This is a genomic window from Achromobacter pulmonis, assembly GCF_902859765.1.
GTDB classification, from domain to species: Bacteria; Pseudomonadota; Gammaproteobacteria; order Burkholderiales; family Burkholderiaceae_B; genus Achromobacter; species Achromobacter pulmonis.
Genome location: NZ_CADIJV010000029.1, coordinates 1 through 57,671, shown reverse-complemented (window position 1 = coordinate 57,671; position 57,671 = coordinate 1). Strand labels below are relative to the sequence as shown.

The window sequence follows — 57,671 nt, the reverse complement described above, 5'->3', positions numbered from 1 at the left end:
CAAGTCGCTCAAGATCGCCAAGCTGCACGGCCTGGAATCGGGCGTGAAGGTCGAATACCGCAAGGTGCCGGTGGAACAGCTGGCGGCCGAGCAACCCGGCCAGTACGACGTGGTCACCTGCATGGAAATGCTGGAGCACGTGCCGGACCCGGGGTCCATCGTGCGCGCCTGCGCGGCGCTGACCAAGCCGGGCGGCTGGGTGTTCTTCTCGACCCTGAACCGCAACCCCAAGTCGTTCCTGTTTGCCATCATCGGGGCCGAATACCTGCTGCGCCTGCTGCCACGCGGCACCCACACCTATGACATGTTCATCAAGCCCAGCGAACTGGCCGCGGCCGCCCGCGGGGCCGGCCTGGAGCCGGTCGGCATGCGCGGCATGGAATACAACCCGATCACCCAGATCTATTCGCTGACTTCCGACACCTCGGTCAACTACCTGATGGCTACCCGCAAATGAGCGCCCTGATCCTGTTTGATTTCGACGGCACCCTGGCCGATACCGCCCCCGACCTGGCCGCCGCCGCCAACCAGCAGCGCACCCGCCGTGGGCTGGATCCCCTGCCCTACGAAACGCTGCGCCCGGTAGCCTCGCAGGGCGCGCGCGGCCTGCTGCGCGTGGCGCTCGGCCTGAAGCCGGGCGACGACGAATACGAACCGACCCGCCTGCAGTTCCTGGAAGACTACGCCGCCAGCTCCACCGTCCACAGCAAGCTGTTCCCCGGCATCGAGGCGCTGCTGGCCGACATCCGCCGGCGCGGCCTGTCATGGGGCATCGTGACCAACAAGGTCACCTACCTGACGCTGCCGATCGTCGAGCACCTGAACCTGACCCGCGACAGCGCCGTGCTGGTGTGCGGCGACACCACCGCCCACGCCAAGCCGCATCCGTTGCCGCTGCAGCATGCCGCGCGCGAAGCCGGCTTCGCCACCGATCGCTGCGTGTATGTCGGCGACGACCTGCGCGACATCCAAGCCGCGCATGCGGCCGGCATGCCCGCCGTTGCCGCCGCCTACGGCTATGTCGGCGAGGACGATGACATCATCCACTGGGAAGCGGAGACCTGCGCCAACACCCCCGCCGAACTCTGGCCGGCAATCCAGCCCCTGCTACCTGCCGACCTGCGCTGATCCCCCCGGCGGCCTGCCGCCCATGACAACGGCCTGGTTCGATTAGTGGACCAGGCCGAACTATTTATCCGGCGCGCGGGACTTTATCCGGCACGCCACGTGAATTAAAGTATGTTCATGCAGGGCAATACGGGTGCTTCCCGATTGCCTTTCCCGGCAAAATGCCGGCGCTGCGCGGCACCGCCTGCGCAGCGATCCCGCGCCACGCATTGGCGGCCCGCGCCGCCCATGCGCCCACGCGCCGAAGCCTGTCCGGCGCGCAACCCAGACTTTTTCAGACTCATTCATCCCGCATCGCGCGTCGCCCCAGGGCTGCGCGCGCACCTGGAATTGCCCATGCTTTTGCCCATCCTGTTACTTTCAGCCGCCGGCTTCACCATCCTGACCACCGAATTCCTGATCGTCGGCCTGCTGCCCAGTCTGGCCCGTGACCTGAATGTCACGGTGTCCCAGGCCGGGCTGCTGGTGTCGCTGTTCGCGTTCACCGTGGCGGCCACCGGACCGCTGCTGACCGCGTTGATGGCCAATATCGAGCGCAAGCGCCTGTTCATCAGCGTGCTGGTGCTGTTCGGCCTGTCCAACGCGCTGGCGGCGGCGGCCCCGAACATCTGGGTCATGGCGCTGGCCCGCTTCGTGCCCGCGCTGGCGCTGCCGGTATTCTGGTCGCTGGCCAGCGCCACGGCAGTGGAGCTGGTGGGCCCCGCCCGGGCCGGGCGCGCCATCTCGATGGTGGCGTTCGGCATCGTCGCGGCGACGGTGTTCGGCATTCCCATCGGCGTGCTGATCTCCGACGCCTTCGGCTGGCGAGCGGCCTTCGCCGTGCTATCGGCAGTGGCGTTCGCCAAAGCGCTGTTGCTGCTGCTGGCCTTTCCCAGCACCCGTATCCGCGCCGATAGCGTCAAGCTGGTGACGCAATTGCGTATCCTGCGCAATCCGCTGGTGGTCGGCCACGTACTGCTATCGGTACTGGTGTTTACAGGCATGTTCACGGCCTATACCTATCTGGCGGACATGCTCGAGCGGCTGGCCGGCTTCAATGGCCAGATCGTCGGCTGGACCATGATGGCATTCGGCGCGGTGGGCCTGATCGGCAACACGCTCGGCGGCCGCCTGGTCGACCGCAACCCGCTGGGCGCGACCGCGCTGTTCTCGGCGCTGATGGCCGCCGGCCTGGTGTTCGTGGCCTCGGTGATGCAGTCACATGGTTTGCTGGCGGTCGTGCTGACGGCCTGGGGCGTTGCGCAGGCGGCGCTGTTCATCGTCTGCCATGTGCGCCTCATGAAATCCGCGCCCGAGGCGCCGGCTTTTGCCGCCTCGCTCAATATTTCGGGCGCCAATATCGGCATCGGGCTGGGCGCGGTGGTCGGCGGCCACGTGATCGACCACTATGGCCTGGCCGCGCTGGGCTGGGCGGCGGCGGCCATCGTGGCACTGTCGGTCGGCCTGGCGCTCGCGCTGATGGCGGCATCGCGCCTCCCGCGCCGGGTAGGCAAGACCGCCTGCGCCAACATCACATGACGATGCTTGACGGCGCGCGGAAACACAGCGGACTATCGCATTTCCCAGTACAATAGAACTTCTTGGGGCCGATCCGGATTCGACGTGGGTCGCGAAACAACTCAGGGCATGCCGAGCACCAGTACGCTCGTTAAACCACTGGAACACTACAAACGCCAACGACGAGCGTTTCGCTCTCGCCGCTTAAGCGGTGAGCCGCTGCACTGATCTGTCCTTGGGTCAGGCGGAGGAAGGCAACTTCCTAGGGGGGCAACCCTCGAACCGCAGCAGCGACATTCACAAGGAATCGGTTCGCGCTGGGGTCACACGGCTCGGATTTAAATTACGTGAATCGCTCTGGTCCGGCCTGTCGGTTGGCTAAGTCCAGGGTTAAAACCAAATAGATCGACTACGCATGTAGAACTGGTTGCGGAGGGCTTGCGGACGGGGGTTCAATTCCCCCCGGCTCCACCAAATTTCCGCCATAGCGCCAAATGGCCGACCTTTACGGGTCGGCCATTTTTTTGTCCTCGGCACCCCTCACATATGGCCCGCACCCAGCGGCGTTTTCACGCCTATCCACGGCTGCGGCGCGCCCGCAAACGCGGGTAGCCGGCGCGATGCCTGCGGCATGCGAAAAAAATGAAGTGACTACGGGGCCAACCCCGCCCCCCGCCGGGAACCGTTAAAAATTGCAAATCGCTTATAAATTCGACACGATAAGCTCGAGTCGCCGCTAATATTTCGTATTGCATCGAGACCCATTTTTGCCCCATACGTAACAAAAAAAGACAAATCTAGACATTATTTGACACAGAATTGACAGCAAAACGAAATGTGCGGCTTCCCTGCTTTATTTCTGCCTGGCATCGATTGCAGCCAAGTTAATTCAACGACTTACTGCCAACTATCGACCAAAACGAAATAATCCGTCACATATTACCAATGCTATCAAGACATAATAAGCGCAAGAAAATGCCACCGGCTCAGGCCGCTCGACTGCGATGAAGATACTTTCCATATTCGGAACGCGTCCAGAAGCGATCAAGATGGCTCCCCTGGTCGCTGCCTTGCAGGATGAGTCGCAGTTGGACAGCGTGGTATGCGTGACCGGCCAGCACCGCCAGATGCTGGATCAGGTGCTGGCATTGTTCGATCTGCGCGCGCAGCACGATCTGGACGTCATGGTGTCCAACCAGACCCTGAACGGCCTGTACGCGCGCCTGATCAGCCGGGTGGACGAGGTACTGGCGACGGAACAGCCGGATTACGTGCTGGTGCATGGCGATACCAGCACCGCCTCGGCCTGTGCGCTGGCCGCCTTCCATCGACGCGTCCGCATCGGCCATGTCGAAGCGGGCTTGCGCACCGGCAATCTGGCCATGCCCTTTCCCGAAGAGATGAACCGCCGCGTGGTCGACGCAATCGGCGACTGGCTGTTTGCGCCGACCGCCGAATCGCGCGGCAACCTGCTGCGCGAGAACCTTGCCGGCCGCATCACCGTGACCGGCAATACCGTCATAGACGCGCTGGCCATGACCTGCGCCAAGCTGTCCCCCGATGGGCCACTGGCGCGCGGGCTAGCCACGCGCTACGACTGGCTCGACCCGCAACGCCGACTGATGCTGGTGACCGGCCACCGGCGCGAGAGCTTCGGCGGCGGCTTCAAGAACATCTGTGCCGCGCTGGCCGAGCTGGCCCGCCGCGAAGACCTGCAGATCGTCTATCCGGTGCACCTGAACCCGCAGGTGCGCAATGTCGTGATGGCCGATCTGGCGGGGCTGGAGCGGGTCCACCTGATCGATCCGCTGGATTATCTCGATTTTGTCTGGTTCATGCAGCGCGCCCATCTCATCCTGACCGACTCCGGCGGCGTACAGGAAGAGGCGCCGTATCTGGGCAAGCCCGTGCTGGTGATGCGCGACGTGACCGAGCGCCCGGAAGCGGTGCGGGCCGGCACGGTAGCGCTGGTGGGCACAGACAGGCAGCGCATCGTCACTGAGGTCAACCGACTGCTCGACGATCCCACGCTGCATGCCGCGTTTTCGCGGCGTATCAACCCGTACGGAGACGGCAAGGCCAGCGCGCGTATTGTCGATGCGCTCTGCGGCCGCGCCGTCTCGGAATTCGATCCCTACGGCGCGGCCACCGGCACGCCGGCCTGATGCCTCCCGACCTGAGTGTTCCGCCAGGAGTTCCCATGCCCAAACCCACTTCCCTTCCCGCCGCCCTGGCGCTCTGTCGCACGCTCATGGCTGCGGGCCTGCTGGTGCCGTTGGGCGCGATGGCCAGCCCGGCCGGCGACGCGCTGCGGCAATTGCAGGGCGATGATTGGGTCACGCGCAACACCACGCTGGCCGATCTCGGGATCACTGAGCCGGTCGTCCTGAGTAACAGCGATGCGCGCCAGGAGTTCTACCTGCCGGTGCCGCGCGGCGTGCCGATAGCCGACGCCACCTTGAACTTCGACGCCAAGTACACCAAGGGCGAACCGGGTCGCACCAGTCTGGTGCTGTGGGCCGACGGTGTACCGCTGAATGCGCAGCGCATCGCCGACGGCGATGGCCGCATCGCACACGGCTACACGGTCGACCCGCGTGGCCGCGAGACCGGCTTCCTGCGGGTGGGCGTGGACTGGCAATCGGAAATCGCGCTGCGCCATTGCGAGAGCAATCGCGCCACCGCGAATGCGCTGACCATCTCGCCGCAAACACGCCTGACTTATCGTTACGACGCCTCGGCCATCGGCAATCTGGATGACGCCTGGGGCACGCTGCCGGGCAAGCCGACCCTGATCGTCGGCGGCGCCAAGCTCGACCAACAGGCCTTCGACAGCGCCTGGCGCGTCGGGGTGGCGCTGGAACGGGCCGGCAAGCGCGTGGCGGTCCGCGCTTTCCCGTCGGTGGGCGACGAGATCGACACGCGCGGCTTGCAGGCTCCCACCGGATTGGCGCAGATCCCCGCGTTCGTGTCGCTGGCCGACAACGGCACGCACAAGATCGCCAACGCCGCCGAGATCGGCGCGCTGCTGGTGATGGGCGCGCCCGCCGTCGCCGGTGACGTGGTGATCGCCGACGCCGCGCTGCGCGCCAAGTTGAACGAGGCGCTGGACGCGCTGCAGGCGCAACTGGCCAGCGACGCCGACGCCGCGGCGGCCTTCCGGTCCTGGCGCGAGCGGCGCGTGCCGCTGGCCGGCGCCGACCTGCGGTCGAAGGAAATCCGCCTGGCCGCGATGGGCCGGCAGGCCGTGATCGCATTGGCCGCCGATGCCGGCGCGCAGGGCGCGGGCGCCTTCGACAGCGCCTGGCGCCGTATCCTGGTGACGCGCCAGGTACAGGTCAAGGCCGCGATGCCGCCGCAGACCTTCCAGGATGGCGGCCTGCGCCTGACGGCGCTGGGCGGTTCGCCCAACAGCTTCAACGTCGTCGCCAGCGGCGATTGGACCACCACGTTCCCGCTGGCCGCGGTCTCGGCCGATGGGCGCATGCCCGGCGAACTGGTCATGGACGTGTCGGCCGCGCCCGGCGCATCGTCGACACGGCCGGTGGCGTCGGTCTTCTGGAACGGCATCCTGCTGGCCGCCAAGCAGTTGGACGCCGACGGCCGCCCCGAGCGCCTGACCGCGCGCGTCCCCGGCTATGCGCTTGGCGTCACCAACGCGGTGCGCGTCACGTTCCAGCGCCAGCCGGTTTCGGTCGACTGCAATGAGATTCCCCAGGGCTATCCGGTAAACGTACTGCCGACCAGCTACGTGAAGCCGGAAAAGGCCGAGCCGGATGGCACTTTCGTCGGCCTGCTGCCCCTGCTGGCGGGCTCGCCGCAGGTGATCGTGCCCGACAGCTACCTGGCGGACGCGCCCGCCAACCTCAAGCGCCTGATCGGTATCGCCTCGGCCAGCGGCATTTCGACCGCCCGCGCCGAACTGTCGGTGGCGCCCGCCGGCCAGGCGGTCAAGCCAACCCGCCCGTTCCTGGCCATGGAGGTGCCGGTGGAAGGCGCCAAGCCAATGGTGACCGTCACCGACCGCAAGCAGTTGCGCATCGACGGCAGGAACACGACGTGGCTGGACATCTCCGGGCTGGAGCACCTGAGTTCCGCCGAGGTGATCAGCGCCAGCGGCCAGGACGGCGTGCTATGGCACACCCTGGGCCAGCAGGCCGGCATGCCGGACGCGCCGTTCGTGCTGAATCGCGGCAACGTCGCGCTGATCGGCGCCACCGGCCCGGTGGCCTGGATCGACAGCGCCAACCCCGACGCCAGTCATCCGCCCGGCGCCGGCGAGAGCGCATTCTTCGAATGGCGCCGCTATATCTCGTGGGGCGTGCCCGCGATCAGCGTGGCGCTGCTGGCGCTGATCCTGATCCTGATCCTGGCCACGCGCGCCAGCCGCAGGAAGAAACAGGACCGCCCGTAAACCAGGCCGCGCCCGCTCATGTCCTCGCTTTATTGGCCCTATCTCATCGCCGACTATTACCGCGGCCTTGAGATCGTGACCGCCGTCGTCGGCGTGATCATCCTGCTGTCGAGCCTGGATGACCTGTTCATCGATGCCTGGTACTGGGTGCGCGAATTGCGGCGTTCGCTGACGATCAAGCGCCGCTATACGCCGCTGACGGCGTCGCAACTGCGCACCAAGCAAGAGCAGCCACTGGCGATCATGGTGCCCGCCTGGCTCGAGTACGACGTCATCGCCTCGATGCTCGAGACGATGGTGTCGACGCTCGAGTACAAGAACTACATGATCTTCGCCGGCACCTACCGGAACGATGCGCGCACCATCAAGGAAGTCGAGCGCATGCGGCGGCGTTACCGCCAGTTGATACGGGTGGAAGTGCCGCACGATGGCCCGACCTGCAAGGCCGACTGCCTGAACTGGATCGTGCAGGCCATCTTCGCCCAGGACGCGAGGCAGCCGGTGCCGTTCGCCGGCGTCATCCTGCACGACAGCGAAGACGTGCTGCACCCGCTGGAACTGAAGTACTACAACTATCTCCTGCCGCGCATCGACTTCATCCAGTTGCCGGTGACATCGCTGGAACGCCACTGGTACGAATTGGTGGCCGGCACCTACATGGACGAATTCGCCGAATGGCACACCAAGGACCTGGTCGTGCGCGAGAGCATGTCGAAGATGGTGCCGTCGGCCGGGGTCGGCACCTGCTTTTCGCGCCGCGCATTGGTCGAGCTGGCCGCCGAGACCAACAACCAGCCCTTCAATACCGACACGCTGACCGAGGACTATGACATCGGCGCGCGCCTGGCGCAGCGCGGCATGCGGCAGATCTTCGGCAAGTTCGGCGTCGAGTACGTGACCCGGCGCCGCGCCTGGTTCGGGCTGGGCAAGGAGAAGGTCTCCGCCATCCACATGCCGCTGGGCGTGCGGGAGTACTTTCCCAACACCTTCCGCACGGCTTATCGGCAGAAGGCGCGCTGGACGCTGGGCATCGGGCTGCAGGGCTGGCAACAGGTCGGCTGGACCGGTTCGCTGGCCACCAAGTACCTGCTGTTCCGCGACCGCAAGGGCCTGGTGACGTCGTTCATCGCGATCCTGGCATACCTGCTGCTGGCCAATTTCTTCCTGTTCTACCTGGCCGACCTGTTCGGCTGGTGGACCGTCTACTACCCGTCGTACTTCCGTCCCGGCGGCTGGCTGGTGACGCTGATGTGGATCAACGCGGTGGCCCTGCTGCTGCGGGTGATACAGCGCGGCTACTTCGTCGGCCGCATGTACGGCTGGGAACACGCGCTGCTGTCGATCCCGCGCATGATCGTCGGCAACTTCATCAATGCCATGGCCGCGGCGCGCGCCTGGAAGCTGTTCATCGGCCACCTGATCACCGGCAAGCGGCTGGCCTGGGACAAGACCATGCACGACTTCCCCTCGACTGACCAACTGGCGCAACAACGCCAGCGCCTGGGGGAATTGCTCCTGTCCTGGCAGGCGATCGATGAAGACAAACTATCGCGCGCGCTGGAAATCCAGTCACGCGACAAGCGGCCGCTGGGCGAGATCCTGATGGAACAGGGCTGGCTAGATGAAGGCACGCTGAAAGAGGCCATCCATTTCCAGCAAGGAGGCCAGGCGGCCGACAACGCGCCAGCGCGCTCCGACGACAAACCCACGCCCCCATGAAGCCACTGACCCGTTCGTTCCTGCTGTCCGCCGCGCTGGCCTGCGCCGGCCACGCCGGGCCCGCCGCCGCCCAGTCGGCGCCGCGCGCCGCCGAGGCGCCGCTGGAAGGCGCCGCCTACCAGTTCGCCGACGAAGGCTACAAAAGCTACGATGCGGGCAATTACGTTCAGGCGCAGCATCAAGCCGAGTCCGCCATCGCCTTGCGTCCGGACGTCGAGCGCCTGCGCCTGCTGCTGATCTACGCGCTGCAGAAGCAGGGCAAGCTGCGCGAAGCCGACCAGGCCGCGGCCGACGCCATCAAGAGCGGCCTCGACACGCCGGCGCTGCGCCAGGCGCGCGCCAATCTGCGGCCGCGCGGTGCGCAGCCGGCCACGGGCGCCACGCCCGCCACCACCTCGGCCTACCGCCGCGGCTTTCCGATCGCCACGCGCGCCTACGCCGACTACAACCGCGCCGATTATCCGGCCGCGCAGCGCGGCGCCGAACAAGCCTTCCGCATCGATCCCAAGCAAGGCGCCTGGGCCATGCTGTGGCTCGATGCGCTGGAAGCCCAGGGCAAATATGCCGAGGCCGAGGCTGCCGCCGACAAGGCCATCGCGCTGGGCGCCCCCAACAAGAACGACCTGACGGCGCGCCGCACCACCATGAAGCGCCGCCTGGCGATCAAACCGGCCGAACAGGGCTATCAGGCGCTCATCGCCAATCGCCCCGGCGATGCCGTGCCTTTGGCGCGCCAGGCCGTGGCGCTGGCCCCCGACACCGCCAGCCACCGCCTGCTGCTGATGACCGCGTTGATGCTGGACAACCAGCTGGCCGCGGCCGAGGATGCCGCCACCGACGCGCTCAAGCAGGACGATGAAAACACCGTCGCGCTGGTGATGCGTGCCTACCTGCGTCAGCGCCAGGGCAAGACGGCGCAGGCCAATGCCGACTTCGACGCCGCGCTCAAGCAGGACTGGCTGGACGACGACCAGCGCCGCAACGTGCGCCTGATCGCCGCCGACGCCGCACTTGCCGGCGGCGAAACCCAGCGCGCGCTGGCCCTGCTGGCGCCGCTCGGCAACAACGACGAAGCCGCCACGGCCCGCCGCAAGCGGGCCCGCTCGGCCCCCGCCGTGCCGGCCACGCTGACACTGGCCAATTACCCCGCGCCCTTGCAGGACTGCCGCGATACCCCTTACGGCACGTCATGCGAATTGCTGCCCTCGGATGCCGCCGGCAGCGGCGGTCCGGCCGCCCAGGCTTATGCCGCCTATGCGCGCGAGGACTACCAGGAAGCGATTGCCCTGGCGCGCAAGGCGGCCGAACAGGACCCTGCCAACAAGGAGTTCCAGCGCCTGCTGACCACCGCGCTGGCCGCCGGCAATGCGGCGCAGTTGGCGGAAGCCGAACGGCGCATGGGCGCAGCGTTGGCGGCACAGCCCGACGACCCCGCCCTGCTGATGCAGCGCGGCTACCTGCACCAGCGCATGGGCCAGCCCGGGCTGGCGCTGCAGGACTTCCAGGCCGCGCGCGCCACCGGCAAGGCACCGCCGACCGTGATACTGGACGAAGGCTATGCGCTGTCCGGCGTCGGCGATAAGCGCGGCGCGGTGGAAAAACTGAAGCAGGCCATCGACGAAGCCGATGCCGGCAAGCTGCCGTTGACACCGCAGCAGCGTTTCGACACCCGCAGCGGCGTTGCCGGGCTGTCGCGCGAATGGGGCGGCTACGTCTCGGCCGGCTACCGGGGGGCCCGGCCGGCATCCTCCGGACTGGGCGGCGCGGCCATCACCGTGCCGGGCGACGCCGTGTTCAGCACGGCCGAGATTTTCTGGCGGCCAGCCGACTTCCTGAACTCCTCGACCCGCACGTTCGAGCTGTATGGGCGCCTGTCCAACACGCTTTACAACAAAGGCGGCAGGACCACCAGCCAGACCGTGTCGGACCCCTGCGGTGGCACCATCAATGTGGCCGAGACCTCGAACCAGGGTATTTCCGGCATCCCCACCACCGTGGGTTCGCTGGGCATGCGCTTCACGCCGTCCACCGAGGTCGGCCTGACTTTCGGCCTGGAGCGCCAATTCAACCTGGGAACCGCCACGCGCAAGGGCACGTTCAGCCCGGCGCCGGCGGACCTGCGCTGCGGCCTGAACCGCAGCAACCAGACTGCCTACTACAAGACCGACGCCGGCAGCGGCGGCTGGCTTGCCTATGTCACGTATGGACTGTACGAAGGCACCACGCTGCGCATCGACCGTCCCGACTGGTTCACCATGGAAGGCTACGTGCAGGCGGGCTATTCCTGGCAGGACATGTCGGCGCGCCTTTGGAAGCGCAACAACGCCACCGGCGCCGACACCGACCAGACCTCGGGCAAGATCAAGCGCGATCAGGCCTTCGGCGCCGGCGAATTGCGCGTGGGCCGCAGTTACCGGATGGACGCGATCAGCGACCGCCTGGTGTTCTTCCCCTACGCGGTGGTGGGCGTCGACTGGCTCTGGAACAAGAACCGCATGGTCGGCCTGGACATCAATGGCTCGGATTCGTATGGCCAGCTGGGCGACGGCTCCTCGTGGTCGATGGGCGCCGGCCCCGGCTTCAATCTGCGTTACTGGTTCCGCGAAGACCACTACAACGCGCCGCGTTCGTACCTGGACCTGACCACCCAATACCGCTTCAACATCGGCGGCGGCCAGGCCGACCGGGCCAAGGGGTTGTTCATCAACCTGACCCTGTCGTATTGAACCGCGCCCGCACATACCCATGAAGGAGTCCGCAAGCATGACCCCCCTCACCTTCCGCCCGCCGCGCCGCGTGCGCCTCGCTTCGACGCTGTGTGGCGCGCTGCTGGCGCTGGCCGCTGGCGTCTCGCAGGCGCAGCAGGCCTCATCCATCGTCATCCAGGGCAAGGACAACTGGTTGTTCCCCGGCTGGGGCAGCCTGACCCAGGTAGACATGCGTGGCATCGACGCCTCCACCCGGCTGGTGCGCGAAGCCCGCGATGCGCTGGCCGCCAAAGGCATCCAACTGGAAGTGCTGGTGCTGCCCGACAAGACCCTGTTCTACCAGGACAAGCTGCCCGATGGCACCACACTGAGCGCCGACGTCAAGAAGCGCTACCAGACCATCCTGGACAAGCTCAAGGCCGCCGGCATCGCCACCATCGATGACGAAGCCGTGCTGCGCCGTCTGAAGGACAGCGGCCAGAACGTCTTCTATCGTACCGACCAGCACTGGACCCAGGCCGCCGCCGATGCCACCGCCGAGGCCCTGGCGCAGCGCATCAAGCAGGACGTGAAAACGCTGGCCGGCAAGCCCGGCACCGGCATGGCGCTGGGCAGTGTGGTCAATGAACGCCGCTATGGCGACCTGGCCGAACTGTTCCTGACGCCCGACCAGCGCAAGCAGGCCGGCCGCGAAACCTTCACCGTGCGCCGCCAGGCCGACAATCAGAGCCTGATCGACGACGCGCCGGCGCCGGTACACGTGACCGGCCACAGCATGGTGCAGCCGTATTTCGGCTTTCCCCAGAAGCTGTCCAATGCGCTGGACCGTCCGGTTTCGGTGAACTGGAAGCCCGGCAACGTCGGCCAATGGATCATGCTGCTGGAATACCTGGAGTCGCCCGCCTTCAAGCAGAACAAACCGCAAGTGCTGGTGTGGCAGATGTTCGAGCCTACCTACGCGCAGGGCCCGGATGCCAAGGGTCTGTGGGACAACGCGTCCATCATGACCGTCGACGCCTGGCGTAGCCGCATGCAGGCGGCGGTGGGAAAGTAACGCCGTGGCCCAACCGGACAAGGCGGTCGCGGTGGCGACGCAGCCCGGCCATCGGCGCAACGCGATCGTGATCGGCGTGCTGCTGGCGCTCGGCCTGGGCTGGGGCGCCTGGTGCCTGGCGCAGGCCAAGCTGCGCGCCGCGGACATCGCGCCCGCGGCGTGGATGAACGGCTCTGCCGGCGCCCGGCTGAACCAGTCGCTGCGCCTGCCGGCGCAGGGCGCGGTGAATACCTGGAACGCCGCGATCCGCTATCGCGTGTTCGGCGACCTGGGCGATCAGGTCGCCATGGGCTGCCCGCAATGGCTGTTCTATCGCGACGGACTGCGACCGCAGCCCGGCGTCCATGTCTTCGATGAACGCCTGCGCCTGATGCGCCACTGGGTCGACCAATTGCGCCAGCGCCAGGTACAGGTCCTGGTGGTGGCCGTGCCCGACAAATCCCGCATCGAGGCCGACCACCTGTGCGGCCAGACGGTGTCGCTGCCTATGCGGCAGACGCTGGATGCCTGGCAACAGGCGCTGAGCGCGCAGGGCGTGCCCTTCGTTGACCTGCGCGAGGCGCTGGCGCAAGCCGCGGCGCCGCGCTTCTTCCGCACCGATGTACACATGAATGCCAGCGGCGCCCAGGCCGCCGCCGCCCAAGTGGCGCAGGCCGCCTTGCCGCTGCTGGGCGGCCGCGGCAGCCAGATCTTCAAGGAAACGCCGACGGGCACGCCGCAACCGCGCATGGGCGACCTGATCGTGCTGGCCGGGCTGGAACAGGCGCGCCCGGGTTGGCGGCCCGAACTGGACCTGGCCGCGCCGCAGAAGATCGAGCCGGTGCGCGGTGGCGGGCTGCTCGACGATACGCCACCGGTGGAAGTGCTGTTGGCGGGCAGTTCCAACGGCCGCCGCAGCAATTTCGCCGAACGGCTGGGCAGGGACCTGGGCCGCGAGGTCTGGAACCTGAGCCTGGATGGCGGCCAGTTTTCCGGGGCCTTGCTGGTGGCGCTCAAGCAACGCGAACATTGGCCCAGCAGCCTGAAGCTGGTGATCTGGGAGTTTTCCGAAATGGCGCTGTCGCTGCCGCTGACCGAAGACGAGAAATCCGTGCTGGCCCGACTGCCCTGAACCCAGATGCTATTCAACTCCTACCTGTTCCTGCTGATCTTCCTGCCCGTCACGCTGGCCGTGTACTACGGCGCCGGACGCCTGAACCTGCGTCTGGCGGCGCTGTGGCTGTGCCTGACCTCGCTGGTGTTCTATGGCTGGTGGAATCCGCAGTTCGTGGTGCTGCTGGCGGGTTCGATCGCCTTCAACTTCCTGGTCAGCCTGCTGATCCTGCGCACCGCCGCGCGGCCAAAGCTGCAAGGCCTGATCGTGGGCCTGGGCGTGGGCGCCGACCTGGCGCTGCTGTTCCACTACAAGTACTTCGCCACGCTGCTCAACTTCCTGGCCGACCTGGGCATGACCAACTCGACCATGGACGCGATCATCCTGCCGCTGGGCATTTCGTTCTTCACCTTCACCCAGATCGGCTACCTGCTGGATTGCCGCGCCGGCGTGGTCAAGGAACGCAGCCTGCTCAGCTACGTGCTGTTCGTGACGTTCTTCCCGCACCTGATCGCCGGCCCGATCCTGCATCACAAGGAGATGATGCCGCAGTTCGCGCAGCCCGAGAACTACCGCTTCAAGGCCGAGAACCTGTCGGTGGGCGGCATGCTGTTCGTGATCGGACTGGCCAAGAAAGTGCTGTTGGCCGACGGCATCGCGCCCTACGCCGACGCCGGCTTCGCCGCGCCGGGCGAGTTGCTGTTCTGGGGCTCGTGGGGCGCCAGCCTGTGCTACGCCTTGCAGCTGTATTTCGACTTCTCCGGCTATTCGGACATGGCGCTGGGCCTGGCCAAGATGTTCGGCATCCGCTTCCCGCTGAATTTCAATTCGCCCTACAAGGCCGGCAGCATCATTGAATTCTGGGCGCGCTGGCACATGACGCTGACGCGTTACCTGACCGCCTACCTGTACTACCCGGTGGCCATGGCCATCTCGAAGTGGCGCACCGACCGCAATCTGCCGGTCGGCGCCCAGGGCGTGGCCACGGCGGGCGGCTTTCTGGCCAGCATCGTCACGCCGACGCTGTTCACCATGGCGCTGGCGGGGGTCTGGCACGGCGCCGGTTTCCAGTTCCTGGTGTTCGGCCTGCTGCACGCCATGTACCTGTCGGTGAACCACGCCTGGCGCATCTTCGTGGTCGGCCGCAAGCCGGCGGCCGCCCGCAACCTGGGCGTGGCCCAGCGGGCCGCCTGCGTGCTGCTGACTTTCGTGGCGGTGCTGGTGGCGCAGGCCTTCTTCCGCGCCCACGGTGTCGGCGACGCCATGCTGCTGATGCAAGGCATGATCGGCCTGCGCGGCATGGAAACGATGGACCTGGCCACCCACGTCGGCGGCCTGGCCTGGGGCGATGCCTGGCGGGTGCTGGTCGGCCATCACCTGCAGCTGATCTATGCTGTGGTGCTGCTCGGCATCGCCTGGTTCGCGCCGAATGCGCACCAGATCCTGGGCCGCTACTCGCCGGCGCTGTTCAAACCCCAGGAGGCGCCCACGCCATGGATGCGCTGGCGCCCCAATCTGGCCTGGCTGGCCGTGATGCTGGCCCTGCTGTTTTTCTGCCTGGTGAACCTGCACAAGGAAACCCGGTTCCTCTATTTCCAATTCTGACCGCGGCGCGGTCGCGGAGCACGCTATGGACATCAATGACATCGAAGCCAAGGTGGCCGAACTCATCGAAGGCATCATCCTCACCAAGGTCGATCCCGATACCCTGCTGATCGAATCCGGGCTGGTGGACTCGCTGGCCGCGGTCGACGTGGCGCTGGCGGTGGAGCGCCAGTTCGGCTGCAAGATCCCGCCGACCGAGATCGACGTGCATCTGGAGTCCGTGCATACCCTGGCGGCATTCATCGCGGAGCACGCGCGCGCCTGACATTTTCCCTTGGGGGCTGCAACATGCGTTTTGATTTCAAGGCCTACGATTTCGCCGACACCGACGCTGGCGCCGACGCCATCGCGGTGGTCGACGCGCAGGGCCCACTCACCTGGGGCGCGTTGCTGACGGCCACCCAAGCGTGGGAACAGGAAGCGCTGCGGGCGGGCGTCACCGCCGGCGTGCCGCTGGTTCTCTCGGGCCACAAGGAGGCCACCTTTCTGGTGGCGATCCTGGGCTGCCTGCGGCTGCGCGTGCCGTTCGTGCCGGTCGACGTCATCAACCCGCCCGAGCGCATCGCCCGCATCGGCGAACTGGTGCGCGCCGGCCTGCGCTATGACGCACAGGCCGGCGTCTTCGCTCCCGCCTGCGCCAGCCCCGCGCCGCTGGCCGAACACGGCCTAGCCTACATCATGTTCACTTCCGGCAGCACCGGCGACCCCAAGGGGGTGCAGATTGGCCGTGAAAGCGTGACCCTGTTCGCCGGCTGGATTCGCGACTGCCTGAACCTGGGCCCGGCGCCGGCGTTCATGGACCAGATGCTGTTCAGCTTCGACTTCTCGCTGTTCAACTGGGTTGGCGCGCTGGAACTGGGCGGCACCTGCGTGCTGTGCCCGCGCGAAACCATCGCGCAGCGCGATACCTTCGTGCAGTACCTGGCGGACACCGGCATCAACGTCTGGGCGTCCACGCCTTCGTTCGTGCGCCAGCAGCTGTTCAACCCGGACTTCGAGCAGGCCCGCCTGCCGCGGCTGCGGGTGTTCATGTTCGGCGCGGAGTCGCTCACCCCCACGCTGGCCGAAGCGCTGTGGCGGCGTTTTCCCACGGCGCGCATCATCAACTCGTACGGCCCCACCGAGGCGACCTGCTCCACCACCTGGGTCGAGATCGATTCCGGCCTGCGTGCCGAGGCGCCCAATCCGTTCCCCATCGGCCGCGCCAAGCCCTATGCCGAGGTCTTCATCGAGAACGGCGAGATCAGCATCGTCGGCGACCACGTCATGCGCGGCTATCTCAACCGCCCGGACCTGAACGCCTCGCGCATGTTCACGCGCAATGGCAAGCGCGGCTACCGCAGCGGCGACCTGGGCGAGATCGACGCGCGCGGCCTGGTGACGTTCCGCGGCCGGGTCGACGACCAGATCAAGCTGCACGGCTACCGCATTGAACTGGCCGAGATCGATGCCGCCATCGCCGCCCTGCCCGGCGCACGCGCTGGCGCCACCGTGGCGCTGCGCCGGCCCGATGGCGCTATCATCCGACTGATCGGCTTCGTCGAGCCCGCGGCGGCCGGCCCCGCAGGCCTGCAACCGCTGCCGGCGGCACTCGATGACTGGAAAGCCGTGCTGGGCCGCACGCTGCCCCCTTACATGATCCCGTCCGAGCTGGTCGCCTGCCATCGCTTCCCGACAACCAGCACCGACAAGGCGGACCGCAAGCAACTCGAGCGCATGTATCTCGATGCCCGCCTCAGCAAGAAACCGGAGCCGCAAGCATGATCCGTCGCATTCATTTTTCCACCCTGGCATTGGCGCTGGCGTTGGCCTTGCCGGGCGCCGCCGCGCAGGCCGAGGGCGTGTTCGCCCAGCTCTATGCCGCGCGCCCGCCCGCGGGCTCGTCGTTTGTGCGCGTCGTCAATCCCGAGGCCAGCCCCGTGCGCGTGCAGATTGCCAATGGCCCGTCGCAGGAGATCAGCCCGACCCAGCCCGCCAGCACCTATGCCATCGTCAAGGGCAATCAGCCGTTCAACCTGCTGATCGACGGTAAACCGGCGGCCAGCCTGCAGGTCAAGCCCGACACCTTCACCACGCTGGTGGTGCGCCGCGACGGAGCCAACGCCACCTACGCCGCCATCGATGACAGCAATGGCGCGCAGGACGCGCTCAAGGCCGAACTGCGTTTCTACAATCTGGCGGCCGATTGCCCTGCCGCCAGGCTCGAAGTCAGCCCCACCGGTCCCACGCTGTTCCAGGACGTCAAGCCCGGCGCCTCGGCGGCGCGCGCCATCAATCCGGTCAGCGCCACGCTGGCCGCCGGCTGCGGCACGGTGCGCTCGCCCTCGTTGGTGCTGCCAGCCTTGCAGCCTGGCGACCATTACAGCCTGTTCCTCACCGGCAGCGCCACCGCGCCCACCCTGCACGGCCAGGCCAGCGCCACCGACCCCTACGGCAGCAAGTAAGGAGGGCCCCATGCGCCGCGTTTTCCGGGACGACCACGAGCTCTTTCGCGATCAGGCGCGGCGCTTCGTCGCCCAAGAGATCGCGCCGCATTATGCCGAATGGGAAAAGGCCGGCATCGTACCGCGCACGCTCTGGCGCCGCGCCGGCCAGGAGGGTCTGCTCAACTGCGCCCTGCCCGAGCCCTACGGACTGGGCGGCGATTTCGGCCACGCCGCGGTGGTGATCGAGGAGCTGGCGCGCGCCAACTTCCTTGGTATCGGATTCTCGATCCACTCCGACATGGTGTCACCCTATCTGAACGCCTTCGGCACCTCCGAGCAGAAGACGCGCTGGCTGCCCGCGATGACGCGCGGCGAAATCATCGGCGCCATCGCCCTGACCGAACCGGGCGCGGGCAGCGATCTGAAAGCGGTGCGCACGCGTGCGCATCGCGACGGCGAAGCCTATGTGCTGAACGGCCAGAAGACCTTCATCACCAATGGCGTCAACGCCGGCCTGGCGATCGTGCTGGCCAGCACCGCCCCCGATCTGGGCGCGCGCGGCCTGTCGCTGTTCTGTGTCGAGGAAAACCTGCCCGGCTACACCAAGGGCCCCGCACTGAACAAGATCGGCCAGCATTGCCAGGACACTTGCGAACTGTATTTCGACGACGTGCGCCTGCCAGCCGACTGCCTGCTGGGCCAGGAGAACCATGCCTTCGAATATCTGACGCAGGAACTCGCGCGTGAACGCCTGGCGATCGCGCTGCGCGCCGGCGCCTCGCTCGAAGGCATGCTGGACGACGCCGTCGAATACACCCGCAACCGCAAGGTATTCGGCCGCCGGGTGTTCGACTACCAGAACACGCGCTTCAAGCTGGCCAGCGCGCGCGCCCAGAGCGCCATGCTGCGGGTGTTCCTGGACGATTGCCTGGCGCGCCACATGGCCGGCGAACTGGACGCCACCAGCGCCGCCATCGCCAAGCTCAACGCCACCGAAATGCAGGGCGCGGTGCTGGATGACCTGCTGCAACTCTACGGCGGCTATGGCTACATGGCCGAGTACGGCATCGGCCGCGCCTGGGTCGACGCGCGCGCGCTGCGCCTGTTCGGGGGCACCAGCGAGATCATGCGGGAAATCATCGGGCGGGGCTTTCTCTGAGCGTCCGCGGATTCAGGCCCGCGCCGCCATCCAGGCATCGCGCAGCGCGCGGGCCTCAGGCGTGTCGCCAATCACCCAGGGATCGATCGTGAACGCCACGATGCGCTTGGCGCCGTAGCCACGGGCCACGTCCCATTGCTGCTTGACCCGGCCGAAATCGGCCGAACGCGCCTTGAACGTGGTGCCATCCGTGCTGCCCGAAGGCAGTTCCTCGAACAGTTCCATGATCAGATCGAATGACGCCCCCCGCCGCAGCAGCATGTCGTGCAGCGGTTCCAGCGCCCGGTAGTTGGCCAGGCCCGCCACGCCCACGCCATCTTGAATCATGGGATGGATGCGCACCTGGTCGAGGATCAGCGCCCACAGCTTCATCAGCGAGCCACCGCCCGGGAGCCGGCTGTGATAAGTGGATATCGACGGGAGTCGACCGCAACTGGCCAGCGAGGCGCTGGCGAAGGCGTCCAGCCACGGCAGCAGCAGCGCCTGGCGCGCAGGCCGCGCCCAGTTGTATTGCTCCAGCTCGTAGGGCACGTACCAGCCGCGGAAATTCTTCCGCTCGGGCCATGCGGCGTTGCGCATATAGGCCACGCCACGGTCGCGGGTGCGGTTCAGGTAGGCGGCCAGCGCCGCCTTGTCCGGCGAGGCCAGCATGTTCCACCAGCGCTGGTCGTAAGGCAGGCCGACATGCACGCCCAGGCCATGGCGCTGCGCCTGATCGAAGATCGCATCCAGCAGCGGCCGCGGCGCCATCCAGTCGTCGGGCCGGCCGCCCTCCAGGCCGACCCATTGCAAGAAGATCTCGCGGCAGCCCAGTTGGCGATAGGCGGCAAAGCGGCGGTCCCATTCCTCGCGCGTCAGGTCGAGATGGCTGCGCCACAATTGCAGGAAGGTCGCGCCCAGTGAAATCGGCGGCGCACAGGCCGCCAGCGGCGCGAGCGCCGCCAGCGCAGCCGCCTGCAGCAGGCGACGGCGCGTCAGCGAGGAATGCCGCACTCGCGCCAGAGGACAGTCCCTGCCGGGTTCAGCCGCGATTGCCGAACAGGCCCGGCAGCGCCGCCAGCAAGTCGGCCGGGTTGAATCCCTGGCCCGGCTGGACCGCGCCTTCAGGCGTGGCCTTGTCGATCAATTGCGGCAGCAGCGCGGACAACGAACCCAGCACCGAGCCGGTATCCTGGCCGGTCTTGCTGGCCAGTTCGTTGACCACGCCCGGATCCAGCACGCGGCCAAGCTGGTCGGCGCTGACCGGCAGGTTCTGGCCCTGGCCGATCCACGAGGCGATGATTTCCCCCAAACCGCCCTGCTGGAAGCTGGCGATCAGGCCGGACAGCCCCCCCGGGTACTTGTTCAGTTGTTCAATCAGGGCCGGCAGCAGCGAGGCCGAGCCCCCTTGCTGGCCGCCGCTGGCCATCGAGGTCAAAGTATCCAATAGGCTCATCGCCATGCTCCAGGAAAGTCGGAAATCCAGTATAGGCCCAGGAGGCCAGGGCATCCGTCATTCGGCGCGCACGGGAGCCGATCTTTGCAAAACTTGTCCTTTGGCCCGGCCCTGGCCGGCGTCGCGCAGCGCCTGCAGGGCCTTCTGGCCGGCGCGGCCATCGGCGGTCAGGCCCAGGGCACGCTGTGCCGCCCGCAAGGCCGCGCGAGTGCGTTCGCCGATCATGCCATCGGGTTCACCCGGTTCATAGCCCAGCGCGATCAGCAGTTTTTGCAGTTCGCGCCGCTCGGCCCGCGACAGGCCGGGATCGTCCGTCGGCCAGGGCTGCGCCAGCGGCCCGCCACCACGCAGGCGTTCGGACAGGTGCGCAATCGCCAGCGCGTAACTCTCCGCAGCGTTATACGAATACAGCGCATCGAAGTTGCGTGTCACCAGGAAGGCTGGCCCCTGCGGACCGGCCGGCAGCAGCAGGCCCGCAGGCGTGGCGCCGGGCGGCAATGGCGTGCCATCGGCGCGCGTCAGGCCCTGCCCGCGCCAGAACGACAGCGGGCGCTTGTGTTTACGCCCGCTGCCAGCCGTACTCAAACCCGCCGGCAGCTTGACCTCGTAGCCCCAGTCCAGGTCGCGGTTCCATCCCGCGCGCTTGAGAAAGTGCGCGGTGGATGCCAACGCATCCGGCACGCTGTCGATCAGGTCGCGGCGGCCGTCGCCGTCGAAATCCACCGCCAGCCGCAGATAGGTCGAGGGCATGAACTGGGTCTGGCCAAAGGCGCCGGCCCATGAACCCTTGAGCTTGTCCGGATCGATATGCTCGTCCTGGATGATCTTGAGCGTGGCGTAGAACTCGCCGCGGAAATACGCCTGCCGGCGGCCGAAGCAGGATAACGTCGACAGCGAGGTCAGCAGCGGCCGCCCGCCCAGGGTGCGGCCATAATTGCTCTCGACGCCCCACACCGCCGCGATGGTGGCGGCATCCACGCCATAACGCGCGGCGGCGCGGTCGAGCTCGGTGCGCCAGCGCGCGATGCCCTCCCGACCATCGGCGACGCGCTCGGTGTCGACCAACGCCGCCATGTAATCCCAGATCGGCGTCTTGAATTCAGGCTGCGCATCCAGCAGGCCGATCACGGCCATGTCGGGAGACAACCTGGCGGTGTGCGCATCGTAGGTGGCGCCGGACACGCCAGCCTTGATGGCCGGCGCGCGCAGGCCGGCCAGGCAGGCCGCGAAGGCATCGGCCGCCCGCGCGGCCGGCGGACACAGCGCCAGCGCCAGCGTAAGCGCAGCCAGGACAGCGGCGTGACGGGGGGTCATGTCGAGGGGGGCCCCGTGCGGGGGCCGGCCGCGTCGCCCTGCAAGCGCGGCTGCCAATCTTCGATCTGGCCCAGGCGCGCGCGCTTCTCGAACAGCGCGCGCCAGTTGGGCGAAAGCGTCGGCAGCGCGGCCAGTTCGCTCAACGTGGGCACATCCAGCACCCGGCGATTGAGAATGTCCTGGACCCGGGCCAGCGTCCATTGCGGATGGGGCCGCTCGCGCAGCGACAGCACGTCGCCCGGCGCCAGCCAGCCTGCGCGCAACACGCGGTAGTACCAGCCAGTCTTGCCGCTGGCCTGCACCCGCGCCGCCATGCCGGCATGGTCGAAACGATGATTCAGCTTCCAGCACGGCTGGCGCGCCTGCGACACCTGGATCAACGCCTCGCCCACGGCATAGATGTCGCCCACGCAGACATCGTGCTCGGTCATGCCTGTCGTGGAGAGGTTCTCGCCGAACGCGCCCGGCGCGTCCAGCACGGCGCGCGCGCCCAATTCACGCAACCAATCCGGATAGTGATCACGCGCGTAATGGTGCAGCGCCTTTTCCGGCCCGCCATGGAAACGGCGGTCGGCCTGCGCGTCGCCACGCAGCCCCTGCGCGCCCAGCCACAGCGGTATGGCGACCGGGTGCTTGTCGATGCCGCTGTCGCGGCCGGAATCGCCCAGCGGGCGCACATCGCCCGTCAGCAGCGCGTCGATGACAATATCCATGCGCCGCTATCCCCGGTCCGCCTGCAACGCCGCCAGCTCGGCGTCGTCGAAGCCGGCGGCGCGGCGCGCCTGCAGGTTGAAGGGCCCGCGCAGGCGCGGCGCCCGGTAGCGCGCGGCCAGCTCGGCGTAGCAGGCGACCGGTTCCCTGCCCTGTTCGGCGCACAGCCGCTTGAACCAATGGTTGCCGATCGCCACATGGCCGATCTCGTCGCGCAGGATGATGTCGACGATGGCCGCGCTCTGCGCATCGCCCGCGCCCGCCAGCTTGTTGCGGATCAGCGGCGAGGCGTCCAGCCCGCGCGCCTCCAGCGTGCGCGGCACCAGCGCCAGCCGCGCCAGCAGATCGTCGCGGGTGCGTTCGGCCATTTCCCACAGGCCATTGTGGCCGGGAAAATCACCGTAGGCGTGGCCCAGGTCGGCAAGGCGCTGGTTGAGCAGTTCGAAGTGGCTGGCCTCTTCGCGCGCCACCCGCAACCAGTCGCGATAGAACGCCTCGGGCATGCCGGCAAAGCGCCAGAGGATGTCCAGCGCCAGGTTCACCGCGTTGAATTCGATATGCGCCAGGGCGTGCAACAGCGCGGCGCGGCCCTCCTGCGTGGCCATGGAACGCTGCGGCACCTCGTTCGGCGCGACCAGCGCCGGTGCGGCTGGCCGGCCCGGCAGCCCGGCCAGCGCGGCGTAGGGGCGCGCGCGGTCCAGTGGCGCATCGTCGTCAATGGCGCGCACGCGCGCCAGCTTGTCGGCCCAGCCGCAGGCGGCCAGCGCCTGCAGCGCCTGGGCCCGCAGGCAGGCCGTGTCGCGAGGGGGCGGCCGATTGCCGTCGGGGGGGAGGATCGAATTGCTATCCATCAGGATTTCCGCTGTGCGGCGGCCGCGAGCCGCCCGCTGGACAAAGACCAAAGCAAACACAATAACCCTGCGCACTCATCAGGCGCGGTGCGCCGCGCGCCAGCGGAGACTTTATCATTCGTCCATGGATTCGCCGCTCCGCCTGACCATCGAAACCGACCTGTCCCGCGTTGCCGCCCCCCAGTGGGACGCGCTGGCCGGCGACCAGCCGTTCCTGCGGCATGCCTTCCTGCATGCCCTGCACGACAGCGGCTGCGCGGCGCCACGCACCGGCTGGTCGCCTCACTACCTGATGCTGTGGCGTGGCGACACGCTGGCCGGCGCCGTGCCGCTATACCTGAAATCGCATTCCCGCGGCGAGTACGTATTCGACTACGCCTGGGCCGACGCCTTCGAACGCCATGGCCTGCGCTACTACCCCAAACTGCTGGCGGCGGTGCCGTTCACCCCCGTTTCGGGTCCGCGCCTGTTGGCCGCCCGCGACGAAGACCGCGACACGCTGGTGCGCGGGCTGGTGGCCTTCGCCGAAGAGATCCAGGTTTCGTCGCTGCACCTGTTGTTTCCCGCCGCGGCCGACCTGCGCGCGCTGCGCCAGGCCGGATTCATGATCCGCGAAAGCGTGCAGTTCCACTGGACCAATCCTGGCTACGCCGACTTCGACGCCTTCCTGGCCACCATGAGCCATGACAAGCGCAAGAAGATCCGCCAGGACCGCAAGAAGGTGGCGCAGGCCGGGCTGGCGTTCCGCTGGCTGCGCGGCGCGCAGATCGACGCGGCCGCCCTGGACTTCTTCTACCAGTGCTATTGCCACACCTATTTCAACCACGGCAATCCGCCCTACCTGAGCCGCGAATTCTTCCTGCGTGCCTACCACGACCAGCCCGACGCTTTCGTGCTGATCCTGGCCGAGCGCGACGGCCAGCCGGTAGCGGCGGCCCTGAACCTGGCGGGCGGCGACGCGCTCTACGGAAGGTATTGGGGCGCGACGGAATACGTGCCGGGACTGCATTTCGAGACCTGCTACCTGCAGGCCATCGCCTTTTGCATCGCCCACGGCCTGGCGCGCTTTGAAGGTGGCGCACAAGGCGAACACAAGATGGCGCGCGGGCTGCTGCCCACGCCTACCTGGTCGGCCCATTGGGTCGCCGACCCGCGCTTCGCGGCCGCGATCCAGCATTTTCTCGACGAGGAAACCGCCGCGGTGGACGACTACCTGGGCGAACTCGAGGCCCACACGCCGTTCAAGCGCGCGGCGCCGGACTGAGGCTTACAGGAAACGGTCCAGCAGTTTGCGGCTGTGCTTGTCGAGCGACAGAATGTCGCGCACCAGGTAGAAGATGCCGTGGCTGTCGGCGATCAGCAAAGTCTGCGGCCCCAGGCGGCGGATGTCTTCCTCGCCGCGCAGCGTGAACCGGGTCGGTCCCCTGTCGGTTTCCACGCTCCAGACACTGGGCGTGGCGAAGGTGGACACACTGGACAGCTTGCGAATCTCGGGCATGAACTCGCGGCCGGCCAGTTCTTCTTCGATCAGCGCACGCTGGGCGGCGGGCACCTCGGCCAGCCGTTCGACCCACAGCAATTCGCGGCCTTCGCTGGTCACCAGCGACAAACCGCGGTCGGCCTCACTGATGGGAAAGGCGCGTACCGGGATCACGCCTTCGTGCGCAACGCCATCGGCGCCCTGGAACACCAGGCGCCCGAAGGCATTGCGTCGCAACTGGAAAACGGGAAGCGTCATGACGGTTATCTCGGTTCCGTGTCAGGCCACGGCGGCCATGTCGTCGCTGCCCGGGGACGACTGCGCGTCGGCCTCGGCCTGGCGCGCCTGCGCCTGGTACAGGCGATAGTATGCGCCCTCGCGCGCCATCAGCGCCTCGTGGGGCCCCTGCTCCACGATCTGGCCACGATCCAGCACCACCAGCCGGTCGGCCTTGCGCAAGGTGCTCAGGCGATGGGCGATGGCGATGGTGGTGCGGCCGCGCACCAGGTTGTCCAGCGCCTTCTGGATCTCCTTCTCGGTGGTGGTGTCCACCGACGAGGTCGCCTCGTCCAGGATCAGGATGCGCGGGTCGATCAGCAGCGCGCGTGCGATCGAGATGCGCTGGCGTTCGCCGCCGGACAACGCCTGGCCGCGCTCGCCGACCAGCGAGTCGTAACCATGCGGCAGCCGCAGAATGAACTCATGGGCATGGGCGGCGCGGGCCGCGGCGACGATCTCGTCACGCGTGGCATCCGGTTTGCCGTAGGCAATGTTCTCGGCGATGGTGCCGAAGAACAGGAACGGCTCCTGCAGCACCAGGCCGATGTTGCGGCGGTAGTCGGCCACCCGCAACGAGCGGATGTCGGCGCCGTCCACCAGGATCGCGCCTTCCGACACGTCATAGAAGCGACAGATCAGGTTGATCAGCGTGCTCTTGCCCGAACCGCTGTGGCCCACCAGGCCGATCATTTCGCCGGGCGCGATACTCAGGTCCAGCCCGCGGATGACCTGGCGATTGCCGTAGCGGAAACCAACATCGCGCAACTCGATGCGGCCATTGATCTGCGGCAGCCTGGCCGGGTTCTGCGGTTCCGGCACGCTCGACACATGATCCAGGATATCGAAGATGCGCTTGGCGCCAGCGGCCGCCTTCTGCGTCACCGACACGATGCGGCTCATCGAATCCAGGCGCGTGTAGAAGCGCCCGATATACGCCAGGAACGCCGCCAGCACGCCCACCGTGATCTGCTTCTGCGACACCTGCCAAATGCCGAAGATCCACACCACCAGCAGGCCCACCTCGGTCAGCAGCGTGACGGTGGGCGAGAACAGCGACCAGGTGGTGTTGACGCGGTCGTTCACTTCCAGATTGCGGTTGTTGGCCTCGCGAAAACGCGCCACTTCGCGCTTTTCCTGGGCGAAGGCCTTGACCACGCGGATGCCGGGAATGGTGTCGGCGAGCACGTTGGTGATCTCCGACCAGATGCGATCGACCTTCTCGAAGCCATGGCGCAGGCGATCGCGCACCGCGTGGATCATCCAGATGATGAACGGCAGCGGCACCAGCGTGACCAGCGCCAGCCAGGGATTGATCGACACCAGGATCACCGCGGTCATGGCGATCATCAGGATGTCGTTGGCGAAGTCCAGCAGGTGCAGCGACAGGAACACGCAGATACGGTCGGTCTCGCTGCCGATGCGGGAGATCAGGTCGCCCGTCCGCTTGCCGCCGAAATACTCCAGCGACAGCTGTTGCAGGTGTTCATAGGTCGTGGTGCGCAGGTCCGCGCCGATGCGTTCGCTGACCCAGGCCAGGATATAGGTGCGGGCCCAGCCCAACCCCCATGCCAGGAACGCCGAGGCGAGCAGCCCGCCCAGGTACAGCCGGACCTTGTCGTAATCGATGGGAGCGCCGTTCTGGAACGGGATCAGCACATCGTCCATCAGCGGCATGGTCAGGTAAGGCGGCACCAGGGTCGCCGCGGTGCCCAGCAGGGTCAGCAGGAAGCCGGCCAACAGCGGGCCGCGATACGGCCGCGCAAAGCGCCACAGGCGCAGCAGCGCCCAGGTTGAAGACGGCGCCGCCTGCTCCTGATTGCAAGTCGGACACTCCTCCTGCCCGGCCGGGATGGTGTTGTTGCAGATGGCGCATGGGCGCTCGCCCGGGACCGCGGCCGGCCGGCCCGACAGGCGGATGGCCTGCTGCGCCTCGAACTGCCCCAGCAGCCGCAGCGCGGCCGGGTTGCAAGCCAGGGTGAATCGCCAGATGCCCAGGCGGGCGGCGTCATCGTGCAATTCCAGCACGGCGGCGCCGGCATGGTCGGATAGATTAAGGGACAGTTGGGGACCGTAGCACCAGCTTTCCCAAGCGGTATCGGCCGGATTGCGCGCGATCAGGCGGCGGTCCGTCACGGCGACCAGGCCCGGGCGGAACTTCAGGCGCTGATCCAGGTCTATTTCGAGCCAGGCGAGCAGGGTTTCACCCTGCGCCAGTTCCGCGCGGAATTCATCCCGCCAACGGGCAGGAAAGGCTTCGGCCAGGCCGGAAAGCAGGTGTGGTTTTTTCATTGGAACGCATACCGGGCCAGGACTCTGCCCTACAAGGCGGCGACGGCTTTCCGGCACCAGGCTGGAAACGTGTCCCTTCCTTACAACACAACGAGTTCACGCCTTTGAAGGCGTCGTATAGTATCAGCCGATTTTTCTAATTAGGAATATCTGGGATCCCCCACTCGTTGGCATTATTCTTAAGGCGCAACCCCAATAAATCCGCGGTCTTGCACAGGGGCGTCCGCGCGTGCCAACCTGCTTCTCAAGTAAATTAAAACATGAAAAAGAAAGACATTGAATTTCTCGATGTCGTGGCTTTGCGCGGCCCGAACATTTGGACGTACCGTCCGGTACTTGAGGCATGGGTGGACATCGGCGAACTGGAGGACTCCCCCTCCAACACGATTCCCGGCTTCTACGAGCGCCTGACTGCCTGGCTGCCGACCTTGATCGAGCACCGCTGCAGCCCGGGCGTGCGGGGCGGCTTCCTGGCCCGCGTCAAAGAAGGCACCTGGCCCGGCCACATTCTCGAGCATGTCACCCTTGAGTTGCAGAATCTGGCCGGCCTGCGTGGCGGCTTCGGCAAGGCCCGCGAAACCTCCACCCGCGGCGTCTACAAGGTCGTGGTGCGCGCCTGGCAGGAACAAGTCACGCGCGCGGCGCTGAACGAAGGCCGCGATCTGGTCATGGCCGCCATCGAAGACCGCCCGTTCGACGTCGAGGCCACGGTGGCGCGCCTGCGCCGGCTGGTCGACCAGCACTGCCTGGGGCCCAGCACCGCGTGCATCGTCGATGCCGCCGATGACCGCGACATTCCCTACATCCGCCTGTTCGAAGGCAACCTGGTGCAGTTCGGCTACGGCGCGCGCCAGCGCCGCATCTGGACGGCCGAGACGGACCGCACCAGCGCCATCGCCGAAGGCATTTCGCGCGACAAGGACCTGACCAAGGAACTGCTCTCGACCTGTGGCGTGCCGGTGCCGGAAGGCCGCCTGGTCGACAGCGAGGACGACGCCTGGTCGGCCGCCGAGGACATCGGCCTGCCAGTGGTGGTCAAGCCGTACGACGGCAACCACGGCCGCGGCGTGTTCACCAACCTGACCACCCGCGACGAAGTGATCTCCGCCTACCGCGTCGCCGTGGACGAAGGCAGCGGCGTCATCGTCGAACGCTTCGTGCTGGGCAACGAACACCGCCTGCTGGTGGTCGGCAACCGCATGGTGGCCGCCGCCGCCGGCGAGCCGGCCTGGGTCACGGGTGACGGCAAATCCACCATCACCGAGCTGATCGACAACCAGCTCAACACCGACCCGCGCCGCGGCCGCACCGAAAACCATCCGCTCAACCCGGTGCGGCTGGACTCGGCCGCGCGCCTCGAAATCGCCCGGCAGGGCCTGTCCGAAGACAGCGTGCCGGCCGATGGCCAGCGCGTGCTGGTGCAGCGCAGCGGCAACGTCGCCTTCGACGTCACCGACCGCGTGCATCCCAGCGTCGCCGCCACCGTGACCCTGGCCGCCCGCGTGGTCGGCCTGGACATCGCCGGCGTGGATCTGGTGGCCGAGGACATTTCGCGCCCGCTGGACGAACAGCGCGGCGCCATTGTCGAAGTCAACGCCGGTCCTGGCCTGCTGATGCACCTGAAGCCGGCCGACGGCACGCCGCGCCCGGTCGGCCGCGCCATCGTCGACCATCTATTTCCCGAAGGCGATGCCGGCCGCATCCCCATCGTCGGCGTCACCGGCACCAACGGCAAAACCGTGGTGGCGCGCCTGGTCGCGCGCCTGCTGCACTTGTCGGGCAAGCGCACCGGCCTGGCCTGCAGCGAAGGCCTGTACCTCGACCGCCGCCTGGTGCAGAAAGGCGACCACGCCGACTTCGCCTCGGGCACGCGCGTGCTGATGAACCGCAACGTTGACGCCGCCGTCATCGAGAACGACAGCGGCGTAATCCTGGGCCAGGGCCTGGCCTATGATCGCTGCCAGGTGGGCGTGGTCACCAACATCGACGATGCCGATCACCTCGGCGATTTCGACATCAACGAAACGGAACGCATGTTCAATGTGTTCCGCACCCAGGTCGACGTGGTGCTGCCCACCGGCGCCGCCGTGCTCAACGCGCGCGACCCGCGCGTGGTGGAGATGGCCGAGCTGTGCGACGGCGCCGTGATCTTCTTCGGCATCGACCCGGCCCTGCCCGCCATCGCCGCCCACTTGCAACAGGACGGCCGCGCCGTGTTCGTGCGCGACGGCGCCATCGTGCTGGCGCAAGGCGCGCACGAGGAGCGCCTGGCCGACGTCGCCGCCATTCCGCTCACGCATGGCGGCCGCGTCGCCTTCCAGGTCGAGAACGTGCTGGCCGCCGTCGGCGCCGCCTGGGCGCTCGGCATTCCGGTCGAACTGATCCGCGCCGGCATCGAGACCTTCGACATCGACCAGGCCGACGCGCCCTGGCAGTTCACGCTGTTCGAGCGCAACGGCAGCACCGTGGTGGTGGACGACGTCCACAACGCCTCCGCGCTGCGCCCGCTCATCACCGCCATCGACCAATTCCCCGCGACCACCCGCGCCGCCGTGTACTCGGCCGGCGCCGACCGCCGCGACGTGGACCTGATCGAACAGGGCAAACTGCTGGGCGATGCCTTTGACCGCGTGGTGCTGTACGACGACAGCACCGTCACCAGCAAGCGCCCGGCCGGGCAGGCGCGCGCGCTGCTGCGCCAGGGCCTTGAACAAGGCAGCCGCGTCAAGCAGATCCTGGACGAGCCGGATCACGGCAAGGCCATCGAAAGCCAGCTTTCCGGCATCGCCGCCGGCGACTTCGTGCTGCTGCAATCCGACGAAGCCTTCTCTGGCCCGACCATCGATCTCGTCCGCCGCTGGATCCAGCAACACTGACATCATTGCGCGCGCCGCGTTCCTTGTCGCGGCGCGCCTAAGCTAGACAGGAATACCTGCCATGGAAGTTTCCCGTATCCGAGCGCTGCGCGGCCCCAATCTGTGGAGCAAGAACACGGCGATCGAAGCCATCGTGTCGTGCGCCGATGCCGAATGCTCGATCGACAACTTGCCCGACTTCGAAGCGCGCCTGCGCGCGCGCCTGCCGCAGACCGGCCTGCTGCGTCCCGAGGGCCACCAGGGCGCGGTCTCGATCGCGCACGTACTGCAGATCGTCGCGTTGACGCTGCAGGCCCACGCAGGCTGCCCCGTCACCTTCGGCCGCGCCTCCTCCACCATTGAGCCGGGCGTATTCCAGGTGGTGGTGGAATACAGCGAGGAAGAAGTCGGCCGTCTCGCCATGGACCTGGCGCAGCAGCTGGTTCAGGCGGCGCTGGACGACGCGCCGTTCGACCTGGCCGACGCACTGAAGCGCCTGCGCGAACTGGACGAGGATGTGCGCCTGGGCCCCAGCACCGGCGCCATCGTCAATGCCGCCACCGCCCGCAACATCCCCTTCCGCCGCTTGACGCAGGGCAGCATGGTGCAGTTCGGCTGGGGCAGCAAGCAGCGCCGCATCCAGGCCGCCGAAACCGACCTGACCAGCGCCATCTCCGAATCGATCGCGCAGGACAAAGACCTGACCAAGATGCTGCTGCACGCGGCCGGCGTGCCTGTGCCGTTGGGCCGTTCCGTCACCAGCGCCGAAGATGCCTGGGCCGCCGCCCAGGAGCTGGGCGGCCCGGTGGTGGTCAAACCGCGCGACGGCAGCCAGGGCCGCGGCGTGGCGGTCAATATCGAGACGCGCGAGCGCGTGATCCAGGCCTTCGAAGTGGCCGAGGAGATCAGCGCCGAAGTCATCGTCGAACGCTACATTCCCGGCCACGACTTCCGCCTGCTGGTGGTGGGCGGCGCACTGGTGGCCGCCTCGCGCCGCGATCCGCCGCAGGTCACCGGCGACGGCGTGCACACCATCCGCCAACTGGTCGACCAGGTCAACGCCGACCCGCTGCGCGGCGACGGCCACGCCACCTCGCTGACCAAGATCCGTTTCGACGAGATCGCACTGGCCACGCTGAAAAAGCAGGGCTTCGATGCCGATTCGGTGCCAGCGCCGGGAACCCTGATTTTCCTGCGCAACAACGCCAACCTCAGCACCGGCGGCTCGGCCACCGACGTCACCGATGAAGTGCATCCCGAGATGGCGGCGCGCGCGGTCTCGGCCGCCCGCATGATCGGCCTGGACATCTGCGGCGTCGACGTGGTGGCCGAAAGCGTGCACCACCCGCTCGAAGAGCAGAACGGCGGCGTGGTCGAAGTCAACGCTGCGCCGGGCCTGCGCATGCACCTGAACCCGTCGTTCGGCAAGGGTCGCGCCGTGGGCGAAGCCATCATCGCCAACATGTTCGCCGATGGCGAGGATGGCCGCATCCCGGTGGTGGCGGTGGCCGGCACCAACGGCAAGACCACCACGGTGCGGTTGACCGCGCACATCCTGGGCGTGGCCGGCAACCGTGTCGGCATGACCAACTCCGACGGCGTCTACGTCGACAACCTGCGCATCGACACTGGCGACTGCAGCGGCCCGCGCAGCGCCCGCAGCGTGCTGATGCATCCGGACGTCGACGCCGCTGTGTTCGAGACCGCGCGCGGCGGCATCCTGCGCGAAGGCCTGGCCTTCGACCGCTGCAACGTCGCCATCGTCACCAACATCGGCATGGGCGACCACCTCGGGCTGGGCTACATCAGCACCGTCGAGGATCTGGCCGTGGTCAAGCGCGTCATCGTGCAGCACGTGCACCCGAACGGCACCGCCGTGCTCAACGCCGCCGATCCCATCGTGGCGGAAATGGCCCACAGCTGCCCCGGTTCGATCACCTATTTCGCCGAGGATCGCAACCACCCGGTCATGGCCACGCACCGCGCCCAGGGCCTGCGCGTGGTCTACCGCGACGGCGATGCCATCGTCGCGGCCCAGGGCGCCGAGGAAACCCGCTTCCCGCTGGCCGAGATCCCGCTCACGCGCAATGGCGCCATCGTGTTCCAGGTCGAGAACGCCATGGCCTCGATCGGTGCGGCCTGGGCGCTGGGCCTGGACTGGAGCGTCATCCGCCGCGGCCTGGCCACGTTCGTCAACGACGCGCAGACCGCGCCCGGCCGCTTCAATGTGTTCGACTATCGCGGCGCCACCGTGATCGCCGACTATGGCCACAATCCGGATGCCATCCTGGCGCTGGTGCGCGCGGTCGACGCCATGCCCGCCAAGCGTCGCTCGGTGGTCATCAGCGGCGCTGGCGACCGTCGCGACGAAGACATCCGCATGCAGACCGAGATCCTCGGCGAGGCCTTCGACGACGTGCTGCTATACCAGGATCAATGCCAGCGTGGTCGCGCCGACGGTGAGGTCCTGGCCCTGTTGCAGCAAGGCCTGGTCAACGCCAGCCGCACTCGCCACATCGAGGAGATCCACGGCGAGTTCTTGGCCATCGACACGGCGTTGGCGCGCCTGAGCGCCGGCGACCTGTGCCTGATCCTGGTAGACCAGGTGGAAGAAGCGCTGGCGCACATCGCCCAACGCATCCGCGAAGCCTGATCCCGGTCGCGGGACCGAATGAAAACGGGGCGCCTTGTGCGCCCCGTTTTCATTGCCCGGCCCTTCAGCCGCGGACCGACAGGTCAGGCGCCGCCGCCTGGTACCGGTCCGTCACGTGGGTGCAACCGAGCGCAGCCATCGCGGCCAGCGCCAGCAGGATCGTGCCAAGGAATCGTTGCGTCATGCATGTCCTCTCTGTGTGAAGGGGTCCCGGCCACGCGGGCAGCAAACTCGTGTGCGGAACCTGCCCCGACTGTACCGGCGCGCCGGCCACCCGGCCAGCCGCGGATGGCCCGCCTGCTCGCCGCTATTGCCGTCTCGCCCGAGGTGCGGGTCGGGTAGGCCTCCGTCAGGTAGGCCTCCGTTACCTGCCCCGCTCAAAACGGCTCAATACGTTGCTCAGATGTAACTCCCGCTCTTGGTACGCCTGCGCTACCCCTCGTCGAAGGACGCGCGATTTGCCCCGTCCCCGGCAGTTACATTTACCCACAGCGTCCTTTGACAGGGCGCGCGGCCGGCCTGTACCTTGAACTCAAGCTGATCAGTGCCCAACTCAACCGCGAATGCAGACGCTCACAGGCCATGAGCCGCCGCATCCGCCACAACGAAGAGAGGTCACCATGAATAACGACATCATTGCTGGCAAGTGGAAGCAACTGACCGGTAAGGCCAAGGCGGCCTGGGGTGAGCTCACCGACGACGAGTTGACCCGCACGGAAGGCAACGCCGAGCGTCTCGCCGGCCTGATCCAGGAACGCTATGGCAAGACCAAGGAACAGGCGGAAAAGGAAGTACGCGATTTCTTTGATCGCAACCCCTGATCCCCACGCTACCAGGAGAAGCTGACATGTTGCACTACGCCGTCGTTTTCTTCGTCATTGCGATCATCGCGGCTGTCCTGGGCTTTGGCGGCATCGCCGCCGGAGCCGCGGGTATCGCCAAGATCCTGTTCTTCGTCTTCCTGGTCCTGGCGCTGCTGTCCATTCTGAGCGGCGCATTCCGCAAGAAATAGAAGAACATCGCACCCCGAGAATTTTCGCTCAGCCATTGCATCTCGAACGCGCTGAACCACATTACAAGGAGCACAACTATGGAAATCCGCAAGCTGATCGCCGCCGCCGCACTGGGTACGGGCGCTGTCTTCACTTCCATGGCCTTTGCCGCCAATGACGGCAAGCCCAAGCAATCCGTGGGCGAATACGCGTCCGACGCGACCGTGACAACCAAGGTCAAGGCCGCCTTCGTCGCCGACAAGCAACTGAGCGCGCTGGACATCGCCGTCGAAACCACCGATGGCGTGACCAAGCTGACCGGTAGCGTCGGCACTGCCGCCGAAGCCGATCACGCCGCCACCGTGGCGCGCGGCGTCGAAGGCGTGAAGCAGGTCATGAACGACATCAAGGTCGACCCCGCCAAGAACAAGAAGTAACGCCCCGGCCCTGAATGGCCATGCCATGAAAAACGGCGCCTGTGCTCATGCACAGGCGCCGTTCTTCGTTTGGGGGCGGAACGACGGCAGCGCAGTGCGCACACCGCGCTGCCTTGCCCCCGGCGGCAAGGCGGTCCGGCCAAGCCAGACCGGCGCACAGCCTCAAACGTCTACCGTACCGCGGCCGATCTCCAACGCGCGGCCGCCCACCTGGATGCGGCCATCGGCCAGCACGTCCAGCAGCAATCGGCACGGACGGCCCATCTGGTCGCCCTGCTCCACCCGGAAACTGGCGGGCAATGCATGTTGCCGATGCCGCAGCCAACCGCCCAGGTTGGCGCAGGCCGAGCCGGTGCCAGCATCTTCCTGTACCCCGCCGCCGGGCTTGGCATAGAAGTAACGCGTCACCACGACATCGCGCCCATCCTGTTGCCGGCTCGGGTCGAAAGCGAACAGGTAGCAGACCTTGCGCCCCAGACTGTTGGCCTGCCAGCGATCCAGCTGCGCAGCATCCGGCTTGGCCCGCCGCAACGCGTCGACGTTTTTCAGCGGCACCAGCAGCTGCTCCGCACCCGTATCCACCCAGACAGGGTCATGCGCCAGGTCGTCCACGCCCAACCCGACCAGCCCGGCGATATCGGCGGCCGGCAACGTCGGCGCCGCCGTGCGCACGCCGTTCGGGCAAGGCGCGGTGAAGGTCCAGGCGTCCCCCTGCGCGGTGACCGGCACCACGCCAGCCTTGAACTCCAGCGTCAAGGCATCGCCAGACTTGAGCAGGTCACGCACCACCTGCGAGGTGCCGATGGTGGGATGGCCGGCGAACCCCATTTCGAAGCCGGGCGTGAAGATGCGCACCCGCGCATCGGCCACGTCGGATGGCAGGATGAAAGTGGTTTCGGAAAGATTGAACTGCGCCGCCAACTCGCGCATGGTGGTGTCGTCCATGCCACGCGCGTCTTCGAACACGCAGAGGGGATTGCCGGTGAAGGTGCTGGACGCGAAGACGTTGAGGAGGCGGAATGCGTAGGAGGCCATGAGGGATCCAACCGGGGAGCCGCCACCGGCGGCGAAGCCCCAAACTGTAGCGCAAGACGCCTACCAGATGGCGAAGAACAGCACCCAGGACCAACAGAACGGCGCAAGACCTGCCGCCAACACCAGCCACGCCGCGATCTTGCGGACCAGACCGACCGGACGCTGGTTCAAGAGGCGCGCGAACAACCGCAGCGTCCACAGCACCGCCAGCGTCAACAGGGTGAAGCGTACCGGCGCCGCCCACGCGGCGCGCACGCCTTCGTGCTTGAGCAGATTGACGGTGGTGGCCGACAGCCCCAGGAACACACCGATGCCGGCCGACGGAATCAGCCCCTGGGCCAGCTTGTGCAGGCCCGGACGGAACCAGCCGGTGGCGTCCTCGGCGGCGGGCGCCAGCCGGTCGGCGATCCATAGCGACAGGAAGGCAGCGCCGCCCACGCACACCGTGGCCCCCACCACGAACATCAAGATGCCAGCGCCATCGAGCCACGAGAAACTGTCGTTCACTTCCGGATAATGCGTCAGGATGAACCACGGCGCGTTGTCCAGCAGCGGCCACATGATGTCGTGCTCGACCAGCCAAGTCGCGGCCCATTGCTTGGCCGTCACATACCAAGGGCTGGCGCTCCACAGGAAGGCGCCCATGGCGATGCCCATCAGGCCGAAGCACAGCAGCACGGTCTGCCAGGGCTCGCCATCGGTGACGTTGACGACCTCTTCCTCGGGCGAGCGCGGCGTCAGCGCGATGGCGCCGCGATAGCCGCTGCAGCGGCCGCACACGTGACAGTCGCCGGCGCCCTTCATGTGTCGCAAGGGCACCAGCGGCGCACAGTTGATGGGTTCGATGCGGATCACCGGATGACGCCACTTTTCTTCATCGACCTTGAAGTGCCACGGCGCCAGCTTGGCCAGCAGGTTGAACACGCCGTTGACCGGGCACAGGTACTTGCACCAGACCCGCTTGCTGCGGCCGTAGCGCCAGCCCACGATCATGGCCGCCACGGTCGAACCGCCCAGCACCGCCAACACCGCCAAGGGATATTGGTACACGCTGACGAGCTGACCATAGACGGTGGTCAGCGCAAAGGCCACGAACGGCCACCCGCCCCAGCGCATCCATTTGGGAATGGCATGCCCCTGGCCGCGTTCGCTGGCCCATTCGGTCAGCATGCCTTCCGGACAGAACCAGCCGCACCATGCCCGTCCCAGGATGGGCATGGAGACCAGCACGAACGGCCACCAGACGCCCCAGAAAGCGAACTGCGCCACGATGGTCAGATTGTTGAACACCGAGGCTGAGTTGTCCGGCAGCGGCATGATGGCCGGCACGATCAGGAGGAAAGCGTATATCGCAACAATGCCCCACTGCAGCTTGCGCAACAGAGGGGCATGGTCTCGGAGAAAATCGGCGATACGGGAGGTTGCCCTCCCGAGTGCAGCTGCCATGGTCAAACCTTCATTAATTCAGTCCGATAAAAGCGTCGGTATTCATGACGACGCCACATCAGGATGCGGCACGCGCCGCCACCGCAGCGGGTTTCACTCCCACCCGGCGCAGCAGCAGCCACACCACGACCCAGTACGCGCCCCACAGCAACACCGAGATCAGGGCCGGCAGCGCACGGTAGCCGGCGAAATCCGCCAGGATCTTGCCCAGGCCGGTGCTGTCGCTCAGCAGCCAGGAGCTGTCCCAGACCGGGTCGACAAGCGTCGGCAGCACGTCCAGCGAGATCAGGTGATCCAGCCCGCCCACCAGCAGCGATCCCGCCAGCAGCAGCAGCAGGATTTCGGTAGCGCGGAAAAAACGGCGCCACGTGATCAGCTTGCCGCCCAGTTGCAACAGCCAGAAAGTCAGCAGCGCCACCGCGAAACCGGCCACGCCAGCCAGGGCCAGCTTCAGCATGTCGCTGCCGCCGTCACCCGCCGCCACCGTGCCATACAGGAACACCACGGTTTCGCTGCCCTCGCGCGCCACGGCAATGGCCACCAGCACCAGCAGCCCCCACCAGTTGTCGCTGGCGACCGAGGAGCGCGCGCCGCTCTCGAGTTCGCCCTTGAGGGTGCGGCCATGTTTTTTCATCCACACGACCATCTGCACCACCAATGCGCACGCCGCCAGCGACATGATGGCCTGGAACCATTCCTGGCCTTCGTCGCTGAGCCATGACGACACGCCCAGCAGCACCAGCGCCAGCGCCACGGCCAGCGCCAGACCGGCGGCCACGCCGCCCCACAGATATTTCAGGCCGCGTTTGCCTTCCGGCGTCGAGCGCAGCCAGGTGTACAGAATGCCCACCACCAGCAGCGCTTCGACGCTTTCGCGCCAGACGATGAAAAGAACCTGTTCCATGTAATGCGGCCTGCCTATTCCTTGGGCTTGACGATCAGGGTGCCTTTCACCGCCTGGTGAAAGTCATCGAAGAAGGGATATTCACCCGGGCGCGAGATGGTGATGACGACGAACGACTTCACGCCGGGGCCCAGTACCTTCTCCTTGCGCAACGGAATGCTCTCGAATTCCACGGGCTCGTTGCTCTCGTTGATCAGTTCGATCTTGAAGCGGCCGGCGGGCACTTCCAGCGTGGCCGGCTCGAACGTCCCGTCGGGCTTGAAGCGCAACGTGAAGGTCGGCAGTTCGTCGGCCAGCGCCGGCGCCACGCCGGCCAGGCCGATCAACAACGCCACGACGACGCGAAGCAGGGCCCGCACGATCAGTAGCCGCCTTTCTTGCCGGTGCCGGCATAGACGAATTCATATTCCAGGTCGAACGGCTGGAACCAGTCACCCACCCCGGTTTCCTTGTCGATGTGACGGCCGAAGTGGCTCATCTTGTCGGCCGTCGGCGGCAGGATGGTGTACTTCAGCTTGTACTTGCCCGGGCCTTCGAGCTTGACGTTCTCGCCGTAATGCGGACCGTCGTTGGCGACCATGGGCATGAAGGTGCCCTTCTGCACGTTCTGGCTGCCGACCTTCTGGATTTCGTATTTCACGACCAGGTAGGGCATCCATTCGCCTTCGGGAAAACCGGTGGGGTTGCCCGCGGTGGCGTGGATGTCCGCTTCGAGGTGGATGTCGGAGTCCTTGGCGGGGCGCATCATGCCCGGGGGATCCATTTCGATCGGCTGCAGGTAGACCGCGCCGATTTCCATGCCGCCCTTTTCCACCGGCTTGCCAATGGGGTATTCAGCCGCTTGGGCGGCGGACACGCTCAAAGCGACGATGGCCAGGGCCAGGGCTTTCTTCATCATGTGGGTCATCCTCGAAGCACGATTGATACGACGGGTCCTATAAACATAAACAAGAACCGTTTGCATTAATGTAACGAAAAAATCTGACACCTCCCTGAATCGGAACAGTCTGAAATTGCCGCGCCGTTGCGTCCCGTCAAGCAAAACAAAAGCCGGCGGGCAAAGCCACGCCGGCTGATCACACGGTCCGCGGCGCGGCATCGCCGCGCCTTTTTTCAGGGCTTGCGCCCGCCACCCTGCGCGCCGCCAGGGGTGAACGGAAAGGTCGAGAACATGGCGCGGGTCTGGTCCTGCATCTGATCCTGCATCTGCACGAACAGGTTTTTACTCTGGTCGATGTAGTTGTTCATCATGTTCTGCAGCATGGGCGTCTGCACGTTCATGAACTGCGTCCAGGCTTCGGGGCCGAACTGGCTGCCATACAGGCCCTTGGACTGCTCGGCCATGCGCTGCTGGATCTCCATGAAGGCCTGGATGTTCTTTTCCAGGTAAGAGCCCATGATGCCCTGCATGGCGTGGCCGTAGAAACGGATGATCTGCGACAGCATGTTCGACGAGAACATGGGCATGCCGCCGCTCTCTTCTTCGAGAATGATCTGCAACAGGATGCTGCGGGTGAGGTCTTCGGCGCTCTTGGCGTCGACGACCTGGAATTCCTCGTTGGCCAGGACCAGTTGCTTGACATCCGCCAGGGTGATGTAGGTGCTGGTCCGGGTGTCGTACAGGCGACGGTTGGGGTACTTTTTAATCAGGCGCAGGCTGGCGCCGGTTTGTGCTTGCGTCATGGTTGTCCCCGGATCGGGCGATCTCTAAGACTTCGAATAAGGAGAAGTGTAATGCCGCGGCCCCATCTCCCCGAGGCTGCGCGGCGGAAAGGCCGCCCGCCGGGCGGCCCGCGATGCGTCAGCCCATGTGCAGGCCGCCGTTGAGCGAGAAATCCGCCCCGGTGGAAAAACCGGATTCGTCGGAAGCCAGCCAGGCCGTGATCGACGCGATCTCCTCCGGCGTGCCCAGGCGCCGCACCGGAATGGTGGCGACGATTTTCTCCAGCACGTCGGGACGGATCGCCCGCACCATGTCGGTCCCGATGTAGCCGGGCGAAATGGTGTTGACGGTGACGCCCTTGCTGGCGACTTCCTGCGCCAGCGCCATGGTGAAGCCATGGATGCCGGCCTTGGCCGTGGAATAGTTGGTCTGGCCGAACTGGCCTTTCTGCCCGTTGACCGAGCTGATGTTGATGATGCGCCCCCATTGGCGCTCGACCATGCCGTCGATGACTTGCTTGGTCACGTTGAAGAGGCTGTTGAGGTTGGTGTCGATGACCGCGCGCCAATCATCGGCGGTCATTTTGCGGAACAGGCCGTCGCGGGTGATGCCCGCGTTGTTGACCAGCACGTCGACCGGACCGAGTTCCGCCGTGACGCGCTCGAAAGCGGCCACGGTGGAATCCCAGTCGGACACATTGCCGACGGAAGCATAAAAGGTATATCCCTGCGCCGCCTGCTCATCCAGCCATTGCTGGTAATTGCGGCTGGGGCCGCAGCCTGCCACGACGCGAAAGCCTTCCTTGGCCAGGCGTTGGCAAATAGAGGTGCCGATCCCGCCCATCCCGCCTGTAACGTAAGCCAGTTTTCCGCTCATTGGACTTCCTCCTGTGTGCGACGGACGCCTCGTTGATTGATTTCTTCTTGGCCTGGGCCCACCGCCTTCGCGGTTTCAGGCGGCCCGGACCTTCACATACCTGCCAGGGGCCGGCTCTATTGGCCGATACCTGGTATTACCTGATTTTGCACGAGCCTTGACCTGCTTGCCGGAATGCCCCGCGAGCCAGGCCGCCCAATCCGGCCACCAACTGCCCGGCTTCTCCTGGGCTTGGGCCAGCCAGGCGTTGGGATCGCCCGGCAAGGGCTGGCCGGAAGCGCCGAGATTGTCTGCCACCCAATAGCTGCGACGCTTCTTGGCGGGCGGATTGACCACGCCGGCGATATGCCCCGAAGCCCCCAGCACGAAGCGCTGCGGCCCGCGCAGCACCTGGGTGGAGGCATAGGCCGACACCCAGGGCACGATATGGTCTTCGCGCGAACCGAAAATATACGCCGGCATCGACAGGCGCGTCAGGTCCAGCGGCAGGCCCGCGGCCTGCGCCCGGCCCGGCACCTTGAGATTGTTTTCGAGATACGTGTTGCGGAAGTACCAGGAAAAGAACGGACCCGGCAGGTTGGTGCTGTCGCCGTTCCAGAACAGCAGGTCGAAGGCTGGCGGTTTCTGGCCTTTCAGGTAGTTGCCGACCACGTAGTTCCAGACCAGCTCGTTGGGTCGCAGGAACGAGAACGTCGTGGCCAGGTCGCGCCCCGGCATCAAGCCGCCATTGCCCAGCTGGTGATCGCGCAGCAACGCGTGAGCCTCGTCGACAAAGACACTGAGAACGCCGGTATCGTGGAAGTCGAGCAGCGAGGTCAGCAGCGTCAACGCCGCCACCGGATGCTCGCCGCGCGCCTCGGCCAGCGCCAGCGCCGAAGCCAGCATGGTGCCGCCGACGCAGAAACCGAGCGCATTGACCTGTGGCTGTCCGGAGATGTCGCTGGCCACGCGCAGGGCCTGCAGCACCGCGTCGTCGAGATAATCCGACCAGGTGGCGCGGTCGATGCCGTCGGTATCGCTGGCCAGCGGATTGCGCCAGGAAATCAGGAACACGGTGAAACCCTGTTCGAGCGCATGGCGCACGAACGAGTTCTCGGGCTGCAGGTCGAGGATGTAGAACTTGTTGATGTTCGGCGGCACGATGACCAGCGGAATCTGGTGCACCGTGGCGGTCACCGGCTTGTACTGGATGAGCTGGAACAGCGCATTTTCGAACACCACGTCGCCAGGCGTCGTCGCCACATTGCGGCCGATCTCGAACTGGGTCTCGTCGGTCTGGGTGATGCGGCCTTTCTTGACGTCACCCAGCAGGTTGGCCAGGCCTTCGTTCAGGGCCCGCCCGGCGCTTTCGACGATGGATCGCTGGGCGTCCGGATTGAGCGCCAGGAAGTTCGAGGGCGACAAGGCGTCGACCCACTGCATGATCGAGAAACGCAGGCGGTCGCGCATCGGTTCGCTGACCTGGGCCGCGTCGACCATGCGCGACATGGCGCGGGCCGACAGCAGATAGGTATGCGCCATCAGCAGATGCTGGCCATTGGCCGCCCACGCCTCGCCGGCGAAACGGCGGTCGGACGGCGGCGCCAGCGCGCCACGGCGGGCGTCGTCGCACAGCCGCTGCCATTCGCGCGAGAATTCAGCCTGGATATCGGCCAGGACGTCCGGAGCCACGCTCACCGGATGGGGCCCTGAAGCGGAGAGATTGGCATTCACTTCGACACCTTGTTATCGAGACTTCCCGATTGATGTTGCATGCCGGGTCAAGGGCTGTCAATGCGGGTATTCAATGAGGGTCGCAAGGCGGGTGCACCCGCCTTGCGCTGGATCAAACCGGATCCAGCCAGGCCAGCAATGCCATCCGGCCGGTTTCGCCATCGCGGCGGTATGAAAAGAAGCGCGCCGCGTCCGTCGCCGTGCACAAGCCGCTCTGGCTGACCGCCTGCACGCCGGCGCGGCGCAGGCGGAATTCGGCCAGGCCGGCCAGGTCGGCCAGCCATTTGCCCGGCACGCCCGGCCGGGGCCGGAAATAGCGTTCGGCGGCGGCGTCGTCCGCCATGAAGGCATCCAATACATCGCGCCCGACCTCGAACGCCTCCGGCCCGATGCCGGGCCCCACCCAGGCGCGCCAGGCCGTGGCCTGCGGCGCCTTGGCGCGCATCGCCGCCAGGGTGTGCTCCAGCACTCCGCCGGACAGGCCGCGCCAGCCGGCGTGGGCCGCGCCCAGCACGCGGCCGTCGGCGTCGGCCATGACCACCGGCAGGCAGTCAGCCACCATCACGGCCAGCACCCGGCCCGGTTGCGCGGTAACGCTGGCGTCCAGCGCCGGCGTGTCAGGCAGGCCGGGCGCGTCCGCGTCGACCACGTCACTGCCGTGCACCTGGCGCAGCCATAAGGGCTCGGCGGGCAACGCGGCGCGCAGGCGGCGGCGGTTCTCGGCCACGATATCGGGATCGTCGCCGGCCCGCAGGCCCAGATTGAGCGTATCGTGCGGGGCGCTACCGGCGCCGCCGGCGCGGGTGGTACAGAAATAGTTGACGCCCGCCCAGGCGGGACCGGTCACCACGGGCAAACCTTCGATCATGCGTTCCATGCGATCGCTTCCTGGACCAGGGTCATGTCGGCCGGCAGCGGCGCGGCGAACTCGACTTCGCCGCGTCCGCCCGGATCGTCGAAATGCAGGGCGCGGGCATGCAGCATCTGCCGCTGCGCGCCCGCCATGTTTCTGCCGCCATAAAGGGTGTCCGCCAGCAGCGGATGGCCGAGGCTGGCCAGGTGCACGCGGATCTGGTGGGTGCGGCCGGTTTCCAGGCGGCAGACGACTTCGCTGACACGCCCGCCCGGCTCGACCGCGCCACGCCGCGCGGGCGCGTAGTGGGTCACGGCCGGCTTGGGCGCCACCGGCCGCTCGACGCTCATGCGCACCGGCACGCGCGGATCGCGGCCGATGGGGCGATCCACCTTGCCGGCGGCGGCCAGCCAGCCATGCGCCAGGGCCACGTATTCGCGGCCCATGCTGCGCGCCTGCAACTGGCGCACCAGGTGGGTCTGCGCGATCTCGTTGCGCGCGACCACCATCAGGCCGGAAGTATCCTTGTCGAGCCGGTGGACAATGCCGGCTCGGGCCACCTGGGCGAGTTCCGGGTAGCGGTGCAGCAGGCCGTTGAGCAGCGTGCCGCTCCAGTTGCCGGCGCCGGGGTGCACCACCAGGCCGGCGGGCTTGTTCACCACGATCCAGTCCGGGCTTTCGTCCACCACGGGAAAATCGATGGGTTCCGGCGAAAATGCAAGGGTTTCCGGCGCGGGCTGGGCCCAGACGCTGATCTCGTCGCCGGGGCCGACGGTCTGGCGCACCTTGCCGGGAGCGCCGTTCACGTGGACGTTGCCGGCTTCGATCCAGCCTTGCAGACGGCTCCGGGAATGGTCCGACAACAGCCCGGCCAGCACCTTGTCGAGCCGGTCGGCGCGCGTGCCCGCGGGCACCGTTACAAGTTGCGGTTCGCCTCGCGATTTCGCGCCTGGGTCGTTGCCCGGGGAATCACCGGGAAGGTCCAGGAGTTCATCGTCGGAAACGAGATCTGCGCTGAAGGCTGTAGCAGACATGGAGACAAATCATATAATCAGCCTGCCATGCTACCACCAAGGATACGATTCTCGTGATTCACCACCCCGCAGCTCCCTTGAACCCCGCCTCCCGAAGCGGGTCGGTTTTGCGCGTGGTTATCGCGCTATTTGCCGTCATCGCGATCGCCGGTTGCGGCTCGACCAACAGCAAGTACGACAAGACCACCAACTGGAGCGCCGAACAGCTCTACGCGGACGCCAAAGCCGAAATCTCCTCGGGTGGCTGGAAAGAAGCCCGCGAGCGCCTGACCGCCATCGAAAGCCGTTACCCCTTCGGCGTGTATGCCCAGCAAGCCCTGCTGGAGCTGGCTTACGTCAACTGGAAAGACGGCGAAAACGAACAGGCGCTGGCCGCGATCGACCGCTTCCAGCAGCTTTACCCCAACCATCCCGGCACCGACTACGCGCTGTACCTGAAGGGTCTGATCAACTTCACGCCGGCCAGCGCCTTCATGAGCAACATCACCGGCCAGGACCCCGCCGAGCGCGACCCCAAGGGCCTGCGCGCGTCGTATGACGCCTTCAACGAGCTGATCAAGCGCTACCCGGACAGCAAATACACGCCCGACGCCGAAAAGCGTGTCGCCTGGCTGGTCAACACCATCGCCATGAACGAAGTCTACGTGGCCCGCTACTACTTCGAACGCGGCGCCTATGTGGCCGCGGCCAACCGCGCCCAGACGGTCATTACCGACTTCGAAGGCGCGCCCGCCACCGAAGAGGCGCTCTACCTGATGGTGGAGTCCTACGGCAAGCTGGGCATGACCGAGCTCAAGAACGACGCGCAACGCGTGATGGACAAGAACTTCCCCAACAGCACGTTCAAGACCAAGGGCCTGAAGGCCGACAAGAGTTGGTGGAATCCGTTCAACTGACCTTCCCTCCGCGCATGGGAAACCCCTCGATCGCTCGAGGGGTTTTTTTTTGTCCACGGGGCGCGGGCGAGCCGCCCTGGCGGCGGTCGCGGGCGCTACGCCTGCCTGCGACGATAGAACGCCAGCACTTCCTCCAGTTCGCGCGTGCGCGCGAATGGCGGCAGGCCGCGCCACAGGCGCTTGCCATAGGGCTTCTCGACCAGGCGCGCATCGCCCACCATCAGCACGCCCCAGTCGGACTCGGTGCGGATCAGGCGGCCGGCGCCCTGCTTGAGCGAGATGGCGGCCTCGGGCAACTGGTATTCGGAGAAAGGATTGCCACCCTGGGCGCGGCAGGCCCGCAGGCGCGCCTCGATCACCGGATCGTCGGGCGGCGCGAACGGCAGCTTGTCGATCGCCACCAGCGTCAACACGTCACCGGGCAGGTCGATGCCTTCCCAGAAACTGGCGCTGCCCACCAGCACGGGATGCGTCAGCTTGCAGAAGCGGTCCAGCAGGTCGCGGCGCGTCCCCTCGCCCTGCTTGAGCAATGGCCAATCGTGGCCGCCATCGTCGAAGGCATCGGCCAGCAGGTTGGCCACCTTGTCGACCGCCCGCAACGTGGTGCACAACACCAGGGTGCCGCCCGGGCTGGCTTGCAGCAGCGGCAGCAGCGTCTGCACGAAACGATCCAGGAACTGCGGCGACTGCGGCTCGGGCATGCCGCGCGGCACGAACAGCAGCGCCTGCTGGGGGTAGTCGAACGGTGACTCCCACTTGCCGGTGCGCGCGCGCTCCAGGCCCAGCTGGCTGGTGAAGTGGGTGAACTCCCCATTCACCGACAAGGTGGCCGAGGTCATGATCCAGGCCTGGCCGGGCTTGCGGTATTTGGAGAACGCCTGCGCCACCGAAAGCGGCGCCGAATGCAGGCGCACGTGATGCTGGCCATGCTCGACCCAGCGCACCGCCGGGCCGGTCCATTCGCCTGCCGCCGCCGCGCCTTCCAGAATGGCGGCCGGCGTCGCCAGGCCGTCGGCGAGCGCGGCGACGGGCGCGGGCGCCTGATCGTCGCGGCCCCAGCCTTCGTCCTCGAAAGCGGCGCCGCCCGCATCGCGTCCGGGCGTGGCCCAGCGCTTCAGGCGCACGGCGATCTCGGCGCCGCTGCGCGCGGCGGCCACCAGGTCGGGGTGGCGCTCGGCGACCGAGCCCAGCGCATGGGTGGCGGCATCAATCGCCTCGCGCAGCACCGCCAGCGCGGCGTCGAATTCCTCGGCATTGGGAATGGCGTCAAACGTGGCCTTGCGGCCCGGCAGCCGGTCCAGCGGCGCACAGACCAGGCGCAATTCGCGCGCGGCGGTTTCCACGTGGCGCGCCACGTCGCTCCATTTGGTCGCTTCGCGCGCATAGGCCAGGCCGGCGGCCTCCAGCGCACGGCCGAAATCCAGCAACTGGTGGGTCGACACGCTGCTGCCCAGGAAACGGGTGGCGGTGTCGGGCAGTTGATGCGCTTCGTCGAAGATGACGGTATCGGCCTCGGGCAGCAGGTCGGTGACGCCTTCTTCACGCAGCACCAGGTCGGCCATGAACAGGGCGTGGTTGACCACCACGACATCGGCCTCCTGGGCCTGGCGGCGCGCCTTGACCACGAAACAGTCGCGGATACGCGGGCATTCCTGCCCCAGGCAGTTCTCACGGGTCGAGGTGACGCGCTGCCAGATATCGGCGTCTTCCGGCACCTGCGCCAGGTCGCTGCGGTCGCCGCTCTTGGAAATGCCGGCGAACACCTGGATCTGGCGCAACTGCTGGATTTCCGAGCGCGATTTCAGCGCACGCTCGTCGCCCTGCAGGCGGTCGAGGTGGTAATGGCAGACATAGTTGCCGCGCCCCTTGAGCAGCGCGGCCGTGACCGGCGCGGCCAGCGCCGCCCGCACACGCGGCAGGTCGCGGCTGAACAGTTGGTCCTGCAGGGTGCGCGTCCCGGTGGAAATCAGCACCTTGCCGCCCTGGATGAACGCGGGTACAAGATATGCCCAGGTCTTGCCGATGCCGGTGCCGGCCTCGGCCACCAGCGTGGCTCGGTCCTGGATGGCCTGGCCGATGGCCTGGGCCAGCTCCACCTGCGACGGGCGCGGCTTGTAACCAGGCAGGGCCGACGCGAGCGGGCCGTCCTCGGCGAAGAATTCGGAGATGTCCAGGTCCAGCATCGAAACAGCCTAGCGTCAACAGCGACCATGCCGATGGACGGTCGGGACGCCAGACACGGAAATGGGTGGGAAAGGACCAGATGATACCCGCTGGCGCCGCCCTTTTCCGCCTGCAGCGTCGCAAATCGTGCCTGCCGTGGGGACGGATCCGTCCCGCCTGGCACGTTCTGTAACAACGGCTTATGGCACAATCCGCCCCTTGTTTTTCCTTTTTTGCCGTCGTATCGAGATGTCTGAAACTTCCGTTATCACGAACGTCGCCGCCGGCGTCGACAATGCCCGTATCGTGGCCCAGCTCGCCACCGAGCTTGGCGCCCGCGCCTCCCAAGTCGCCGCCGCGGTGGAACTGCTGGACGACGGCGCCACCGTGCCGTTCATCGCGCGCTACCGCAAGGAAGCCACCGGCGGCCTGGACGACACCGTCCTGCGCAACCTGGAAGTGCGGCTGGGGTATCTGCGCGAACTCGAAGAGCGCCGTGGCGCGATCCTCGAATCGATCTCGCAGCAAGGCAAGCTGACGCCCGAACTACAGCAGGAAATCGCCAGCGCCGATACCAAGCAGCGCCTGGAAGACTTGTACGCGCCGTACAAGCCCAAGCGCCGCACCCGCGCCCAGATCGCCCGCGAGGCCGGCCTCGAACCGCTGGCCGACGCCATCCTGGCCGATAAGGCCTGCGATCCGGCCGCGCTGGCCGCGCAGTACCTGAATCCCGAAGCCTCGATCAACGATGCCAAGGCGGCGCTGGACGGGGCACGCGACATCCTGGCGGAACGCTACGCCGAAAACGCCGACCTGCTGGCCGACATGCGCGAGCACCTCTGGTCCACCGGCTATCTGTATTCCAAGATGGTCGACGGCAAGGAAACCGAAGGCGCCAACTTCCGCGACTGGTTCGACTTCAACGAACCGCTGCGCACGCTGCCATCGCATCGCATCCTGGCGCTGCTGCGCGGCCGCCAGCAAGGCGTGCTGGACATCCGCCTGGGCCTGGAAAGCGAACTCGAGGCGCAACTGCCGCACCCCTGCGTGGCGCGCGTGGCCAGCATCCTCAAACTGGGCAACGACCTGTTCGCGCTCGATGCCTCGCCACGCTCGCGCTGGCTCGGCGAAGTCTGCCGCTGGACCTGGCGCGTCAAGCTGGTGACGGCCTTCGAAAGCGAGCTGATCGGCCGCCTGCGCGAAACCGCCGAAGCCGAAGCCATCCGCGTGTTCGCCGCCAACCTGAAGGATCTGCTGCTGGCCGCGCCGGCCGGCCCCAAGGCCGTGCTGGGCCTGGACCCCGGCATCCGCACGGGCTGCAAGGTGGCGGTGATCGATCGCACCGGCAAGGTGGTCGATACCACCACCGTCTACCCGTTCGAGCCGCGCCGCGACCGCGAAGGCACCATCAACACCCTGGCCGCGCTGGTGGCGCGCCACCAGGTCGACCTGATCGCCATCGGCAACGGCACCGCGTCGCGCGAAAGCGAGAAGCTGGTGGGCGACATGCAGGAACGCTTCCCCGACCTGAAGGTGACGCGCGTGGTCGTGTCCGAGGCCGGCGCGTCGGTGTATTCGGCGTCCGAGACCGCCGCGCAGGAGTTCCCCGACCTCGACGTCACGCTGCGCGGCGCCGTGTCGATCGCGCGCCGCCTGCAGGATCCGCTGGCCGAACTGGTCAAGATCGATCCCAAGGCCATCGGCGTCGGCCAGTATCAGCACGACGTCAACCAGCGCGAACTGGCGCGTTCGCTGGACGCGGTGGTCGAGGACTGCGTGAACGCGGTCGGCGTCGACGTCAACACCGCCTCGGCCGCGCTGCTGGCGCGCGTGTCGGGCCTGAACTCGCTGCTGGCCAAGAACATCGTCGCCTGGCGCGACGAGAACGGCGCCTTCCCCACCCGCGAACAGCTGCGCAAGGTGCCGCGCTTCGGCGACAAGGCTTTCGAGCAGGCGGCCGGCTTCCTGCGCATCCCCAATGGCGACAACCCGCTGGATGCCTCGTCGGTGCACCCGGAAGCCTATCCGGTGGTCGAGCGCATCGTCGCCCGGATCAAGGCCGAAGTGAAGCAGATCATTGGCCAGCGTGACGCCCTCAAGGGCGTGTCGCCGTCGGACTTCACCGATGAACGCTTCGGCCTGCCCACGGTACGCGACATCTTCGCCGAACTGGAAAAGCCGGGCCGCGATCCGCGCCCCGAGTTCAAGACCGCGCAATTCAAGGAAGGCGTCGAGACGCTCAACGACCTGTACCCGGGCATGGTGCTCGAAGGCGTGGTGACCAACGTGGCCAACTTCGGCGCGTTCGTCGACATCGGCGTGCACCAGGACGGCCTGGTGCATATCTCGGCGCTGGCCGAGAAATTCGTGAAGGATCCGCGTGACGTCGTGCGCGTGGGCCAGACCGTCAGCGTGAAAGTGCTGGAAGTGGACGTGGCGCGCAAGCGCGTGGCCCTGACCATGCGCATGAACGACGCCGCCGTGCCCGCGCGGCGCGGCGCCGACGCCCCCAAGGGCGGCGATCGCCCAGGCCGCCGTCCGCAAGCTGACAGCGGCCGCGGTGGCGGCGGCGGCGCCATGAACAGCGCCATGGCCGACGCCTTCGCCAAGCTCAAGCGCTGATCCGCTTCTCCTGGCCGCCCTCGGCGCTTCCCACTGCGCGATGGACGTCTCGTCCGCGCTGCGGGGGGCTGACGGCGGCGCACGCCCGGCCTGACGGCCGGGCAATCCTGCCACGCTGACAGGCGGCGCGCCCGCGCCGCCCGCGTCATTTCAATCCTGCGACATCGAGGCCAGGGCCTCGCTCGCCTTGGCCAACTGCGCCTGCGCGTCGCCCTGGGCGCCAGCGGGCGCGGTCGCCACAGCCACCCCGTCGAGCACCGCCGCCACGCCCTGAGCGGTGGCTTGCAGCAGCGCGTCGGGCGCTTCCGACTGCAGCCGGCGCATCAGCGCGCCGGCTTCCTTGGGGTCGGCAAAGCGCTGCGAAAGCAGCAATTCCTCGCCATCGGCGGCCAGCAGGCGGAAGCGGAAGCCGCCCTCTTCGTCGCGGAAGCTGACGAAGCGCGCGCCCTTGCCCTTTTCCTTCCTGGCCTGCGCCTGCTTGCCCGGCGCCTGCGCGTTCAGGTTGCGCAGGCCCACGGCCTCGCGCAGCTCGCGCATCATCGGCACAGCCAGCTTGCGCGCCTTGGCGGCGCCAGCCTGCAACACGTCCTCGATGCGGCCGGGGTTGGCCATCAAATCGAAGTAGCGTTCGCGCATCGGCGCCAGCAGGCTCTCCAGGTGATCGTAGAGCGCGTGCTTGGCCTCGCCCCAGCCCAGACCTTCCTCGAGCTGCTTGCGGAACGCCGCGGCCTGTTCGTGCGTGGCAAAGGCGCGGTAGATCGTGTACAGGTGCGAGCCCTCGGCGTCCTTGGGCTCGCCCGGTTCGCGCGAATCGGTGACGATGCGCATGATCGCGGCGCGCAACGCCTTGGCGCCGCCCTCGAACAACGGAATGGTGTTGTTGTAGCTCTTGGACATCTTGCGGCCGTCCAGGCCTGGCAAGGTGGCCACGTCCTCTTCGATGGCGACCTCGGGCAGCGTGAAGTAGTCACGGCCATACAGATGATTGAAGCGCTGGGCAATGTCGCGCGCCATTTCCAGATGCTGGATCTGGTCACGACCGACCGGCACCTTGTTGGCATTGAACATCACGATGTCGGCGGCCATCAGGATCGGGTAAGAGAACAGGCCCATGGTCACGCCGTCATCGGGGTCCACGCCCTTGGCCGTGTTCTGGTCGACCGACGCCTTGTAGGCGTGCGCGCGGTTCATCAGGCCCTTGGCCGTGACGCAGGTCAGCAGCCAGCTGAGCTCGGGAATTTCCGGGATGTCGGACTGGCGGTAAAAGGTCACGCGTTCGGGATCCAGCCCCACCGCCAGCCAGGTGGCGGCGATTTCGAGCCGCGAGCGGGCCACGCGGGCCGGGTCGTCGCACTTGATCAGCGCGTGATAATCGGCCAGGAAGAAAAACGCGTCGACACCCGGCTGCGTGCTGGCATGGACCGCCGGGCGGATCGCGCCAGCGTAGTTGCCGAGGTGGGGAGTTCCGGAGGTGGTAATGCCAGTGAGGACGCGGGTGTTCATGGACGAAGAAGGCGTTTGCTTGGGGAAACGCCCAGTGTAACGTGCCGCGCGGGGCGTCCGGATGACGCGCGCTGGCAGCGGGCCGCCCCGGACGCGGCGGCGGCCCGTACCGGCCGGCCCCGGCGCCATGGACGCGACGCGACTACAGGACCGCCAGCAACGGCGCGGCCACCGCGCACAGCCCGCCCGCCGTCAACGCGGCGCGCGGCCGGAACGTCAGGAACCAGATCAGCAAGAGGCCGGCGATGCTGAGGATGCCGATCCATTCGACGGTGCCGTAGCTCCAGCCCCAGACGGCGGCCGAGGCGCACAGCGACAGCGATAGCGCCAGCCAGCCGAAGGCGCGCAACGGCACGCGATGGCGGCGTGGCAAGGCACGATCGAACAGGTCTTCGTAGTGTCGGTCCATGCCCAGGCACAGCGCGGAGAACCCCGCATAGGCCAGGCAGAAGGCGGCAAGCGTCATGGCATATCACCTCGGTCCATAGGCTTCGGAAGGGGCAGGCGGCGCGGCCCGCGCCGGCGTCCTGGCCGCGCTCTTCTTGGCCGGGGCATTGCGCGCCCGGGCCGCCTTCCGTGCCATCCAGCCCAGCAGCAGCGCGCCGGCCAGGCAGCTCAGGTCGAAGCCGGCCATGACCCAATCGCCGGCGGGCAACGACACCCCCAGGTGGCGCGCAGTCGTGAGTGCGTTGACCACGGGCACCAGCGCCAGCGATGCGGCGGCCAGCGTCAACAGGTCCTGCCACTTGCGCTTGGGGAACGCGAAGGCGTAGGCCAGCGACAGCCCCCAAGCGGTGAAGAACGCGCGCACTTCCCACAGGGCCCGCCCGGGCAGGTCGGCCGGCACCAGCCGGTTGGCCCAGAAGAACGCGGCAATGGCGATGAACAGGCCGGCGATGGTGCCGGCGTTCAAGCCGTCCACCAGACGCAGCGAAAAGGCCTCGCGCGCCCCGGGACGCGCCTTCTGGCGGCGTTTGGCGATCCACAGCACCAGGCCGGAACCGACCATGCCGGTGCCCGCCAGGCTGACCAGGAAATAGAACCAGCGCAACAGCGGTTCGGCGAACAGCCCGAGGTGCAGGCCGACGATCACGCCGGCGGTGCGCACGGTCGGGCTCAGCGCGTCCTGCCCTGCCAGGAGAGCGCCCGTCACCCCGTCGAACCGGGCATAGGGCGAGAGCCGGCCGTACGACACGCCATCCGCGGCATTGCGCGTCAGGGTGACGGTGGCGCCGGCGTCGCCCGGGTTGTTGACCGTGATGCGGCCGATCCGACCCTGCCAGCGTTGTTCCATCTGCGCCACCAGCGGCGCGATCGCGATCAGCGGCGCCGGCTGGTGGCGTGGCGGCGTGACCTTGACCCCCGGAAACATGTCCTCGGTATATTGACGCGGGTTCTCGTACGCCGCCAGGATGCCCGCCGGCATCAGCATGCTCGCGAACAGCACAAGGCCGCTGAAGGTGATCATCAGGTGGAACGGCAGGCCCAGCACCGACAGCGCATTGTGGCCGTCCATCCAGGCCCGCTGGCCGCCCTTCTTCGGACGGAACGTGAAGAAGTCGGCGAAGATCTTCTTGTGCGTGATGATGCCGCTGATGATCGCCACCAGCATGAACATGCCGGCGATGCTGGCGAGCCAGCGCCCCCACGGGAACGCCATCTCGAGCTCGAAATGGAACCGGTAGAAGAAGTCGCCGCCGCGCGTCGCGCGCCCCTCGACGGCCTGTCCGCTGTGCGGATCGAGCTTGACGCGCACGAAGCCGCGCTCACCCGGCTTGGGCTTCGGTTCCTGGTACAGCAGCTGGATCAGCGGCTCGCGCTCGGAGGGCGGCGTAATGAACCAGCGCTTGGCGTCGGGTGCATGGTCGGTCAGATAGCGCTGCGCCAGCGCGACGGATTCGAGCGTGGGCGCGGCCTGCACCTGGATCTCGGGCTGCATCCAGCGGGTGATCTCGGGACGGAAGAAGGACAGCGTGCCGGTCAGGAACATTGCGAACAGCACCCAGCCGAAGATCAAGCCCGACCAGGTATGCAACCATGACATGGATTGGCGCAGGCCCTCTTCGCCTTGCGCTTTTCCGGTGTTGGGTTTCATGCGCCCCCCACCATGCGGCCGATCAGGAACAGGCCGCCGAACAGCGCCGCCGGCGACAGGATGCCGGCCCAGGCGCGCCAGGCGTTGCGAGTGGCGAACACCCAGATGACGCCGCAGGCGTAGAGCACAAAGGCCGACATCTGCGCCGTGACGACGGCGTCGGCGCGTTGCATCGGGAGCCAGACGGCCAGGCAGGCCGAGGCCGCCGAGGCCAGGCCGTAGCCGCCCAGGATGGCGGCCAGGGCCCGGGAGGCCACGGCCAGACGGTAGCGCATCATGCCTGCGCCGGCTGCGGGAGCTTTCACTTGGTCACGTTGAAGGTCAGGGTGGAAACGTAGCGGATCCTGGTGTAGGCCTTGCCATCGGCCTCGCCGGCCTGATCCTCGACATGGGCGGTTTCCAGCACGTACTGGCCCGGCCATGGCGTGGAGATCTCGATGCGGCCGTTCTCATCGCTGCGCAAGCGCTTTTCCCACTTTGGCGGGCCGAACACGGTGACTTCGGTCTTGGCCAGCGGCTGGCCCTTGAACTGCAGCACGAAGGTATTGCTGCCCGCGGCAGCCGGCACCAGTTCCAGGTCGAGCCGGCCCTGGGTATCCGCGCGGCCGGCCTTGGCGCCGTAGCGCATCAGCGTGTCCTTGAACTGGATCGGCTGCGACAGGCGCACGTCGCTCTTGCCGCTGGCGGCGAACTCGACGAAATCCGCTCCCTTGGCCGACGCCTTGTACGTCTTGCCATCGGCGCCGGTCACCTCCGGCGCCGTCAGGACCTTGCCCAGCAGGCCATCTTGCTTTTCGCGCAGATCGTCCGCCCATTCGCCGAAGTACGCTTTTACCGGGCCCTGTCCGGCCCGCTCGAGCCAGACGAAGTGCGCTTGCGCCGCGCCGGCGCTGCCCAGCAGTGCGATGGCCGCCAAAGTCCTTGCGAAATTCATTGTCGATTTTCCTGTTGTGAGTGCCGATCCGGCGCCGCCCCGCGACGCAAGCCGATCAAACGGTCATGAATTATAACCATTCTCACTACGATAAAGAATACGCCTTGGTTTGCATATTCCGCGCCACATGCGCACATCGTCCGCGGTGACCGCGGCAACAGGCAGGAGGCGGCGCGTCGCGATCGACGCGCCGCAATCACGCTACAGCGATACCGTCAGACGGCGTTCGGATTCCAGATATTCGCGCGACTGCATCTCCAGAATGCGCGAGACGGTACGATGGAACTCATTGGCCAGGGCGCCTTCGGTATAAATCTCTTCCGGTTCGCACTCGGCCGACATGATCAGCTTGACGCGATGGTCGTAGAACACGTCGATCAGCCAGGTGAAGCGGCGCGCCTCGGACGCCTGGCGCGGCCCCATGCGCGGCACGCCGGACAGGATCACCGCATGGAAACGGTTGGCCAGCTCCAGGTAATCGTTCTGGGAACGCGGACCGCCGCAGAGCGTGGCGAAATCGAACCACACCACCGAGCCGGCCAGCGCCAGGGCACGAATCTCGCGATGCTCGATGTGCAGCACCGGTTCCTGCGGCGGCGTATCGGCCAGGGTATCGAAGGCCTGCTGCAAGGCCTGCCGCGCCGGCTCGCCGAGCGGCGTGTGATAGCACTGCACCTGCTCGAGCGAACGACGACGGTAGTCGATACCGGCATCCACATTCATCACGTCCATGCGTGCCTGGATCAGCTGGATCGCAGGCAACACACGGTCGCGGTGCAGGCCGTCTGGATACAACGTGGACGGCTCGTAATTGGAGGTCATGACGAACGAGGTTCCGTACTCGAACAACTTGAACAGCAGACGATGCAGGATCATCGCGTCCGCCACGTCCGATACATGGAATTCGTCGAAGCAGATCAGGCGGTACCGCTTGGCCACGCGCCTGGCGACCTCGTCCAGCGGGTCCTGCATGCCCTTCACTTCTTCCAGTTCGCGGTGCACGCCACGCATGAACTCGTGAAAGTGCAGGCGCGTCTTGCGCACCACCGGCACGGTGGCATAAAAGGCGTCCATCAGGAAACTTTTGCCGCGCCCCACCCCGCCCCACAGGTACACGCCGCGCGGCACGTCGGGCCGGTTCAACAGCTTCTTGAGGGCATTCGAGCGCATGGCCTTGAACTTGACCCACTCGTCGTAATAGCGCTGCAGCCGGTCGATCGCCTGCTTCTGGGCGTCGTCGGGCTTGTAGCCGCGCTCGGCCAGGGCGTGTTCGTAGTATTCGCGGACGTTCATGGAGAGGACACAGACAAATGAAAAAAAGGGCGGGTCCGAGAACCCGCCCCCTTTGACAGAGCCGCAACGTGGCGGATCAGAAGTTCAGGGCACGCTTGTCAACGGCCAGGGCGGCTTCCTTCACGGCTTCCGACAGCGTCGGATGCGCGTGGCAGATGCGCGCGATGTCCTCGGCCGCGCCGCGGAATTCCATGATGGTCACGGCTTCCGAGATCAGTTCCGAGGCCATCGGGCCGACGATGTGCACGCCCAGGACCTCATCGGTCTTGGCATCGGCGATCACCTTGGCGAAGCCGGTGGTGTCGCCCAGGGCGCGGGCGCGGCCATTGGCCAGGAACGGGAAGCTGCCGGCCTTGTACTCGCGGCCTTCGGCCTTGAGCTGCTGCTCGGTCTTGCCGACCCAGGCGATTTCCGGCGAGGTGTAGATCACCCACGGCACGGTGTCGAAGTTGACATGGCCGTGCTGGCCGGCGATGCGCTCGGCAACCGCCACACCTTCTTCCTCGGCCTTGTGTGCCAGCATCGGGCCGCGCACCACGTCGCCCACCGCCCAGACGTTGGGCAGGTTGGTCTTGCAGTCGCCGTCCACGGCGATGAAGCCACGCTCGTCGAGCTTCAGGCCCACGGCGTCGGCGTTCAGGCCGCCGGTGTAGGGCACGCGGCCGATCGAGACGATCAGCTTGTCCACCACCAGCTTCTGCTCGGCGCCCTTGGCGTCGACGTAGGGCACGGTGACGGACTTGGCGGTCGCCTTGATCTCGCCGATCTTGACGCCCATCTGGATGTTCAGGCCTTGCTTGGTGAAGGCTTTCAGGGCTTCCTTGGCCACCTGCTGGTCGGCGGCGGCCAGGAACTCCGGCATCGCTTCCAGGATGGTGACTTCGGCACCCAGACGGCGCCACACGCTGCCCATTTCCAGGCCGATCACGCCGGCGCCGATCACGCCCAGCGTCTTCGGCACGGCGCCGATGTTCAGCGCGCCGTCGTTGGACAGCACGACCTTTTCATCGAACGGCAGGCCAGGCAGCTCGCGCGCCGACGAACCGGTGGCGACCACCACGTGCTTGGCAACCAGGTCTTCCTCGGCGGTGCCGGTGACCTTGATGGCCCAGCCGCCCTCGACCTGGCCGGCGAAGGCGCCCTTGCCATGGAAGAAGGTGACCTTGTTCTTCTTGAACAGGTACAGGATGCCGTCGTTGTTCTGCTTGACCACCGTGTTCTTGCGGCCGATCAGCGTGTCGAGCTTCAGGCTGACGCCCTTGACTTCGATACCGTGCTCGGCGAAGTGGTGGTTGGCTTGCTCGTAATGCTCGGACGATTGCAGCAGCGCCTTGGACGGGATGCAGCCGACGTTGGTGCAGGTGCCGCCGGGTGCCGGGCCGCCCTGGCCGTTCTGCCAGGCGTCGATGCAGGCCACCGACATGCCGAGCTGCGCGGCGCGGATGGCGGCGATGTAGCCGCCGGGGCCCGCGCCGATGACGACGACGTCGAATTGTTTGGACATAGTGTTCTCGCGAATGAGGAGGGTGTGGAACTCGCCCCGGCCCACGCATGCCGGCCCGGCAGGCCGGCCGGGCGCCGCCGACACACAGGTCGCGCGGACGCCGGGCTCAGGGCGCCGAGATTACAGGTCCAGCAACAGGCGCTGCGGATCTTCCAGGGCGTCCTTCATGGCGACCAGGCCCAGCACGGCTTCGCGGCCGTCGATGATGCGGTGGTCGTAGGACAGGGCCAGGTAGTTCATCGGGCGGATGACGATCTGGCCGTTTTCCACCACGGCGCGTTCCTTGGTGGCGTGCACGCCCAGGATGGCCGATTGCGGCGGGTTGATGATCGGGGTCGACAGCATCGAGCCGAACACGCCGCCGTTGGAGATCGAGAACGTGCCGCCGGTCATCTCTTCGATGCCCAGCTTGCCGTCGGCGGCGCGGCGGCCGAAGTCGGCGATGGTCTTTTCGATTTCAGCGATGGACAGTTGGTCGGCGTTGCGCAGGATCGGCACCACCAGGCCGCGCGGGCTGCCGACAGCGATACCGATGTCGAAGTAACCGTGGTAGATGATGTCCTTGCCGTCGATCGAGGCGTTGATCAGCGGGAACTTCTTCAGCGCGGCAACCGCGGCCTTGACGAAGAACGACATGAAGCCCAGCTTGATGCCGTGTTCCTTCTCGAACTTGTCCTTGTACTTGTTGCGCAGATCGATGACCGCTTGCATGTTCACTTCGTTGAACGTGGTCAGGATCGCGTTTTCCTGTTGCGATTGCAGCAGGCGCTCGGCGATGCGGGCGCGCAGGCGGCTCATCGGCACGCGCTGTTCCGGACGGCCATCCAGCGACAGCGTGGTCGGGGCCGGGGCGGCGGCGGCCTTGGCCGGAGCGGCCTTGGCGGCGGGGGCGCTGGCGTTCAGGGCATCGCCCTTGGTGACGCGGCCGTCACGGCCGGTGCCGGTGACGCTGGCGGCGTCCACGCCCTTCTCGGCGAGGATCTTGGCGGCGGCGGGCGAGGCCACGCCGGCGGCGGCGGTCGAGGCGGGCGCGGCCGG

General features: G+C 66.9%; 48 protein-coding genes and 1 other RNA gene (1 of these 49 running past the window's edge). 23 read left to right on the top strand and 26 right to left on the bottom strand.

Annotation, left to right across the window (positions count from 1 at the left end; genetic code table 11):
• From ubiG to HV701_RS20900, 15 genes are all read left to right on the top strand, one after another.
• Positions 1–457: the 3' portion of a bifunctional 2-polyprenyl-6-hydroxyphenol methylase/3-demethylubiquinol 3-O-methyltransferase UbiG gene (ubiG, locus tag HV701_RS20970; RefSeq protein ID WP_175134938.1), read on the top strand. It extends 272 nt beyond the left edge of the window; only the last 457 of its 729 coding nucleotides appear in the window; its start codon lies off the left edge, out of view; its stop codon occupies positions 455–457.
• Positions 454–1,128, top strand: coding sequence for an HAD-IA family hydrolase (locus tag HV701_RS20965; RefSeq protein ID WP_175134937.1), 675 nt, complete (start codon positions 454–456; stop codon positions 1,126–1,128). Before ubiG ends, HV701_RS20965 begins: the two co-directional genes overlap by 4 nt.
• A 336-nt stretch (positions 1,129–1,464) precedes the next feature.
• A complete protein-coding gene (locus tag HV701_RS20960; protein WP_175134936.1) occupies positions 1,465–2,646 on the top strand; it encodes an MFS transporter in 1,182 nt (393 codons plus the stop codon).
• A gap of 64 nt (positions 2,647–2,710) precedes the next feature.
• Positions 2,711–3,099, top strand: a transfer-messenger RNA (tmRNA) gene (gene ssrA / locus HV701_RS20955).
• Between the two features lie 530 nt (positions 3,100–3,629).
• Entirely contained in the window at positions 3,630–4,790 is a 1,161-nt protein-coding gene (gene wecB, locus HV701_RS20950; RefSeq protein ID WP_175134935.1) for a non-hydrolyzing UDP-N-acetylglucosamine 2-epimerase, read from the top strand.
• 35 nt (positions 4,791–4,825) lie between these two features.
• Positions 4,826–7,039, top strand: coding sequence for a cellulose biosynthesis cyclic di-GMP-binding regulatory protein BcsB (locus HV701_RS20945; protein WP_175134934.1), 2,214 nt, complete (start codon positions 4,826–4,828; stop codon positions 7,037–7,039).
• A gap of 18 nt (positions 7,040–7,057) precedes the next feature.
• Complete coding sequence (locus HV701_RS20940) at positions 7,058–8,758, top strand: glycosyl transferase family protein (RefSeq protein WP_175134933.1); 1,701 nt, start codon at positions 7,058–7,060, stop codon at positions 8,756–8,758.
• A gap of 524 nt (positions 8,759–9,282) precedes the next feature.
• Entirely contained in the window at positions 9,283–11,484 is a 2,202-nt protein-coding gene (locus HV701_RS20935) for an NfrA family protein (protein WP_420809598.1), read from the top strand.
• A gap of 37 nt (positions 11,485–11,521) precedes the next feature.
• A complete protein-coding gene (locus tag HV701_RS20930) occupies positions 11,522–12,520 on the top strand; it encodes an alginate O-acetyltransferase AlgX-related protein (protein WP_175134931.1) in 999 nt (332 codons plus the stop codon).
• A 4-nt stretch (positions 12,521–12,524) separates the two neighbouring features.
• Positions 12,525–13,631 carry an alginate O-acetyltransferase AlgX-related protein gene (locus HV701_RS20925; protein WP_175134930.1) on the top strand — a complete coding sequence of 369 codons (1,107 nt, stop codon included), beginning with the start codon at positions 12,525–12,527 and terminating at the stop codon, positions 13,629–13,631.
• Between the two features lie 6 nt (positions 13,632–13,637).
• Positions 13,638–15,218 (top strand): MBOAT family O-acyltransferase, encoded by a 1,581-nt coding sequence (locus HV701_RS20920; RefSeq protein ID WP_175134929.1) that lies wholly within the window; start codon positions 13,638–13,640, stop codon positions 15,216–15,218.
• Positions 15,219–15,243: 25 nt separating this feature from the next.
• A complete protein-coding gene (locus HV701_RS20915) occupies positions 15,244–15,483 on the top strand; it encodes an acyl carrier protein (RefSeq protein ID WP_175134928.1) in 240 nt (79 codons plus the stop codon).
• A gap of 23 nt (positions 15,484–15,506) precedes the next feature.
• The gene (locus HV701_RS20910; RefSeq protein WP_175134927.1) at positions 15,507–16,982 is read left to right on the top strand and encodes an AMP-binding protein; all 1,476 of its coding nucleotides are present in this window, start codon (positions 15,507–15,509) and stop codon (positions 16,980–16,982) included.
• Positions 16,979–17,662, top strand: coding sequence for an alginate O-acetyltransferase AlgF (locus HV701_RS20905; RefSeq protein WP_175134926.1), 684 nt, complete (start codon positions 16,979–16,981; stop codon positions 17,660–17,662). The genes HV701_RS20910 and HV701_RS20905 overlap by 4 nt, the downstream gene beginning before the upstream one ends.
• Positions 17,663–17,672: 10 nt before the next feature.
• Positions 17,673–18,803 carry an acyl-CoA dehydrogenase family protein gene (locus tag HV701_RS20900; protein ID WP_175134925.1) on the top strand — a complete coding sequence of 377 codons (1,131 nt, stop codon included), beginning with the start codon at positions 17,673–17,675 and terminating at the stop codon, positions 18,801–18,803.
• A gap of 12 nt (positions 18,804–18,815) precedes the next feature.
• On the opposite strand, the gene HV701_RS20895 is transcribed toward HV701_RS20900, so the two are convergent.
• From HV701_RS20895 to HV701_RS20875, 5 genes are read right to left on the bottom strand one after another with little or no spacing between them, the layout of a single operon-like run.
• A complete protein-coding gene (locus HV701_RS20895) occupies positions 18,816–19,796 on the bottom strand; it encodes a DUF4434 domain-containing protein (RefSeq protein WP_254595222.1) in 981 nt (326 codons plus the stop codon).
• 28 nt (positions 19,797–19,824) lie between these two features.
• Entirely contained in the window at positions 19,825–20,238 is a 414-nt protein-coding gene (locus HV701_RS20890; protein WP_175134924.1) for a YidB family protein, read from the bottom strand.
• A gap of 57 nt (positions 20,239–20,295) precedes the next feature.
• Positions 20,296–21,552: a lytic murein transglycosylase gene (locus HV701_RS20885; protein ID WP_175134923.1), complete on the bottom strand. Its 1,257-nt coding sequence runs from the start codon at positions 21,550–21,552 to the stop codon at positions 20,296–20,298.
• Positions 21,549–22,265, bottom strand: coding sequence for an MOSC domain-containing protein (locus HV701_RS20880; RefSeq protein ID WP_175134922.1), 717 nt, complete (start codon positions 22,263–22,265; stop codon positions 21,549–21,551). Before HV701_RS20880 ends, HV701_RS20885 begins: the two co-directional genes overlap by 4 nt.
• 6 nt (positions 22,266–22,271) lie before the next feature.
• The gene (locus HV701_RS20875; protein WP_175134921.1) at positions 22,272–23,114 is read right to left on the bottom strand and encodes a ferritin-like domain-containing protein; all 843 of its coding nucleotides are present in this window, start codon (positions 23,112–23,114) and stop codon (positions 22,272–22,274) included.
• A gap of 124 nt (positions 23,115–23,238) precedes the next feature.
• Between HV701_RS20875 and HV701_RS20870 the strand changes: the two genes are divergently transcribed.
• Positions 23,239–24,378 (top strand): GNAT family N-acetyltransferase, encoded by a 1,140-nt coding sequence (locus HV701_RS20870; protein ID WP_175134920.1) that lies wholly within the window; start codon positions 23,239–23,241, stop codon positions 24,376–24,378.
• Positions 24,379–24,381: 3 nt separating this feature from the next.
• On the opposite strand, the gene HV701_RS20865 is transcribed toward HV701_RS20870, so the two are convergent.
• Positions 24,382–24,852 (bottom strand): cyanophycin metabolism-associated DUF1854 family protein, encoded by a 471-nt coding sequence (locus tag HV701_RS20865; RefSeq protein ID WP_175134919.1) that lies wholly within the window; start codon positions 24,850–24,852, stop codon positions 24,382–24,384.
• 21 nt (positions 24,853–24,873) lie between these two features.
• On the bottom strand, positions 24,874–27,162 hold the full coding sequence (locus tag HV701_RS20860; protein ID WP_175134918.1) for a cyanophycin metabolism-associated ABC transporter: 2,289 nt from the start codon (positions 27,160–27,162) through the stop codon (positions 24,874–24,876).
• Positions 27,163–27,422: 260 nt separating this feature from the next.
• Between HV701_RS20860 and cphA (HV701_RS20855) the strand changes: the two genes are divergently transcribed.
• The 5 genes from cphA (HV701_RS20855) to HV701_RS20835 all read left to right on the top strand — a co-directional run bounded on the left by cphA (HV701_RS20855) (position 27,423) and on the right by HV701_RS20835 (position 34,099).
• On the top strand, positions 27,423–30,038 hold the full coding sequence (gene cphA / locus HV701_RS20855) for a cyanophycin synthetase (protein ID WP_175134917.1): 2,616 nt from the start codon (positions 27,423–27,425) through the stop codon (positions 30,036–30,038).
• A gap of 61 nt (positions 30,039–30,099) precedes the next feature.
• Entirely contained in the window at positions 30,100–32,670 is a 2,571-nt protein-coding gene (gene cphA, locus HV701_RS20850) for a cyanophycin synthetase (RefSeq protein WP_175134916.1), read from the top strand.
• Between the two features lie 620 nt (positions 32,671–33,290).
• Positions 33,291–33,491 carry a CsbD family protein gene (locus tag HV701_RS20845; RefSeq protein WP_006389412.1) on the top strand — a complete coding sequence of 67 codons (201 nt, stop codon included), beginning with the start codon at positions 33,291–33,293 and terminating at the stop codon, positions 33,489–33,491.
• Positions 33,492–33,517: 26 nt separating this feature from the next.
• The gene (locus HV701_RS20840; RefSeq protein WP_175134915.1) at positions 33,518–33,682 is read left to right on the top strand and encodes a DUF1328 domain-containing protein; all 165 of its coding nucleotides are present in this window, start codon (positions 33,518–33,520) and stop codon (positions 33,680–33,682) included.
• Between the two features lie 78 nt (positions 33,683–33,760).
• Positions 33,761–34,099 (top strand): BON domain-containing protein, encoded by a 339-nt coding sequence (locus tag HV701_RS20835; protein ID WP_175134914.1) that lies wholly within the window; start codon positions 33,761–33,763, stop codon positions 34,097–34,099.
• Between the two features lie 162 nt (positions 34,100–34,261).
• Here HV701_RS20835 and HV701_RS20830 read toward each other — a convergent pair whose 3' ends face one another.
• From HV701_RS20830 to HV701_RS20785, 10 genes are all read right to left on the bottom strand, one after another.
• Complete coding sequence (locus HV701_RS20830; protein WP_175134913.1) at positions 34,262–35,134, bottom strand: PhzF family phenazine biosynthesis protein; 873 nt, start codon at positions 35,132–35,134, stop codon at positions 34,262–34,264.
• A 60-nt stretch (positions 35,135–35,194) separates the two neighbouring features.
• Positions 35,195–36,580 (bottom strand): 4Fe-4S binding protein, encoded by a 1,386-nt coding sequence (locus HV701_RS20825; protein WP_175134912.1) that lies wholly within the window; start codon positions 36,578–36,580, stop codon positions 35,195–35,197.
• Between the two features lie 58 nt (positions 36,581–36,638).
• Complete coding sequence (locus HV701_RS20820; protein ID WP_175134911.1) at positions 36,639–37,484, bottom strand: FTR1 family iron permease; 846 nt, start codon at positions 37,482–37,484, stop codon at positions 36,639–36,641.
• A 14-nt stretch (positions 37,485–37,498) separates the two neighbouring features.
• Positions 37,499–37,834: a cupredoxin domain-containing protein gene (locus HV701_RS20815; RefSeq protein WP_420867824.1), complete on the bottom strand. Its 336-nt coding sequence runs from the start codon at positions 37,832–37,834 to the stop codon at positions 37,499–37,501.
• A gap of 11 nt (positions 37,835–37,845) precedes the next feature.
• Complete coding sequence (locus tag HV701_RS20810) at positions 37,846–38,382, bottom strand: iron transporter (protein WP_175134909.1); 537 nt, start codon at positions 38,380–38,382, stop codon at positions 37,846–37,848.
• Positions 38,383–38,597: 215 nt separating this feature from the next.
• On the bottom strand, positions 38,598–39,167 hold the full coding sequence (gene phaR, locus HV701_RS20805; protein WP_175134908.1) for a polyhydroxyalkanoate synthesis repressor PhaR: 570 nt from the start codon (positions 39,165–39,167) through the stop codon (positions 38,598–38,600).
• Positions 39,168–39,285: 118 nt separating this feature from the next.
• Entirely contained in the window at positions 39,286–40,023 is a 738-nt protein-coding gene (locus HV701_RS20800; RefSeq protein WP_175134907.1) for a 3-ketoacyl-ACP reductase, read from the bottom strand.
• Between the two features lie 75 nt (positions 40,024–40,098).
• Positions 40,099–41,736: a class I poly(R)-hydroxyalkanoic acid synthase gene (gene phaC, locus HV701_RS20795; RefSeq protein WP_175134906.1), complete on the bottom strand. Its 1,638-nt coding sequence runs from the start codon at positions 41,734–41,736 to the stop codon at positions 40,099–40,101.
• 112 nt (positions 41,737–41,848) lie between these two features.
• Positions 41,849–42,613: a peptidoglycan editing factor PgeF gene (pgeF, locus tag HV701_RS20790; protein WP_175134905.1), complete on the bottom strand. Its 765-nt coding sequence runs from the start codon at positions 42,611–42,613 to the stop codon at positions 41,849–41,851.
• Entirely contained in the window at positions 42,601–43,623 is a 1,023-nt protein-coding gene (locus HV701_RS20785; protein ID WP_175134904.1) for an RluA family pseudouridine synthase, read from the bottom strand. Before HV701_RS20785 ends, pgeF begins: the two co-directional genes overlap by 13 nt.
• Before the next feature lie 107 nt (positions 43,624–43,730).
• Between HV701_RS20785 and HV701_RS20780 the strand changes: the two genes are divergently transcribed.
• Positions 43,731–44,519, top strand: coding sequence for an outer membrane protein assembly factor BamD (locus tag HV701_RS20780; RefSeq protein WP_175134903.1), 789 nt, complete (start codon positions 43,731–43,733; stop codon positions 44,517–44,519).
• 95 nt (positions 44,520–44,614) lie between these two features.
• Here the strand turns inward: HV701_RS20780 and HV701_RS20775 are convergent, their stop codons facing one another.
• A complete protein-coding gene (locus HV701_RS20775) occupies positions 44,615–46,702 on the bottom strand; it encodes a DNA repair helicase YoaA (protein ID WP_175134902.1) in 2,088 nt (695 codons plus the stop codon).
• A gap of 229 nt (positions 46,703–46,931) precedes the next feature.
• Here HV701_RS20775 and tex point away from each other — a divergent pair, with 229 nt between their 5' ends.
• Positions 46,932–49,304 (top strand): RNA-binding transcriptional accessory protein Tex, encoded by a 2,373-nt coding sequence (tex, locus tag HV701_RS20770; RefSeq protein WP_175134901.1) that lies wholly within the window; start codon positions 46,932–46,934, stop codon positions 49,302–49,304.
• Between the two features lie 150 nt (positions 49,305–49,454).
• On the opposite strand, the gene HV701_RS20765 is transcribed toward tex, so the two are convergent.
• From HV701_RS20765 to odhB, 8 genes are all read right to left on the bottom strand, one after another.
• Positions 49,455–50,807, bottom strand: a complete 1,353-nt coding sequence (locus tag HV701_RS20765; protein ID WP_175134900.1) for a tryptophan--tRNA ligase — start codon at positions 50,805–50,807, stop codon at positions 49,455–49,457.
• Between the two features lie 142 nt (positions 50,808–50,949).
• Positions 50,950–51,273: a DUF3325 domain-containing protein gene (locus tag HV701_RS20760; protein ID WP_175134899.1), complete on the bottom strand. Its 324-nt coding sequence runs from the start codon at positions 51,271–51,273 to the stop codon at positions 50,950–50,952.
• Positions 51,274–51,279: 6 nt separating this feature from the next.
• Complete coding sequence (locus tag HV701_RS20755; RefSeq protein WP_175134898.1) at positions 51,280–52,902, bottom strand: PepSY-associated TM helix domain-containing protein; 1,623 nt, start codon at positions 52,900–52,902, stop codon at positions 51,280–51,282.
• On the bottom strand, positions 52,899–53,180 hold the full coding sequence (locus HV701_RS20750) for a DUF3649 domain-containing protein (RefSeq protein ID WP_175134897.1): 282 nt from the start codon (positions 53,178–53,180) through the stop codon (positions 52,899–52,901). Before HV701_RS20750 ends, HV701_RS20755 begins: the two co-directional genes overlap by 4 nt.
• A gap of 23 nt (positions 53,181–53,203) precedes the next feature.
• Positions 53,204–53,836 (bottom strand): DUF4198 domain-containing protein, encoded by a 633-nt coding sequence (locus HV701_RS20745; RefSeq protein WP_175134896.1) that lies wholly within the window; start codon positions 53,834–53,836, stop codon positions 53,204–53,206.
• A gap of 201 nt (positions 53,837–54,037) precedes the next feature.
• Entirely contained in the window at positions 54,038–55,129 is a 1,092-nt protein-coding gene (zapE, locus tag HV701_RS20740) for a cell division protein ZapE (RefSeq protein WP_175134895.1), read from the bottom strand.
• A gap of 76 nt (positions 55,130–55,205) precedes the next feature.
• Complete coding sequence (lpdA, locus tag HV701_RS20735) at positions 55,206–56,633, bottom strand: dihydrolipoyl dehydrogenase (protein WP_175134894.1); 1,428 nt, start codon at positions 56,631–56,633, stop codon at positions 55,206–55,208.
• A gap of 120 nt (positions 56,634–56,753) precedes the next feature.
• A partial coding sequence (gene odhB / locus HV701_RS20730; protein ID WP_175134893.1) for a 2-oxoglutarate dehydrogenase complex dihydrolipoyllysine-residue succinyltransferase occupies positions 56,754–57,671 on the bottom strand: 918 nt, incomplete at its 5' end.

Excerpts from the sequence above, each read along its gene's own strand:
- HV701_RS20965 (WP_175134937.1), top strand. The coding sequence starts at position 454 with ATGAGCGCCCTGATCCTGTTTGATTTCGACGGCACCCTGGCCGATACC.
- HV701_RS20960 (WP_175134936.1), top strand. The coding sequence starts at position 1,465 with ATGCTTTTGCCCATCCTGTTACTTTCAGCCGCCGGCTTCACCATCCTG.
- wecB (WP_175134935.1), top strand. The coding sequence starts at position 3,630 with ATGAAGATACTTTCCATATTCGGAACGCGTCCAGAAGCGATCAAGATG.
- HV701_RS20945 (WP_175134934.1), top strand. The coding sequence starts at position 4,826 with ATGCCCAAACCCACTTCCCTTCCCGCCGCCCTGGCGCTCTGTCGCACG.
- HV701_RS20940 (WP_175134933.1), top strand. The coding sequence starts at position 7,058 with ATGTCCTCGCTTTATTGGCCCTATCTCATCGCCGACTATTACCGCGGC.
- HV701_RS20935 (WP_420809598.1), top strand. The coding sequence starts at position 9,283 with ATGCTGTGGCTCGATGCGCTGGAAGCCCAGGGCAAATATGCCGAGGCC.
- HV701_RS20930 (WP_175134931.1), top strand. The coding sequence starts at position 11,522 with ATGACCCCCCTCACCTTCCGCCCGCCGCGCCGCGTGCGCCTCGCTTCG.
- HV701_RS20920 (WP_175134929.1), top strand. The coding sequence starts at position 13,638 with ATGCTATTCAACTCCTACCTGTTCCTGCTGATCTTCCTGCCCGTCACG.
- HV701_RS20915 (WP_175134928.1), top strand. The coding sequence starts at position 15,244 with ATGGACATCAATGACATCGAAGCCAAGGTGGCCGAACTCATCGAAGGC.
- HV701_RS20910 (WP_175134927.1), top strand. The coding sequence starts at position 15,507 with ATGCGTTTTGATTTCAAGGCCTACGATTTCGCCGACACCGACGCTGGC.
- HV701_RS20905 (WP_175134926.1), top strand. The coding sequence starts at position 16,979 with ATGATCCGTCGCATTCATTTTTCCACCCTGGCATTGGCGCTGGCGTTG.
- HV701_RS20900 (WP_175134925.1), top strand. The coding sequence starts at position 17,673 with ATGCGCCGCGTTTTCCGGGACGACCACGAGCTCTTTCGCGATCAGGCG.
- HV701_RS20890 (WP_175134924.1), bottom strand. The coding sequence starts at position 20,238 with ATGAGCCTATTGGATACTTTGACCTCGATGGCCAGCGGCGGCCAGCAA.
- HV701_RS20885 (WP_175134923.1), bottom strand. The coding sequence starts at position 21,552 with ATGACCCCCCGTCACGCCGCTGTCCTGGCTGCGCTTACGCTGGCGCTG.
- HV701_RS20880 (WP_175134922.1), bottom strand. The coding sequence starts at position 22,265 with ATGGATATTGTCATCGACGCGCTGCTGACGGGCGATGTGCGCCCGCTG.
- HV701_RS20875 (WP_175134921.1), bottom strand. The coding sequence starts at position 23,114 with ATGGATAGCAATTCGATCCTCCCCCCCGACGGCAATCGGCCGCCCCCT.
- HV701_RS20870 (WP_175134920.1), top strand. The coding sequence starts at position 23,239 with ATGGATTCGCCGCTCCGCCTGACCATCGAAACCGACCTGTCCCGCGTT.
- HV701_RS20865 (WP_175134919.1), bottom strand. The coding sequence starts at position 24,852 with ATGACGCTTCCCGTTTTCCAGTTGCGACGCAATGCCTTCGGGCGCCTG.
- HV701_RS20860 (WP_175134918.1), bottom strand. The coding sequence starts at position 27,162 with ATGAAAAAACCACACCTGCTTTCCGGCCTGGCCGAAGCCTTTCCTGCC.
- cphA (WP_175134917.1), top strand. The coding sequence starts at position 27,423 with ATGAAAAAGAAAGACATTGAATTTCTCGATGTCGTGGCTTTGCGCGGC.
- cphA (WP_175134916.1), top strand. The coding sequence starts at position 30,100 with ATGGAAGTTTCCCGTATCCGAGCGCTGCGCGGCCCCAATCTGTGGAGC.
- HV701_RS20845 (WP_006389412.1), top strand. The coding sequence starts at position 33,291 with ATGAATAACGACATCATTGCTGGCAAGTGGAAGCAACTGACCGGTAAG.
- HV701_RS20840 (WP_175134915.1), top strand. The coding sequence starts at position 33,518 with ATGTTGCACTACGCCGTCGTTTTCTTCGTCATTGCGATCATCGCGGCT.
- HV701_RS20835 (WP_175134914.1), top strand. The coding sequence starts at position 33,761 with ATGGAAATCCGCAAGCTGATCGCCGCCGCCGCACTGGGTACGGGCGCT.
- HV701_RS20830 (WP_175134913.1), bottom strand. The coding sequence starts at position 35,134 with ATGGCCTCCTACGCATTCCGCCTCCTCAACGTCTTCGCGTCCAGCACC.
- HV701_RS20825 (WP_175134912.1), bottom strand. The coding sequence starts at position 36,580 with ATGGCAGCTGCACTCGGGAGGGCAACCTCCCGTATCGCCGATTTTCTC.
- HV701_RS20820 (WP_175134911.1), bottom strand. The coding sequence starts at position 37,484 with ATGGAACAGGTTCTTTTCATCGTCTGGCGCGAAAGCGTCGAAGCGCTG.
- HV701_RS20810 (WP_175134909.1), bottom strand. The coding sequence starts at position 38,382 with ATGATGAAGAAAGCCCTGGCCCTGGCCATCGTCGCTTTGAGCGTGTCC.
- phaR (WP_175134908.1), bottom strand. The coding sequence starts at position 39,167 with ATGACGCAAGCACAAACCGGCGCCAGCCTGCGCCTGATTAAAAAGTAC.
- HV701_RS20800 (WP_175134907.1), bottom strand. The coding sequence starts at position 40,023 with ATGAGCGGAAAACTGGCTTACGTTACAGGCGGGATGGGCGGGATCGGC.
- pgeF (WP_175134905.1), bottom strand. The coding sequence starts at position 42,613 with ATGGAACGCATGATCGAAGGTTTGCCCGTGGTGACCGGTCCCGCCTGG.
- HV701_RS20785 (WP_175134904.1), bottom strand. The coding sequence starts at position 43,623 with ATGTCTGCTACAGCCTTCAGCGCAGATCTCGTTTCCGACGATGAACTC.
- HV701_RS20775 (WP_175134902.1), bottom strand. The coding sequence starts at position 46,702 with ATGCTGGACCTGGACATCTCCGAATTCTTCGCCGAGGACGGCCCGCTC.
- tex (WP_175134901.1), top strand. The coding sequence starts at position 46,932 with ATGTCTGAAACTTCCGTTATCACGAACGTCGCCGCCGGCGTCGACAAT.
- HV701_RS20765 (WP_175134900.1), bottom strand. The coding sequence starts at position 50,807 with ATGAACACCCGCGTCCTCACTGGCATTACCACCTCCGGAACTCCCCAC.
- HV701_RS20760 (WP_175134899.1), bottom strand. The coding sequence starts at position 51,273 with ATGACGCTTGCCGCCTTCTGCCTGGCCTATGCGGGGTTCTCCGCGCTG.
- HV701_RS20755 (WP_175134898.1), bottom strand. The coding sequence starts at position 52,902 with ATGAAACCCAACACCGGAAAAGCGCAAGGCGAAGAGGGCCTGCGCCAA.
- HV701_RS20750 (WP_175134897.1), bottom strand. The coding sequence starts at position 53,180 with ATGATGCGCTACCGTCTGGCCGTGGCCTCCCGGGCCCTGGCCGCCATC.
- HV701_RS20745 (WP_175134896.1), bottom strand. The coding sequence starts at position 53,836 with ATGAATTTCGCAAGGACTTTGGCGGCCATCGCACTGCTGGGCAGCGCC.
- zapE (WP_175134895.1), bottom strand. The coding sequence starts at position 55,129 with ATGAACGTCCGCGAATACTACGAACACGCCCTGGCCGAGCGCGGCTAC.
- lpdA (WP_175134894.1), bottom strand. The coding sequence starts at position 56,633 with ATGTCCAAACAATTCGACGTCGTCGTCATCGGCGCGGGCCCCGGCGGC.